This is a genomic window from Archangium sp. (assembly GCF_045802675.1).
Taxonomy (GTDB): Bacteria; Myxococcota; Myxococcia; order Myxococcales; family Myxococcaceae; genus Archangium.
This window is the reverse complement of record NZ_JBJMQO010000145.1, coordinates 55,352-96,275: the sequence shown is the minus strand read 5'-3', so window position 1 is coordinate 96,275 and position 40,924 is coordinate 55,352. Positions and strand designations below refer to the sequence as shown.

General features: G+C 70.1%; 30 protein-coding genes (1 of these 30 only partly in view). 18 read left to right on the top strand and 12 right to left on the bottom strand.

The features are described from left to right. Positions 1-155 precede the first annotated feature (155 nt). Together ACJ8AN_RS40005 and ACJ8AN_RS40000 are read left to right on the top strand one after the other, a co-directional pair. Entirely contained in the window at positions 156-1,082 is a 927-nt protein-coding gene (locus tag ACJ8AN_RS40005) for a DUF6310 domain-containing protein (RefSeq protein WP_407760898.1), read from the top strand. Further along, the gene (locus ACJ8AN_RS40000; RefSeq protein WP_407760897.1) at positions 1,079-1,834 is read left to right on the top strand and encodes a DUF5953 family protein; all 756 of its coding nucleotides are present in this window, start codon (positions 1,079-1,081) and stop codon (positions 1,832-1,834) included. Before ACJ8AN_RS40005 ends, ACJ8AN_RS40000 begins: the two co-directional genes overlap by 4 nt. 213 nt (positions 1,835-2,047) lie before the next feature. Here ACJ8AN_RS40000 and ACJ8AN_RS39995 read toward each other — a convergent pair whose 3' ends face one another. The 3 genes from ACJ8AN_RS39995 to ACJ8AN_RS39985 are packed head-to-tail and all read right to left on the bottom strand — an operon-like array spanning position 2,048 to position 5,177. Next, positions 2,048-3,274, bottom strand: coding sequence for a sugar ABC transporter permease (locus ACJ8AN_RS39995; RefSeq protein WP_407760896.1), 1,227 nt, complete (start codon positions 3,272-3,274; stop codon positions 2,048-2,050). Next, a complete protein-coding gene (locus ACJ8AN_RS39990; protein ID WP_407760895.1) occupies positions 3,271-4,059 on the bottom strand; it encodes an ATP-binding cassette domain-containing protein in 789 nt (262 codons plus the stop codon). Before ACJ8AN_RS39990 ends, ACJ8AN_RS39995 begins: the two co-directional genes overlap by 4 nt. 17 nt (positions 4,060-4,076) lie before the next feature. Beyond that, positions 4,077-5,177 (bottom strand): sugar ABC transporter substrate-binding protein, encoded by a 1,101-nt coding sequence (locus ACJ8AN_RS39985; protein WP_407760894.1) that lies wholly within the window; start codon positions 5,175-5,177, stop codon positions 4,077-4,079. Between the two features lie 289 nt (positions 5,178-5,466). Here ACJ8AN_RS39985 and ACJ8AN_RS39980 point away from each other — a divergent pair, with 289 nt between their 5' ends. From ACJ8AN_RS39980 to ACJ8AN_RS39960, 5 genes are all read left to right on the top strand, one after another. Then, on the top strand, positions 5,467-7,584 hold the full coding sequence (locus tag ACJ8AN_RS39980; RefSeq protein ID WP_407760893.1) for a two-component system sensor histidine kinase NtrB: 2,118 nt from the start codon (positions 5,467-5,469) through the stop codon (positions 7,582-7,584). Next, the gene (locus ACJ8AN_RS39975) at positions 7,574-8,953 is read left to right on the top strand and encodes a sigma-54-dependent transcriptional regulator (RefSeq protein ID WP_407760892.1); all 1,380 of its coding nucleotides are present in this window, start codon (positions 7,574-7,576) and stop codon (positions 8,951-8,953) included. The genes ACJ8AN_RS39980 and ACJ8AN_RS39975 overlap by 11 nt, the downstream gene beginning before the upstream one ends. Positions 8,954-9,042: 89 nt before the next feature. Then, the gene (locus tag ACJ8AN_RS39970) at positions 9,043-9,552 is read left to right on the top strand and encodes an OmpA family protein (protein ID WP_407760891.1); all 510 of its coding nucleotides are present in this window, start codon (positions 9,043-9,045) and stop codon (positions 9,550-9,552) included. Positions 9,553-9,591: 39 nt separating this feature from the next. After that, complete coding sequence (locus tag ACJ8AN_RS39965; RefSeq protein ID WP_407760890.1) at positions 9,592-10,098, top strand: MarR family winged helix-turn-helix transcriptional regulator; 507 nt, start codon at positions 9,592-9,594, stop codon at positions 10,096-10,098. Positions 10,099-10,166: 68 nt separating this feature from the next. Beyond that, a complete protein-coding gene (locus tag ACJ8AN_RS39960) occupies positions 10,167-11,507 on the top strand; it encodes a M24 family metallopeptidase (protein ID WP_407760889.1) in 1,341 nt (446 codons plus the stop codon). Between the two features lie 64 nt (positions 11,508-11,571). On the opposite strand, the gene ACJ8AN_RS39955 is transcribed toward ACJ8AN_RS39960, so the two are convergent. After that, complete coding sequence (locus ACJ8AN_RS39955) at positions 11,572-12,762, bottom strand: hydroxymethylglutaryl-CoA synthase (protein WP_407760888.1); 1,191 nt, start codon at positions 12,760-12,762, stop codon at positions 11,572-11,574. 201 nt (positions 12,763-12,963) lie between these two features. Here ACJ8AN_RS39955 and ACJ8AN_RS39950 point away from each other — a divergent pair, with 201 nt between their 5' ends. Then, positions 12,964-13,722, top strand: coding sequence for a YqjF family protein (locus ACJ8AN_RS39950; protein ID WP_407760887.1), 759 nt, complete (start codon positions 12,964-12,966; stop codon positions 13,720-13,722). A 4-nt stretch (positions 13,723-13,726) separates the two neighbouring features. On the opposite strand, the gene ACJ8AN_RS39945 is transcribed toward ACJ8AN_RS39950, so the two are convergent. Then, positions 13,727-14,614 (bottom strand): hypothetical protein, encoded by an 888-nt coding sequence (locus ACJ8AN_RS39945; protein WP_407760886.1) that lies wholly within the window; start codon positions 14,612-14,614, stop codon positions 13,727-13,729. 437 nt (positions 14,615-15,051) lie between these two features. Then, positions 15,052-16,443 carry a protein kinase domain-containing protein gene (locus tag ACJ8AN_RS39940; protein WP_407760885.1) on the bottom strand — a complete coding sequence of 464 codons (1,392 nt, stop codon included), beginning with the start codon at positions 16,441-16,443 and terminating at the stop codon, positions 15,052-15,054. 205 nt (positions 16,444-16,648) lie between these two features. Between ACJ8AN_RS39940 and ACJ8AN_RS39935 the strand changes: the two genes are divergently transcribed. Next, a complete protein-coding gene (locus tag ACJ8AN_RS39935) occupies positions 16,649-18,961 on the top strand; it encodes a PAS domain-containing protein (protein WP_407760884.1) in 2,313 nt (770 codons plus the stop codon). Then, positions 18,958-20,784: an OPT/YSL family transporter gene (locus tag ACJ8AN_RS39930; RefSeq protein WP_407760883.1), complete on the top strand. Its 1,827-nt coding sequence runs from the start codon at positions 18,958-18,960 to the stop codon at positions 20,782-20,784. The genes ACJ8AN_RS39935 and ACJ8AN_RS39930 overlap by 4 nt, the downstream gene beginning before the upstream one ends. 6 nt (positions 20,785-20,790) lie before the next feature. Here ACJ8AN_RS39930 and ACJ8AN_RS39925 read toward each other — a convergent pair whose 3' ends face one another. Both ACJ8AN_RS39925 and ACJ8AN_RS39920 read right to left on the bottom strand, forming a co-directional pair. After that, positions 20,791-22,419, bottom strand: coding sequence for a hypothetical protein (locus ACJ8AN_RS39925; protein WP_407760882.1), 1,629 nt, complete (start codon positions 22,417-22,419; stop codon positions 20,791-20,793). 114 nt (positions 22,420-22,533) lie between these two features. Continuing rightward, the gene (locus ACJ8AN_RS39920; RefSeq protein ID WP_407760881.1) at positions 22,534-26,454 is read right to left on the bottom strand and encodes a serine/threonine-protein kinase PknK; all 3,921 of its coding nucleotides are present in this window, start codon (positions 26,452-26,454) and stop codon (positions 22,534-22,536) included. Between the two features lie 560 nt (positions 26,455-27,014). On the opposite strand from ACJ8AN_RS39920, the gene ACJ8AN_RS39915 reads away from it, so the two are divergent. The 5 genes from ACJ8AN_RS39915 to ACJ8AN_RS39895 all read left to right on the top strand — a co-directional run bounded on the left by ACJ8AN_RS39915 (position 27,015) and on the right by ACJ8AN_RS39895 (position 32,367). Next, complete coding sequence (locus ACJ8AN_RS39915) at positions 27,015-28,976, top strand: serine/threonine protein kinase (protein ID WP_407760880.1); 1,962 nt, start codon at positions 27,015-27,017, stop codon at positions 28,974-28,976. Between the two features lie 118 nt (positions 28,977-29,094). Then, positions 29,095-30,018 (top strand): DUF2381 family protein, encoded by a 924-nt coding sequence (locus ACJ8AN_RS39910; protein ID WP_407760879.1) that lies wholly within the window; start codon positions 29,095-29,097, stop codon positions 30,016-30,018. Positions 30,019-30,140: 122 nt separating this feature from the next. Next, complete coding sequence (locus ACJ8AN_RS39905) at positions 30,141-30,602, top strand: hypothetical protein (protein WP_407760878.1); 462 nt, start codon at positions 30,141-30,143, stop codon at positions 30,600-30,602. A 185-nt stretch (positions 30,603-30,787) separates the two neighbouring features. Next, positions 30,788-31,969 carry a serine/threonine-protein kinase gene (locus ACJ8AN_RS39900; RefSeq protein ID WP_407760877.1) on the top strand — a complete coding sequence of 394 codons (1,182 nt, stop codon included), beginning with the start codon at positions 30,788-30,790 and terminating at the stop codon, positions 31,967-31,969. Positions 31,970-31,971: 2 nt separating this feature from the next. After that, entirely contained in the window at positions 31,972-32,367 is a 396-nt protein-coding gene (locus ACJ8AN_RS39895) for a helix-turn-helix transcriptional regulator (RefSeq protein WP_407760876.1), read from the top strand. Here the strand turns inward: ACJ8AN_RS39895 and ACJ8AN_RS39890 are convergent. The 3 genes from ACJ8AN_RS39890 to ACJ8AN_RS39880 form a co-directional block, all read right to left on the bottom strand. Next, positions 32,364-32,741, bottom strand: a complete 378-nt coding sequence (locus ACJ8AN_RS39890) for a multiprotein-bridging factor 1 family protein (RefSeq protein WP_407760875.1) — start codon at positions 32,739-32,741, stop codon at positions 32,364-32,366. The two genes, ACJ8AN_RS39895 and ACJ8AN_RS39890, sit on opposite strands and share 4 nt — an antisense overlap. 121 nt (positions 32,742-32,862) lie before the next feature. Next, entirely contained in the window at positions 32,863-33,537 is a 675-nt protein-coding gene (locus ACJ8AN_RS39885; RefSeq protein WP_407760874.1) for a hypothetical protein, read from the bottom strand. A gap of 335 nt (positions 33,538-33,872) precedes the next feature. Further along, positions 33,873-34,433: an NADPH-dependent FMN reductase gene (locus tag ACJ8AN_RS39880; protein WP_407760873.1), complete on the bottom strand. Its 561-nt coding sequence runs from the start codon at positions 34,431-34,433 to the stop codon at positions 33,873-33,875. Positions 34,434-34,682: 249 nt separating this feature from the next. Between ACJ8AN_RS39880 and ACJ8AN_RS39875 the strand changes: the two genes are divergently transcribed. Continuing rightward, complete coding sequence (locus tag ACJ8AN_RS39875) at positions 34,683-35,441, top strand: ZIP family metal transporter (protein ID WP_407760872.1); 759 nt, start codon at positions 34,683-34,685, stop codon at positions 35,439-35,441. Between the two features lie 23 nt (positions 35,442-35,464). Here ACJ8AN_RS39875 and ACJ8AN_RS39870 read toward each other — a convergent pair whose 3' ends face one another. After that, positions 35,465-38,668: an FAD-binding and (Fe-S)-binding domain-containing protein gene (locus ACJ8AN_RS39870; RefSeq protein WP_407760871.1), complete on the bottom strand. Its 3,204-nt coding sequence runs from the start codon at positions 38,666-38,668 to the stop codon at positions 35,465-35,467. 244 nt (positions 38,669-38,912) lie between these two features. On the opposite strand from ACJ8AN_RS39870, the gene ACJ8AN_RS39865 reads away from it, so the two are divergent. Together ACJ8AN_RS39865 and ACJ8AN_RS39860 are read left to right on the top strand one after the other, a co-directional pair. Continuing rightward, positions 38,913-40,700, top strand: coding sequence for a thiamine pyrophosphate-requiring protein (locus ACJ8AN_RS39865; protein WP_407760870.1), 1,788 nt, complete (start codon positions 38,913-38,915; stop codon positions 40,698-40,700). 23 nt (positions 40,701-40,723) lie between these two features. Further along, positions 40,724-40,924: the 5' portion of a hypothetical protein gene (locus ACJ8AN_RS39860; RefSeq protein WP_407760869.1), read on the top strand. It continues 48 nt past the right edge of the window; only the first 201 of its 249 coding nucleotides appear in the window; the start codon lies at positions 40,724-40,726; its stop codon lies off the right edge, out of view.

The following is a 40,924-nucleotide window of genomic DNA, read 5'->3' as shown; positions in this document are numbered from 1 at the left end:
TACCCGATCGCGCACCCACCAGCTCACTGTAGGTGCGCGGCCCAGTTCCCTCAGCCGCGCACGCTCCTCCTCATCTACCTCCAGCGGCTCCATACTGGAGGTGTACAACATCTATGTCCGGGCGCTTAGGTCCTAGCTCCAATGGAGGACCGGCCATGCGTTTCCGAGCGTGCATCGCACTTCTGCTCTTTCTCTCAGCCTGTACGACAACACCGCCCACCCCAAGAGAGCCAGCGGCCCGCGACCCGAGGCTCGCCAACCTCCAGCGTGCGGCGAAGCTGCCCTGGACGGATGGGGGGCGATGCGCCGTCCGCGAAGCTTCTGAGCCCTGGCCCGAGCTGGCGGAGCGGTGCTTTCATGCGCTGGACCATGACCGGATCGAGTTCCACGACACCACGGGGCGATGCGCGGTTGCCTCTGCCGGTGCTGCTGCCCTGGGGGTCGGGGTTTGCGTGCTGGCGGCACCGGAGATCGTCGTGGGAGCGGTGATCGTCGCGGGCGTGGTGGTGGTGGGCTTCGCCATCAAAGAGGCCATGGATGCGTATGCGCTGGATATGGGCCACCCCGAGGTAAGGCCCGTGCCAGAAACGCGACCCGTGCCTGAAACAGCGCCCGCCCCGCAGAAACCCTCGCCGGAAAAAAGGCCCAAGCCGGAGCCCAAAGGGCCGGACTTCCCTCCCGTGGGGCCCATCGAAACCTCGGAGCAGGAGCGCCGTCGCAGGTGCGAACCCATCCCGGAACCGCACGCGGGCGAGGATGACGCGCATAACAGGTGCGCCGATCAGTTTCCGCCCAACCGTTATCCCGGAATGGATGTGCTCGTGGGCGGCGTGAGCTTCGACGCGCTGCAAGTCGGCGTGCGTGTGCTGTGGGAGATCAAGACCCATCGATTTGACACGTACAACGCCTTTGTCCGGCGTCAGGAAATTGAGAAGGAATACACGCAAATCAAGAAGGAACGAGCTGCTGCGGTGACATGTGGGTATGGCTTCGTAATTGGCGTGAGCACCGACGCGCACAAGCTCGCGCTGCTGCAACGGGATCAGTCCCTCAATATCGTCGTCACGGGGTGCAAACGATGACTAAGCATAAAACCCTCATCGTCATTGTCTACGCGCCTGCGCTCGTGGGCAACGACCGCCGCGCGCTCGCTGTCGTCCATGGAATGGAAAAGGCGCTCCCCGGCCTTCGCCTGGAATGGCGGCTCTCCAAAGGCGGGCGCCCCATCGCCTTGCCGCAGCGGGATGCGTGGCTCGCAGAAAATACTGTAGACGGGGGCTTCCCAATCGTGTGCAACGGGGACGCGAGTTACCCCGTGACTGTTAACGGAGGGGAAAGACCTGGACTCCTCAGCCCAGGCGGTCAGGCCCAGTTTGAAGTGTATGCGGAACTGCCGCTGGATAAGCCTGTGATCGCGGCAGCGGCGGCTGTGCTTGAGGGCGTGGCGGAGGGGGCTCGTGCGTTGTGGGGGCGTGCGACGCCGGACGACGCTGCGGGGGACATCGCGTATCAGACGGCACCCACGCTGCAAGGGCCGCCGTCCCCACGCCGGGGGCTGCCCGCCCTCAAGCTCTTCGAGCACATCCGCTCGCCCGAGATTCCCTATTACCTCGGGTGGCTGAACTACTGGTCCGCCGCTGCCGCACGGGCCATCGGCTTTCCGGACCCCGCCCGCGATGCGGAGCTGCTGTCACGCTCACGGCGTACCGCGACGGGCGGTTGGGTTGTGCAGCTCACCGACGCGCCGCTCGACCTGGACAACCCGGCCCACCTGGACGCGCTTAAACGGGCCTACGAGCGCTTCCCCGAGATTGGCGGGCGCGCAGCCCCTTGAGGCTCGGCACGGCTCGCGCTGGCCGTGCTCAGGGCCCCTTCGCTTTGCCCTCGGGGAACGTGACGTTCCCAAGGGTGACGGTGCGCGGCCAGGTTGCCTCCCACAGCTTGAGGGTGCAGGGGCAGCCGAGCTGCGCGCGCTCCCCCTCGATGCCCACCACGACGGCACCGGCCCCAGCGGGAATCGAACCCGCTCCCTTTCTCCTGGAACGGCTCACGCCCGGCCGGAGGCCTGTCTGCCCTTGCGCGAGAGCGCGTCGATGGACGCGGCCACCAGCAGCACTCCGCCCGTCACCATGAACTTCACCGAGGACGAGAGCGCCAGCAGATCCATGCCGTTGGAGATGGAGCCGATGACGAGCGCGCCCAGCAGCGCCGACCAGGCCGAGCCCCGGCCACCGAAGAGACTCGTCCCTCCGATGACCGCCGCCGCGATGGCATTGAGCAGCACGTCACCGCTGCCCGAGGACTGGTTGACGGCCATCAGGCGCGAGGCCGCGAGAATCCCTCCGGCCGCGGCCAGCGTCGACGCCAGCGTGAAGATGACCACGCGCACTCCCGGCACCGAGATGCCCGCGCGCCGCGAGGCCTCCGCGTTGCCTCCCACCGAGAAGGTGTGACGTCCGAAGCGCGTCTGACTCAGGAGCAGAGCCACCAGCAGCGCCAGGCCCACGAAGAGGACCACCGCCAGCGGCAAGCCGCGGTCGAGCGTGAAGATGACCATGGTCGCCACCAGCACCGCGGCGGGCGCTCCCAGCGTCGTCAGCGTGCCGCGCCACGACGGCACGGGCAGTCCCTCCTTCGCCCGCCGCTTCCGTCCGAGCAGCTCCACCGCCACCATCACGGCGATGGCCACGGCCGTCAGCGCCCAGCCGATGGCCGGCTCGAAGAAGGTCCCCGCGAGGCCCACGAGCAGGTCATCGTTCAGGTTGACCGTGCCCGTGTCTCCCAGCACGTATAGCAGCGCGCCCTGCCACCCGAGCAGACCGGCCAGGGTGACCACGAAGGAGGGCACTCGCAACCGGGTGAGCCACAGGCCGTGGAACAGCCCCACCGCCGCGCCCGTGCCCAGTCCCGCCAGCAGCGAGGGCACCGCTCCCCACCCGTGCTTGACGCTCAGCACGGCCATCACCGCCGCCGCCAGGCCGCTCACGGCTCCGGCGGACAAATCAATCTCCCCGAGCAGCAGCACCAGCACCAGCCCCACCGAGATGGTGCCCATGGCGGAGATCTGCAGCATCAGGTTGGTGAGGTTGACGGGGGACAGGAAGCGGGCGTTGGTCGAGTAGAAGATGAGCCAGATGGCGGCCAGGCCCACGATGACGGGCAGGCTGCCCAGCTCGCCCTGCGCCAGCTTGCGGCGGTAACCCTCCCAGGCGCCCTTGAGACCGGGCGCATCGCTGACGAGCCGTGGGTCTCGGGCCATTTCCTTGGCGCTCATGTCGCACCTCCCTTCAAGGTCTGCTCCACCTCGGAGGTGTGCGCCCCGGTGATGGCCGCGACGATGTCCACCTCGGTCGTGTCCTTCACCGCGAACGAGCCCACCCGTTTGCCGAGCCGCATCACGATGATGCGATCGGCTACCGAGAACACGTCCACGAGGTTGTGGCTGATGATCACCACCCCGAGCCCCTGCTGGCGCAGCCGGCGGATGAGCTCGAGCACCTGCCGGGTCTGCGCCACACCCAGGGCGGCGGTGGGCTCGTCCAGCAGCACCACCTTGGGCGAGCCCATCATCGAGCGGGCCACCGCGATGGACTGCCGCTGTCCGCCGGAGAGCGACGCCACCTGCGTGCGCACGCTGGGGATGCTCACCGAGAGCTTCTCGAGCAGCTGCGTGGCCTGCAGCTCCATGGCCGTCTCATCCATCCACCCGAGCAGCCGCCCCAGCCCGCCGGCGCGCAGCTCGCGGCCGAGGAACAGGTTGCCCACCACGTCCAGGTTGTCGCAGAGCGCGAGGTCCTGGTACACGGTCGCGATTCCCAGCGCCGTGGCGCTCTGCGGCCCCGTGAGCTGCACCTGCTGGCCCTGGAAGAAAATCTGTCCCTCCTCCACCAGGTTGATGCCGGAGAGGGTCTTGACGAGGGTCGACTTCCCGGCCCCGTTGTCTCCCATCAAGGCCACGACCTCTCCGGGGTAGACCTCGAAGTCCACCTTGTGGAGGGCCTGTACGGCGCCGAAGCGCTTGGAAATCCCTCTCAATTCCAGCAGTGCGGTCGAAGGCATGTGTTCGTGCTCGTCTGTTATTGGAGCTGCGCGGCCTGACAGGCCTGCTGGTAGGCCCCCACGCAGATTTGCGCGGGCGTCCAGAACCCGTCCGCCACCACGGTGCTCTTCACGGTGTCCTTCGTCACCACCACCGGGGCGAGCAGGATGGAGGGCACGTCCTTCTTGCCGTTGGGAACCTTGGCGTTGAGCTTCCCGGCTTCCGGCTGCTGCCCGCGCAGCAGCGTGACGGCGAGCTCGGCGGCGGTCTCCGCCTCGGGCTTGATGGCCTTGTACACCGTCATGTACTGCTCTCCCGATACGACGCGCTGGATACCGGCGAGCTCGGCATCCTGGCCCGTCACGGGCGGCAGCGGCGTGACACCGGCCGCCTTCATCGCCGCGATGGCTCCGCCAGCGGTGCCGTCATTGGCCGCGTAGACGCCGATGATGTCCGCCTTGCCGAAGCGGGTGATGGACTGCTCCATCTGCTGCTGCGCCTTGTCCGGGCTCCAGTCGGGCGTGTCGTACTCGGCGCCCACCGTGAAGCCACTGCCGTCGATGACCGAGTGCGCTCCGGCCTTGAAGAGCTTCGCGTTGTTGTCGGTGGGAGAGCCGTTGATCATCACCAGCGTGCCGCTCGTCTTCCCGTCCTTACGCAGCTTGTCCACCAGCGCCTGGCCCTGCAGCTTGCCGACCTTCTCGTTGTCGAAGGAGATGTAGTAGTCCACGTCCGCGTTGACGATGAGCCGGTCATAGCTGATGACCGGAATCTTGGACTGCTTCGCGCGCGCCACGATGGCCGACGCCGAGGCCGAGTCGACCGGATCCAACACCAGCACGCGGGCGCCATTGGTGAGCGCGGCCTCGGCCTGGTCCTGCTGCTTGGCGGCGTTCTGGTCCGCGTTGCTGTAGATGACCTGGCACTCGGGACACAGCGCCTTGACCTTGCGCTCGAAGAGCGGGCGGTCATGGGACTCGTAACGGGCCGTCTTCGTCTCGGGCAGGAGCAGGGCGATCGTCTTGTCCCCCGCTCCACCTCCCGCGCCCGCACCCTCGGGCTTCTTGTCCCGGTTGCAGGCGGTGATCAGCAATACGCCCAGCGCGGCCATCGCCACGCGGCTGTTCGAGAAGCGCATCTCCACTCGGGCCTTCCTTTCGTCGAGGCTGCGACGGGTGCGCATTCCCGCACAACGCGTGCTCCTCACCTCATGCGGGACCTGAGGAGTGTCCTGGATTCAACCCGGGGTAGGCCCCCGCGCGGGCCCGCGTCCGCGTGTGCCTGCCGCGCCAGGGAGCGCCAGGGGCCCCCTGGCAAAGTGCCAGCCCCCCACGTGGCGCTTTGCGCGGGCGGCTCCGGTGTCCGGGAGACGCTCTCCTCGGGGAACGGCTGGCACTGGAATTGCGTTGTCTGTCAGCCCCTCTCCCATGCAGCGCTCACTCGTTCCCCTCCTGCTCCTGTTCCTGGCCCTGGCAAGCGTCGCCGGAGGGGCCGTGGCGGTCATCCAGCGCGACCGGCAGGCGCTGGTCGAACAGTTCGGACGCGAGCGCTCCGCCCAGCTCCAGGAGGCCACACGAGGCGTCGCCGAGGCGCTCGAGGACCTGGGAGACGACCTGACCTTCGCGGGTGAGCTGCTCGCCCAGCCCGGCTCCCCCGAGGACCACCGCCGTGAGCTGCGCGCCCTGCTGGAGGCGGTGGGCCAGTACCGCGCTGTCGCCGTCTACGGGCCCGACGGCCGCGAGCTGATGACCCAGGTGGACCGGCGGGCCCTGCTCCAACCGCTCCCGCCGGGCCATGCCACGGCCCTGGCGGACACCGCGCGCCTGGCGCTCGACGGTCCTCGGGAGCGCATCACGCCCTCGCCTCCGGTCGCGGATGCGTCCTCGGGGTGGATGCGTGTCTTCGCCACCCGGCTGCCCGCGGAGGCCCCGGGCGGTGGAGGCGCCATCGCCTTCCTGGTGGACACCGAGCCGTTCTTCGCCCCGCTGCGGCTGGTGACCTCGGACGAGAACACCCGGTTGCTGCTGCTCGGCTTCCATGGGCGCCCCTCGCTCCTGAGCGACCCGGAGGTGGCGGACTGGTACCTGCGCCTGGGGCAGGAGGGCGAGCGGGTGCCAGGACTGCGCGCGCTGACCACGCGCATGCGCGCGGGGGAGTCCGGGACGCTCCTGCTCCACGAGGGGGAGGCTACCCGGCTCGGGCTCGGGACGGCCGACGTGGTGGCCTCCTTCCTGCCCATCCGCATGCGCGGCGAGGCGTCCTGGTCCGTGGCGATGCTCTCGTCCACGCGGGCGCTGCGTTCCCACGAGCGCACCCTGGTGCTGCGCCTGTCCTTCGCCGCGTTCCTGGTGGCCGTCTTCCTCGTCACCTTCGGGGCGTACGTCGTGCTCGCCAACCGCCGCGCCGTGGCGCTGCGCGAGAGCCGCCGGCACGCCGACCGCCTGGCGCACCTCCACGAGAAGACGCAGAAGATTCTGGACCACATCCCCACGGGCGTCCTCGCGTTGAGCGACGGGGGCCGCATCAGCGCCGTGAATCAGGCCCTCCGCGCCCGGCTGCCGGCCAGCGCGCTGGGTGGCTCGCTCTCGGAGGCCTTCCCCGCCGCGCCCGCTCCCGTGGTGCGGCGGCTCACGGCGCTGGTGGAGGCCACGCGCGCGGACGGACGGGTGCGCAGCCTGCATGGCGAGACGCTCAGCCTCTTCGGTGAGAAGGGCCAGTACAACGTCCACGCCGTCCCGCTGGAGCACGGGGAGGAAGAGGTGCGCACCCTCGTGGTGCTCGAGGATTTGAGCAACGTGCGCATGCTCGAGGACCAGCTACTGCGGGCGGAGAAGCTCGCCACGGTGGGCGTGCTCGCCGCGGGCGTGGCCCATGAGATTGGCACTCCCCTGGGGGTCATCCGGGGCCGCGCCGAGTACATGTTGAGCAAGCTGGGCGGCGCCGAGCACCCGCAGGGCAGGGGGCTCAGCGCTATCATCAGCCAGATAGATCGGGTGAGCCGCACCATCCGGCAGCTGCTCGACTTCTCGCGCTTCCAGCCCGCCGAGGCCCGCGCGGTGCTGCTGGCTCCGCTGGTGCAGGGCCTCCAGGAGTTGATGCAGGTGGAGGCGGACCGCAGGCGGGTGCGGCTCCACGTCGACGTGTCCGAGGAGCTGCCCCCGCTCGCGGCCGATGCCGACCAGCTCCAGCAGGTGCTGCTCAACCTCGTGCTCAACGCCTGTGACGCCTGCGAGGCCGGAGGCCACGTGCGGCTGAGCGCCTCGCAGCTACCCGAGGACGCGGCCGGGGCGCGGGGCCTGCTCGAGCTGCGCATCGAGGACGACGGCTGTGGCATCGCCCCGGAGCACCTGCATCAGATTTTCGATCCCTTCTTCACCACCAAGAAGCGGGGCCAGGGCACGGGCCTGGGGCTGACCATGGTGGCGCAAATCGTCCGCAACCACGGGGGCCAGGTGGAGATCGACAGCGAGCCGGGCCGGGGCACCCGCGTCACGCTGCGGTGGCCGGTGGCCGCCCCCAGCTGGGAGGAACAACATGCCGTCTAGCGCTCGGGTGCTCGTGGTGGATGACCACGTGGAGATGGGGGAGATGCTCCATGAGCCCCTCACGGACGCCGGCTACCTCGTGGACGTGGCGAGCAGCGGCGCGGAGGCCATCTCCCTGCTGCGCTCCCGCCTCTACGACGTCGTGCTGTGCGACCTGCGCATGAAGGAGGTGGATGGGCTGGATGTGCTCGCGGCGGCGTTGAAGATAGACCCGGGGCTCCCGGTGCTGATGATGACCGCCTTTGGCGCGGTGGAGAGCGCGGTGGAGGCGATGAAGCGCGGCGCCTACCACTACCTCACCAAGCCCTTCCGCCTGGATGAGATCCTCCTCTATGTCGGGCGGGCGCTGGAGGAGCGGCGTCTGCGCGCCGAGCACCGCACGCTCAAGCGCCAGGCGGCGGACCGCGGGGGCCTGGGCGCGTTGCTGGGCCACAGCGCGCCCATGCGGGCCCTGTATGAGCTCATCGAGCGCGTGGCGCCTTCCGATGTGGCAGTGCTGGTGCGCGGCGAGAGTGGGAGCGGAAAGGAGCTGGTCGCCCGGGCGCTCCACGTGGAGGGCTCGCGGAAGGACGGGCCCTTCGTGGCGGTCAACTGCACCGCATTGCCCCATGCGCTGCTGGAGAGCGAGCTCTTCGGCCACGTGAAGGGCGCCTTCACGGGGGCGACCACGGCGCGCCGGGGCCTGTTCGTCGAGGCGGATGGAGGCACGCTGTTCCTCGACGAGATTGGCGACATGGCTCCCGAGCTCCAGGCGAAGCTGCTGCGGGTGCTGGAGGACGGCGAGGTGCGGGCCGTCGGAGCGGATGGTGCGCGCAGCGTCGAGGTGCGCGTCATCGCCGCGACCCACCAGGACCTGGAGGCGCGGGTGAAGGAGGGGCGCTTCCGGGCGGACCTCTTCTACCGGCTCAACGTCGTGTCGCTCCGGGTGCCTCCGTTGCGCGAGCGCGGAGAGGACCTTCCGATGCTGGTCGAGCACTTCATTGCCCAGGCGCGCGCGCGCAACCCGCGCTCCCCGGTGATGGGGCTGGCCCCGGAGGTGGTGGCGGAGCTGGCGCGCATGCCGTGGCCGGGCAACGTGCGCGAGCTGGAGAACCTCGTGCAGCGCCTGGTGCTGCTCGGCGCCCAGCCGCTCGTGGACCTGCCGCTGCTGCGCTTGCACGCGTCCGGGGCCGCGGCGGGCCTGCCCGCGCATCCGCTGGCGGCGGTGCAGGACCAGGTGGTGCCGCTGCGGCAGTTGGAGAGCGAGTACATCGCCTGGGTGCTCGCTCGGTGTGGGGGCAACAAGACGCGCGCGGCGGAGCTGCTGGGCATCGACGTCTCCACCATCCACCGGCGCGAGCGCGCCGACGGCGGCATTTCGCAACGGTAGGACCCGGGCGCTTTGCCAGACACGGAGGCCGCGGGCGCGGTGCTCCCCTCGGAGTGGAGGCGGCACGGGCCTTGCTCTCGTGTCTGGGCATGAATCCGCACCGCTTTCTTCCGTGTCTTCTCCTGGCGCTCGGCCTGTCGGGCTGCGCGGCCAACAACCGCAACAGCGTCACGACCACTGGCGTGGAGCGGCCCGCACCGACCGCACCGGCCGCCCAGGTAACGGTCCGCGACGAGGGCAAGCCGTCCACCTCGGATGAGGCGCTCGCGGCGCTCGCGGCCGGGCCCATCTACTTCACACTCGACTCCGCCAGCCTGACACCCGAGGCCCAGGACTCGCTGGAGCGCCTCGCGCTGGCGCTGCGCCAGCGTCCCCAGGCCCGGGTGACGGTGTCGGGGCACACCTGCGAGCTGGGCACCACCGAGTACAACCTGGCCCTGGGCCAGCGCCGCGCCGACATCGTTCGCACCCACCTCGGGCGCCTGGGCGTCGAGCCCCAGCGCATCCAGGTGCTGTCTTACGGCGAGGAGAAGCCGGCGGACGCGCGCGAGCTGGAGAAGAACCGCCGCGCCGAGTTCTCCTTCCGTCAGGCCCCGTAGTGCGGCCGTGGTCGAGGTACCCCCGGGGAGACCGTGGCCATGAAAGGAATTGACGAGGCCCAGGCGCTGGACCTGGGCGCGGAGTTGGAGCTCATGCGCCTGTTGTGGGCCGTGGAGAACCGGATGAACGCCACCTCCAAGCACATGCGGTCCAGGCTGGGGGTGACGGGCCCTCAGCGGCTCGTGGTGCGGATGGTGGGACGCTTCCCCCGCATCTCCGCGAGTCGGCTCTCGGACCTCCTGCTTCTCCACCCCAGTACGATCACCGGCATCCTGCAGCGCCTGGAAAAGTGTGGGCATGTCGAGCGCGAGCCGGACCCGGACGATGGGCGGAGCTCGCTCTTCTCGCTCACCGAGGCGGGCCGCGTGCTGGACGTGCCTTCCACTGGGCCGGTGGAGATGGCCGTACAGCGGGTGCTCTCCCGAATACCGGAGGAGCGGCTGGTGGATGCCCGCGAGCTGCTCACCGTGCTCACACAGGAGTTGTTCGCGGGGATCCAGCAGGAGTGCCCGCTCGGAGCGGCGCGGCCGCCAGGCGAGCGGTGACTCGCGAGGGAGCGGTGTGCGGCGCGGCTCGGATAGTCTGCGCGCACACCTTCGCTCGGAGTCCCGCGTTGACGCCAAACCGCCGTGCCGTTTCCTGCCTGCTGCTCGCGCTGAACGTGGCGTGTGCCACGGCCCGCCCCGCGTCCACGGAGGCGGAGAGGCCGGGGCTGCTGTCCTGGTCCGGGCAGCTCGCCGTGCGCGAGGCCTGGCTCGCGAAGCGCCATGAGCTGTTGCTGCCGATGATGCGCCACCACGGCGTGGGCATGTGGCTCGTGGTGAACGAGGAGTTCCACGATGATCCGCTCACCCCGCACGTGGCGCCGCCGCGTCCCTACGCGGGCAACCGGGACGTCTTCGTGTTCATCGACGCGGGCGAGCAGGGGCTGAAGAAGTACGCGCTGACGGCCTATGCCGAGGAGAGCCTCGCGCGCTTCTTCGAGCCGCCCGAGGAGCCGCGCAAGCAGAAGGAAGCGCTGGCGGCGCTCTACGCGCGCTACCAGCCGCGCACCATCGCGCTGGGCATCGGGGGCAAGCGTGGGGTGACGCGCAGCCTGACGCGGGACTCGTATGCGTTCCTCGTGGAGGCGCTGGGGGCCGAGGCGGAGGCGCGCTTCGTGAGCGCGGCGCCGCTCATCGAGGAGTACCTGGACACGCGCCTCCCCGAGGAGCTGGAGCACTACCGGGAGATGGTGGCGCTGACGGAGCGGGTGGTGAAGCGGGCGCTCTCGGCCGAGGTGGTGAAGCCGGGTGTCACGAAGGTGGGGGACGTGCGCCGCTGGCTGTACGACGAGCTGGGGCGGCTGGGCGTGGGCACGTGGTTCCAGCCGGACTTGCGCGTGCAGCGCAAGGCGCAGGGCAACGCCTCGTCGAGGGGCTTCCTCGCGGTGGCGAAGGAGGACCTGGTCATCGAGCGGGGGGACCTGCTGCACGTGGACTTCGGCATCAGCTACCTGGGGCTGAACACCGACTGGCAGAAGATGGCCTACGTGCTGCGCGAGGGAGAGAAGGACGTGCCCGAGGGGCTGAAGCGGGCGCTGGCGAACACGAACGCGCTTCAGGACGCGATGGTGAAGGAGTCGCATCCGGGGCGCTCGTCCGCCGACGTGTACGAGGCGGTGATGGCCGGAATGAAGGAGAGGGGAATCGAGGCCCAGGTGTACTCGCACCCGCTGGGCAACCAGGGACACGCGCTGGGGGCGGCCATCGACTTCCGCTCGGCGAGCCGTCAGGAGGAGCCGAGGAAGCTGCGCGAGGGCTCGTACATCGCCATCGAGCTCAACACGCGCACGCCGGTGCCCGAGTGGGAGGGCCAGGAGGTGTACGCGATGCAGGAGGATCCCGCGTACCTCACCGCCGGGGGCTGGCGCTTCTTCGTCCCCCGGCAGGAGGCGTACTACGTGATTCCCTGAGCGCGACGGCCCGCGAGCAGGTGGCTCGCGGGCCGTGCAATCCCCGCCCCCCGGCGGGGTGCGCTCAGCGCGCGTAGATGCGCTTGTGGTCGCGCGTGCCCTGGTAGCGGAAGCCCTCGCCGGCCGTCTCCTCGGCGGGCTTGTCATCGAGCTTCTCGCGCGCGGCCATGATGGCCTCGTACTCGGGGATGCTCAGCGCGCGCCGCCGCTCCAGCAGATTCTCCAGGCCCAGCGCCTTCACGCGCGCCTGCGCCTCGGGCGTCACCACCGCGCTGAAGAACTCCGCGCACGAGCCGCTGCCGTACGAGAACAGGCCAATCCGCTTGCCCGTGAGGTCCTCGCGCGAGGACGACAGGAGGCTCGCCAGCGCCAGGTACATGGAGCCCGTGTAGATGTTGCCCACCTGCGAGGGCAGCACGAGGCTGGGGCCCACCAGCCGATCGAAGCTCGCGTCCGGGTCCTTGTCCCCGTCCAGCGTGCGCAGGTGGCGGTGCGCCTTGCGCGACATCTTCCCGTACGGCACGTGGTACACGAGCGCGGCGAAGCGGTCGCTGTAGAAGCCCTCGCCGCCCGCGTCCTCCGCGGCCTCCTGGTAGGCCTTGTACGCGCCCTCGACCGCCTCCAGGTAGCACTGCACCGAGTAGTGCCCGTCCACCACCGCGTCCTTCGAGTAGAGCGGCCGCCAGAAGTCCATGACGTCCTTGGCGTACGCGCCCGTCTTGCCCGTCTCGAAGGCCAGCAGCTTGGGCTTGTCGGACACGAGCAGCGCCACCGCGCCCGCGCCCTGCGTGGGCTCACCCGGCGTGCCCACCCCGTAGCGGGCAATATCCGAGCAGATGATGAGCGCCTTCTTGCCCTTCGCGCTGCCCGAGCGCACCCAGTCCATGGCCAGCAGCAGCGCCGCGGTGCCGCCGTAGCACGCGTGCTTGGTCTCGAAGACGCGGCAGCGCGTGGACAGGCCCAGCAGGCCCTGCACGTACGAGGACACCGGCTTGGAGTGGTCCACCGCCGTCTCGGTGCCCACCACCAGCATGCCCACGTCCTCGGCCGAGCACCCGGCCGCGTCCATCGCCATGCGGGCCGCGCGCGCCGCCAGCGTCACCGTGTCCTCCTCCACCTGCGGCACGGCCATGCGCGTCACACCCAGTCCGTCCACGTACTTGCCGGGTGCCACGCCACGCGCCTTGGCGAGCTCCGCCAGCTCCACGTAGGTGGGGGGAACGGCGATCCCAAGGCTCTCCAGTCCTGCCTGCATCCAGCGCTCCTTCAATTCTTCAGTGGGGGTTCACTGATTTGTGGGGGGATGAACATACTGACCGATCGGTAGGGTGGGTTTCCACCCCCACATCCGCTTGTCCTGGCGACAAGGTGGGAAAAGGTGATGAAGACGATCCCAGACGCCCTACGGAGCCCCTTGCACGGTGGCGCGGGGGGCTCCGGGGTTATGAAGGCGCCCGTGCTCCATCCCGAATCCTCCATCGATCGCATCGGCCCCACGCGCCGTCCGGATGAGCGGCCGGTGATGTACCAGCGCTGGCGCCACCTCCTGTTCCTGCATTGGTCCTTTCCGCCGGAGGTGGTGGCGCCGCTGCTGCCGCCAGGGCTGACGCTCGACACGTTCGACGGCCGGGCGTGGGTGGGTCTGGTGCCCTTCACCATGCAGGGGGTGCGTCCGCGCGGCCTGCCCGCCGTGGGCTTCCTGTCGGACTTCCACGAGACCAACGTGCGCACGTACGTGCACTACAAGGGGAAGGACCCCGGCGTCTGGTTCTTCAGCCTGGAGGCGGCCAACGCCATCGCGGTGCGGCTCGCCCGGGCCTGGTTCAAGCTGCCGTACCACTACGCGGGCATGGAGCTCACCGTGGGCGCGCAGGGGGAGTCCTTCGCCTACCGCTCCGAGCGCCGCTGGCCCGGGCCCACGCCCGCCACCTGCGCCGTGCGCTGCTCGCCCAAGGGCCCCGCCTCCAGCTCCACGCCGGACACGCTCCAGCACTTCCTCGTCGAGCGCTACTTCCTCTACTCCACCGCGCGCGGGAAGCTCTTCCGCGGCCAGGTGCACCACTCGCCCTACCCGGTGCGGGGCGCCGACGTGGAGGGCCTGGACGAGTCGCTGCTGGCGGCCGCTGGCATCTCCCGTCCTCCCGAGCCCCCGCTGGCCCTCTTCTCGGAAGGCGTCGACGTCGACGTGTTCCGCCTCGAGCCCGTGGAGCCGTGACCCACTAGCAGGAGCCGCAGTCGGCGGCGCAGCTGCTGGGCGTGCTGCCCGAGCCGCAGTGCTCCGTCGCCTGGCACACCCCGTCACCGCAGCTGTAGATGTCCGCGGGCTTCATGCGCGTGGTGATGGGCCGGTAGGTGGTGCCGTTGTAGGTGCAGGACGTGTAGAAGGTGTTCGTCGAGTCCTTGGTGCAGTACGTGGAGCAGCTGCCCACGTAGCTGAGCGGCGGGCACTGCGAGGAGTTGATGGAGCCGGAGAGGCCGCACACGCGCGGGCTGCTCTGGGTGCTGCTCAGCGACAGGCCATCGTTGCCGCCGAAGATGCCCGTGCTCCCGTCGAAGAGGTTGCCGAAGAAGCACGCCTCCTGGACGCTGTAGTCCGTCAGCTCCTGGCTCGTGTAGGGGATGGAGTTGCCCGTGCCGTTGAGCCCCAGCAGCGAGATGTTGATGTGCAGGCCGAACTTGTTGGCGTGCGCCGCCATGCAGGCCGACACCACCTGCAGCTCCGTCGTGGTGGCCGTCGAGCCGCTCGCCCAGCTCGCCGCCAGGCCCAGCTGGCCGCTCCACGTATAGGTGACGTTGGTGCTCGGGTCCGTGTACGAGCGCGTCTGGCCCGAGGGCACCGCGCACGCCACCACGTACTGCATCACCTCGTCGCGCACCGAGGGGTCGCCCTGGAACCAGGAGCTGAAGGTGCTCGTCGACAGGCCGTTGAGGCTCAGGCCGTTGAGGCTCAGGCCGTTGAGGCTCAGGCCGTTGAGGCTCAGGCCGTTGAGGCTCAGGCCGTTGTAGAGGGTGACTTTCCGCGTCGTACTCCCCAGGGGCTCCAGCTCTTCCGGCAGTCCGCCCTCCGGTCCGCAGCCGATGGCGCCGCAGGCCAACACGAGAGTCACCAACCCCCCCCAACCCGCCGCCGGACGAAGCTCCCAACCACTGCGCCGAGACTCGAAGGTCTTCAACAGCATGGGCCACCCCCTGGGAACGGATGCGGAATTCTGTTCTGCCTGTAACTCCCCCGTGGAGACTCTCGGAAAAGGCCCGACAACCTGATCTCCACGCTTATTAGTGTGAGTACCGTGAGAGATGAAAAAAAGGACTGCCCCGTCAAACGGGTCTAATCGGTCAGGATTGAGACAGCTGATTCGTTGAGCGGGCGAATTCCACTTGCACGCAGTGTCGGGCAGTGGATGACCTGTTGCGTCACCTCGGACGACGTACGCGGTCCCCACGACGGCGTGAGGGGACGCCGCGCGGACGCGAGAGGGCGCCGGGAGGCCCGGAAGGCCTCACGCCCTGTTCAAGAGGAGGGGGCGGGGTGGGGTGGTGCCCGTCAGCCGGCGAGCGGCAGGGAGCAGGCGCGCGCGGCCGAGGGGGTGACGCCGAAACCGCTCGCGTCGCGCACCACCCAGCCGGCGATGTCCGCCAGGGGACCGCCGGTGATTTCGACGCCCTCGGGGCCGCGGCGCGCATCCACCTGACCCACGTGGGCGCAGGCGTGCACGCTCACGCGGGTACCGGCCGCACGGGCCTGGGCGCGTTGGTGCAGCTCGCGCGCCGTCTCCAGCAGCTCGTGGGCCTCCGCGCGCGGGGGCTCGTCGAGCGGACGCACGCCCAGCAGCGCCATGCCCGTCTGCACGGCGAGCACGAAGCCCGCGGCGCGCAAATCCTGCTCCAGGCCGTCGAGCACCTCGGAGACGGTGGCGTACGCGGCGTCGTCCTCGGCCCCGTCCTCGAGCACCACCTCGGCGTGCAGGGCGAAGGCGCGCACGCTGCGGCCGCTGGCCGTCACCCGCTCGGCCGACGTGGGAGTCACCGCCTCGCGCAGCGCGGCACGGAAGGAGGCCACGTCCGGGTAGCGCCGGTCCGCTTCCTTCTCCAGGCAGCGCAGCACCACCGCGTCCACCGCGGGCGGCACGGGCGCCTCGGTGCTCGGCCTGGGCGGCGGCGCCTCCAGGTGCATCCGCTCCACCTCCAGTCTGTCCTCGGACTGGAAGGGGTAGTGGCCCGTGAGCATCTGGTAGAGGAGCACGCCCAGCGCGTACACGTCCGTGGTGGGGCCGATGCTGCCGCCGCGGAACTGCTCGGGCGCCATGGCCTGCGAGGTGCCCAGCCGCTGGCCCGCCATCGTCAGCCCCTCCTGCCCCGGCTCGGGGTGGATGAACTTGGCGATGCCGAAGTCCAGCAGCTTCACCACCGGCGGCTCTCCCTCGGACACCACCGCCACGTTGCTCGCCTTGAGGTCTCGGTGCACCACGCCCGCGTGGTGCGCCGCATCCAGCGCCGCGCACACCGGCTCGAGGTACGCCAGCGCCCGCTCCGGCGACAGCCGCCCGCGCTCCTGCAGCAGCTGGCTGAGCGTGCGCCCCGGCAACAGCTCCATCACATAGTAGGGGCTGCCATCCGGCAGCATGCCGAAGTCGTAGACGTCGACGATGTGCGGGTGGCGTATCTGATTGACGACGCGGGCCTCGCGCACGAAGCGCTGCAGCATCTCGCCCTGATCCGTCAGGTGCGGATGCAGCACCTTGACCGCGGCGCGCCGGCCGAGAATCCGGTGTTCCGCTTCGTACACCGCGCCATGGCCGCCGGAGGCGAGCACCGCCTTGAGCATGTACTCGCCGGCCAGAGAGCCCGGTGCGGGCTGCGCGCGAGTGGGGATGTCACGGGGGGGTGTCCGCTCGTTGCGAGGGAGGATGTGGAAGGTGCTGTCCGTGTCCGCCATTGGTTCAACGGTAGCAGCGCCAGCGGAGCCGCTCCGGCGCGGGGGGGGGCCTCTGTCGAGCGGCGGGCACTTGGGTTACCCTTCTGGGCCAAGGTGTCCAGTGGTGGATGGATGCGCCCGGACTGCACCGTGGGGGACAGGTGCTCCGGGCCCCAACTCTGCTGGATACTTCTTCGGCTGACGAACTCCTGCCCCCGGGAAGAGCATGGCCATGAAGATGGTGGACGATCTCACGATGTGTGGAGGGCCCGCAAAGCCGCTCCCTTCCTCGGAGAGTGCGTGCCTCATCCTCACGAGCACGACGACGCCGGCGGCGATCGGCAAGGTGTTCCGCATCGAGTCGGCGGATCACGTGCTCGGACGGGGAGCGGACGCGGGCTTTCAAATCAATGACCACGGTGTGTCGCGGCGGCACGCGCGCATCTCGCGCACGGCCGAGGGCGGCTTCCACCTGGCGGACCTGGGCTCGACCAACGGCACCTACCTCAATGGCGTGCGCATCGCGTCCGCCGAGCTGCACGAGGGAGACCGGGTGCAGATTGGCACCGTCACGGTGCTGCGCTTCTCCATGCGCGAGCTGGTGGAGCAGGGCGAGGAGCAGCTGCGCCAGGCGCTGAGCGCGGCGCGCGTGGGCATCTGGGATTGGAACGCCGTCACCGGCGCGGTGACGTGGTCCGAGCAGGTGGACCGGTTGTTGAGCCTGCCGGTGGGCTCGCTGTCGGGGCGCCCCACGGATCTGTCCGAGGTGGTTCACCCGGGAGACCTGCCGCGCGTGCGCGAGGCGCTGGCCACGGCGCTCGCCCAGCGCGTGCACCTGGACGTGGAGTACCGCATCGAAGTGGCGGGGGCGCGCGGCCGCTGGCTGTCCTGCAAGGGCGACGTGCTGTGCGACGAGACCGGCACCCCGGTGCGGATTACCGGCACGGTGATGGACATCACCGAGCGCAAGGTGGCCGAGCAGGAGCTGCGCCGCCAGGCACTCATCTTCGAGAGCCTGTGCGAGGGCGTGGTCATCACCGACGGCGGCGGGCGCATCATCGACTGGAACGCGAGCGCGGAGAAGATGTTCGGCCGGGGCAAGGCCGAGGCGCTCGGGCAGACGCTCTTCACGCTCCTGCACCCGGGCCAGGAGGACAAGCGCACCCAGGAGGTGCTCGCGGCGCTGGAGAGCAAGGGCCGGTGGACGGGCGAGGTGGACTTCAAGCGGCCCGACGGCTCGCAGTGCTACTGCGAGTCGGTGGTGGCGCCCCTGCGCGACGCGGAGGGACGGACCATCGCCCACATCCTGGTGCACCGCGACACCACCGAGCGCCGCCTGCTCCAGACGCGGCTGCAGATGGCGGACCGGCTGGCCTCGGTGGGCACGCTGGGCGCGGGCGTGGCGCATGAAATCAACAATCCGCTCGCGTACATGCTCGTCAACCTGCACCTCGTCTCCGAGGGCCTGGAGAAGCTGCGCAAGTCGCCGGTGGCCGAGTCCGTGGAGCCGCTGCACCAGGTGGTGCGCGAGACGGTGGAGGGCGCCGAGCGCATCGCCTCCATCGTGAGGGACCTGAAGACGTTCGCCCGCGGCCAGCAGGAGGACAGGCTGGGCCCGGTGGAGGTGAGCAAGGCGGTGGAGCTGGCGTGCAAGATGGCGGACAACGTCATCAAGCACCGCGCCCGGCTGGTGACGCAGTTCGAGCCCGTGCCCTCGGTGCAGGGCAACGAGTCGCGCCTGTGCCAGGTGTTCCTCAACCTGATGCTCAACGCGGCGCATGCCATTCCCGAGGCCGACGCGAAGGATCATGAAATCCGCGTCGTCATCCGCGAGGGCGGCACGGGCGAGGTGGTGGTGGAGGTGCGCGACACGGGCGTGGGCATGTCGTCCGAGGTGCAGGCGCGCATCTTCGATCCGTTCTTCACCACCAAGCCGGTGGGCGAGGGCACGGGACTGGGACTGTCCATCTGCCACGGCATCATCGACTCGATGGGTGGGCGCATCGCCGTGGAGAGCACGCCGGGCAAGGGGAGCACCTTCCGCGTGCACCTGGGCGTGGCCGGGACTCCGGTGGAGGTGCGGCAGGAGCCCGCGCCCGTGCCCGCCGCGGGCCGTGCGCGCATCCTCGTGGTGGACGACGAGCCCTATGTGACGCGGGCGCTGCAGCGCTCGCTGTCGCCCGAGCACGAGGTGGCCACCGTCAACACGGCCCGCGCCGCGCTCAAGCTGCTGGAGCAGGGCCACCGCTACGATCTCATCCTCTGTGACGTGATGATGCCGGGGATGACGGGCATGGACCTGTACGCGGAGCTGAATCGCTCGACGCCGGATCAGGCCCAGCGCGTGGTGTTCATGACGGGTGGAGCCTTCACCCCGCGCGCGCTGAGCTTCCTGCAGGAGGTGTCCAACCCGAAGCTCAGCAAGCCGCTCGACTTGCGGCAGCTCCGGGCGCTGGTGGGCCGCTCCGCCCAGTCGCCCGCCACGCCGGCTCCGTCCGCCTCCTCGCCCGTCGCCGTCTTCCAAGGTGGCGCGAGATGAGCGAGCGACAGTCGGGACGTGCCGCGGCGGCCCCCGCGGCCCCGGTGCAGGCGCCGGATGCGTCCGCGCAGCGCTCGCTCCACCCCGTTCCAGAGATACCAGCAGCCCCCGCGCGGGCCGAGCTGACGGCGCGCGCCCTGGTGGCCGGCGGACTCATCGGCACGGTGCTGGCCGTCACCAATGTCTACACGGGACTGAAGACGGGCTTCTGGGAGTCCGGGTGCGTGCTGTCCTCGCTGCTGGCCTTCGGCGGCCTGTCGGCGTTCGCCCGGCGGGGGACGCCGCTGTCCCCGCTCGAGACCAATGTCTCCCAGACGGCCGCGGTGTCGGTGGGTGCGATGCCCGCCAGCGCCGGACTGCTGGGCGCCGTGCCCGCGCTCGCGCTCCTGGGGACGCAGCCGCCCGGTTGGGCCGTGGCGCTGTGGGGCGTGGGGCTGGGGACGCTCGGCGTGCTGTTCGCCTTCTCGCTGCGCCGGCGCCTGCTCGAGGACGAGGCCCTGCCGTTCCCCACCGGGGCCGCCACCGCGGAGCTCATCTCCACGCTGCACTCCACCGACTCGGCCTATGCCGCGCGCGCTCGGGGCCTGTGGGCCAGCGGCCTGTGCTCGGTGGTGCTCACCTGGCTGCGGGATGCGCGTGGGCTCGTGCCGGGGTTCTCGCTGCTGCCCGCCTCGGTGCGCGTGGGAGGGCTCGGGGCGGACACCCTGATGCTGGGCATCGGCTGGAATCCGATGATGCTGGGCATCGGCGTGCTGGTGGGCCCCCACGCGGGATTGAGCATCCTGCTGGGCACGCTGGTGGCGTGGGTGGGCCTGGCGCCGTGGCTGGTGCACTCGGGCATCGTCACGGAGGTGGATTTCCAGCACCTCTCCGCGTGGCTGCTCTGGCCCGGCGTGGGGCTGATGGTGGGGGCGGCGGCCACGTCGCTCGCGTCCCAGGTGCGCGCCCTGCCGGCGGCGATGAGGGACTTGCGGCAACTCGGCGTGCAGGGCGGGGGCTGGGAGTCCACGGCCGGCCGCTGGGTGGCGAGGGCGGTGCTCCCGGCCATCCTGCTCACGCTGGGCATGGCGTGGTTCGCCTTCCACATGGGTCCGCTCTACTTCCTGCTGGCGCTGCTGATGGCCTTCCCGCTGTGCGCGGTGTGCGCCCGCGTCACGGGCCAGACGGACATCGCGCCCATGAGCTCCGTGGGGCAGGTGGCCCAGGTGGGCTTCGGCATGGTGGCTCCGGACGTGCCCGGGCTCAACATCGGCGCGGGCGGCGTGGTGTCGGGCGCCGCGTCGCACACCAGCGCGAGCCTGTGGTCGCTCCAGGCCGGGCGCCTGCTCGGAGCGCGGGCCTCGCGCCAGCTCCTCATCCAGCTCTCGGGGCTGCTGCTGGGCGCCGCCGTGGCCGTGCCCACCTACTCCCTGCTGGTGTCCGTGCACGGGCTGGGCTCGCCCGAGCTGCCCGTGCCCACGGGGGTGCAATTCAAGGCCGTGGCGCAGGTCACCTCGCATGGGCTGGCGGGCCTGCCGCGCGCGTCCGCGCTGGCCATGGGCCTGGCCTTCGTCCTGGGCGTGCTGCTGTCGGTGGGCGCGCGCGGGCGGCTGGCGCGGCTGCTGCCCTCGGCGGCCGCCATGGGCATCGGCTTCGTCCTGCCCGCCTTCTACGGCGTCACGCTGTGCGCGGGGGCGATGATTCCCGTGCTCGCGGCCCGGCTGAGGCCCTCGTCCACGCAGACGGTCCAGTCCGCGGGCGCGGGGGCCATCGTCGGCGAGGCCCTCATCGGCGTGCTCATCTCGGCGTTGATCGCCTCCGGCCTCATCCTCCCGCCGGGCTGAGGTGGGTCACGGCTCCCCGGCGTCCTCCGCGACAGGCGGCGCGGGGGGCGTCCGCGGCGCCGCTCCCGGAAAGGCGTGGCCCGGCGAGCACTGGTAGCGCCACAGGTGCGACTTGCGCGCGTACGTGCCTCCGGCGCCCGGGGCGCACTCCAGCAGCACGCGCCTGGCCATCTCCTGGTCGTGGTTGACGGTGTACTCGGTGCTCGTCTGGAAGATGCCCGCCTCCCGTAGCCCGGTCCGCTCGTCGGGCTTGATGGCGGTCCAGCCCTTCGCCCACTCCAGGTAGCGGGGCGGGTGCGCGCCGAGCCAGGCCTGCGCTCCGCCCTCCAGCACCTGGGGCGTATTGAGCCCGATGATGTCCACCACGAAGGCCCTGCCGAAGAAGCGCGAGGCCCCCGCGTCGAGCACCCACGCCGCCTCATCCGGTGAGGCGTGCGAGAGGAAGAGGCCCTCCTGGACCTGCAGGTCGTCGACGTTGTGCGCGTCGCTCTCGAGCCGGCTCAGCCGCGGGGCCAGTCCCGTGGCCACCACCAGCGGCAGCATCGCCGCCACCAGCGTGGGAAGCCGGGGCCCGTGCCTCGCCAGCCGCGGCTCCAGCCACCCGCCCAGCAGCACCGGCAGCGACGCCAGGAGGAAGGGGAGGGCGGGCATCACGTAGCGCTGGGCGTAGAAGTTGTCGACCCGCCCCGGGCGCAGCAGCGCCATCGAGACGGAGCAGAACACCAGCCCCACGGCCACGAGCCCCGCCGCCAGGCGCTCCGAGCCGCTAGATGACGGGCGGCGCAGCACGGCGTGGAGCGCCAGCGCCACGAGCACGAGGAGCACGGGCCAGGGCCAGGAGACCTCCGGCACGAGCTCGCTGTAGGCGACCCATTGCGAGCGCAGCAGCGACAGCAATAGCGGGGCCCGGGAGGTGGTGACCTTGACGTAGAACGTCGCCGGCAGTGGCCGGCCGGACGCGTACAGGTTCCACGCGGCCCACGCGCCACCGCCGAGCACCAGTCCCACTCCCGCCTCGAGCCAGCGCCGCACCACGGGCTTCCACCCGGGCTGGGGCCGCACCACGAGCGGCAGGAGGAACACGAAGAGGCCCACCTCCGGGCGGGCCAGCGGCCCGAGCGCGCCGCACAGCACGTACAGGCCCGGGCGTTGGCTCTGGAGCGCGAGCACGAAGCCCACCGCCGCGAGCGTGGCGAGCGGCACCTCCATGCCGGAGATGCTGGCGGCCACCAGCTGGGGGCTGAGCAGCACGAGCAGTGCCGCGCTCAGGGCCCACCGGCGGCCCGCGCCCCGCAGCGCCACGTACAGGCCCGCCGCGGTGAGCGCGTGCAGCAGGAAGCCCAGTAGCTTGGAGACGAGCACCGCCCGCTCCACGCTCGCCCCGCCGAGGTGCGCCACCGACAGCACGACAGCCCACAGGGGAGAGGTCTCGCCGGTGGCCGGCATGCCGGGGTTGTAGCTGAGCCCCTGGCCCTGGGCGACGCTGCGCGCGTAGACGGCGTGAATCCAGGCGTCATCGAGCGGGAAGCCCCGCGTCCGCCAGTAGTCGGGCACCAGCGCGAAGGTGAGCGCCAGCACCGCGAGCCCGCAGCCCACGCCGAGGGCCCACCCACCCGCGCGTCCCGCGAGCTTCACAGAGGAGTGAGAAGGTTCGCTGCTCATACGAGGGTGGCGAGCCTATCCCACGCCGCGTGCGGGACACCGTGCTTCCACCGGGCAATCAGCCGAGCGCTTCCCGGGCGCCCGGCCTCACGCCGCGGGGCTGAGGCGCGCGAGCTCCAGGCTGCGCTGCAACCGGCTTCGCATCACGTTGGGGAGGGTGCCCGCCCGGCGCAGCGCCTCCTCCAGGATGCGCACGGCCTGCGCCCGCTCGCCTCGCCGCAGGAGGGCCAGCCCCCGCAGCTCCAGCACCTCCAGCGGCTCCTGCTCCACCGAGAGCTCGCTGGAGCGGGCCAGCAGCGCGTTCCACTCCTCGGGGCTCGCGTCGCGCGTGGCCAGCTCCACCGTGCAGAAGATGACCTCCTCCGAGGGGCTGAACTCCGCGCCGCTCTGCTTCAGCGTCCGGCGGATTTCGGTCAGCAGCTCGCGCGCCTTCTCGTTCTGCCCCGTGTAGGCCAGCGCTCGCGTCTGTAGCAGCAGCGCCCACGGCCTCGGCGCCATCTCCGGGTGGTGCTGCTCCAGCTCCATGGCCCGGGCGATGTGCGGGGCCGCCGCCTCCGCGTCCCCCGCCTGCAGGAGCAGCTCGCCCATGTTGTGCTCGGCGAAGTACTCCCAGCCCACCATGCCCAGCTCTCGCCCCAGGTGCATGAAGAGCACCTGGTCCTGCATCGCCCCCTGGAAGTCGTTGCGCGCCACCCACAGGTTGCGCCGGTTGTTGATGGCGCTGCCCAGGTGCAGCCGGTCTCCACGCTCGGTGCACCCGGCGATGACCTCCGTGAAGATGCGCTCCGCCTCGTCCATCCGGCCGATGTTGGGCAGGATGACCCCGAGCAGCAGCTGCGCCACCACCCGCGACTCGTAGCCCGCGTCCCCCAGCTTCCGGGCCCGTTCAATCGCTTCCTGCAACGGCTCGCAGCACTCCTCCCACTGGCCGTTGCGGAACTGCGCCCGCCCCAGGCCCAGCAGCAGCCGCACCTGCAACAGCGGCGATTGCAGCTTCCCCGCGAAGGCCATGTCCTGGGCCGCGTACACCCGCTCCTCCGAGCGCGCGTAGTCGTTGATCCAGTCGTACGCCATGGCCTCGTCCAGCAGCAGGTCCACCTCGTCGGAGATGGCCTCCAGCTGCTTCGCCAGCTCGCGCGCCGCGGCGAAGTCCGCCAGCGAGTCCTCGTAGCGCCCCACGCGGTAGCGCATGAGTCCCCGGCCCCGGAGCACGGTGAGCCGGCGCCGCCGGTCCTCCGCGTCCAGCAGCTCCAACGCGCGCGTATAGGTGGACTCGGCCTCGATATACGCGTGGCGGCCGCGGGCGGACTCGGCCAGGTCGATGTAGAGCGCGGCGGCCTCGTCGCGCAGGCCGGCGGCGGCGGCGTGCAGGGCCAGACGGGGCAGGCGCTGGCGCTCGGCGGCTCCCGCGTCGCTCAGGTAGAAGCGGAAGGCGGCGCGGTGGATGCGCACCCGGTCCGCCTCGGGCAGCGAGCGCTCCACCGTGGCGCGCAGCAGCTCGTTGCGGAAGCTGATTCCCTCCTGGCGATGGTTCACCAGCAGGCCCAGGTCCAACAGCCGGCGCGTGGCGTGGCGCGGATCCAACGGGAAGTCCGCCGCGCCCCCGTCCTCCTCCAGCGCGTGCACCACGCCCTCGGCCTCGGCGGCGGTGAAGTCCGGGCCGAGCAGCGCGCACAGCCGCGCGTGCGCCGCGAGCTCCACCGGCAGGGCGCCCAACTCGCGGTCCGCGAGCCAGTCCACCAGCCGCAGCTCCGGCATGCGCTCCAGCTCGTCGGTGGCCAGGTACCAGCTGCCGCCGCTGGCGCGCTGGCGCACCAGGCCCTGGCGCTTGAGGCCGCGCACCAATTCCACGAGGAAGAGGGGAATGCGCTGGGCGCGCTCGGCGAGCCGCTCGAGCGCGGCGGCGGGGATGTTCTCCGCGGGGCGCAGCAGGGTGCGGCACAGCTCCACCGCGCTGGGCGGCGACAGGGGCCCGAGCGACAGCACGTGGCGGCGGGCGGCGCGCGTGCCCCACGAGGGACGCAGGCGCTCGAAGCCCGGGCGCGTGAGCACGCACACCCAGAGGGGCAGGCGGGACTCGGCCAGCGCGGCGTACTCGAGCGCGTCCAGGGCCGTCTCCTCGGCGTAGTGCGCGTCGTCGAGGATGAGGCACAGGGGCCGGCGGCGCGCGCGGGCGGCGAGCAGCTCACCGGCGGCGCGCATGGCCAGCGAGCGCAACGCGCCGGGTGCCGCCGCCCAGTTCTGCAGCCCGGCGGCGCCCGGGGCGAGCCACCCCAGCGTGGAGGCCACGCCGGGCCACAGCTCGTGGGCCAGCTGCGGCCCCAGCAGCTCGAAGCAGGCGGCACGGCCCTCGTGGTCGGAGCCCGTCAGCTCGGCCTCGCCGCGGAAGTCGTACAGCGCGCCGCGCAGCAGCATGCGCAGGGTGCCTTCCGGGTCGCCCTGCACCGGCTCGCGGGCGCGCCACGTGGCCACCCGCGCGTGGGGCAGGGCCACCTGCAACTGCTGCGCAAGCGCGGCGCTCAGGTGCGTCTTGCCCTGGCCCCGGTCCCCCAGCACGGTGACGAGCGTGGGCGCGCCCTCCACCAGCGCCAGGCCCGCGCCCTCCATCAGCTCGGCCAGCTCGTTGCCGCGGCCCACCAGCACCCCGCTGCCGTGCTGGAGGATGGTGACGTCCTCGCGCCCCGGGGCCGTGGACACGCGCCGGAAGATGCCGTCGCGGTCCGGCAACGGCTCGCACAGCAGGTCCGGCAGGGCCTCGGCCGCCGCGGTGGTGAGCAGCAGCGTGGAGGGATCGTCGTCCGTGGGGTAGCGGTCCCGGCGCGAGAAGATGGGGCCCAGGTAGCGCGAGGGCCCTCCGGGGCGGCGCTGCACCGTCACCGTGGCCACGTCCACCAGCGCGGCGGGCGCCAGGTTCTGCGCGGCGAGGCCCTCGGCGGCCTGCCGGGCGCGCTGCACGGGGTTCTCCCCCGCGTCCGGATCGAAGGCGCTGGCGAAGCGCGTGCCCTCGTGGAAGGCCATCTGCCCGCCGAAGCTGGCGAGCGCCTTCTGCACGGTGACGGGGTTGGCGCCCGAGCGGAAGAAGAGCACCGCCACCGAGCGCCGCACGGGCGCGGGCGGCGTGGGCGCCACCTTCTCCTGGGCCCGGGCGGGAGTCAGCGCCGGGGCGAAAGTCTTGTCGGTGCTGGCCGTCAGCGCCTCGTGGAGCGCGAGCTTCAGCACGGCCACGGTGTCGTAGCGGCGCTCGCGCTCCTTGGCGAGGCAGCGCAGCACCACCTGCTCCAGCGGCGCCGGCACGGGGGTGAGCTCCGAGGGGCGCACGGGCCGGCGCGCCAGGTGCGCGTGGATGACGTCGGACGGGGTGCCGAAGAAGGGCGGCCGGCCGGTGAGCATCTCGTAGAAGAGGATGCCCAGGGAGTAGATGTCCGAGCGCACATCCAACCCCGGCTGGCCCGAGCACTGCTCGGGGGACATGTACTCGACGGTGCCCGCGAAGGAGTCGCCGACGGGAGGCGTGGGCTCGTCGGTGGTGGAGAGGGCCGGGTTGCTCACGGGCCGCGAGAGTCCGAAGTCGAAGAAGCCGGCCGAGTGCGTGCCGTCATCGAGGAAGACGTTCTCCGGCTTGAGGTCGCCGTGGAGGTAGCCGTGGCCGTGCACCGCCGCGAGCGCCTCCAGCAGGGCCCGCGAGCGCGAGGTGAGCTCGGGCAGCGGCATGGGGCCGGAGAGCTGCGCCAGCCGCCGGGCCAGGGTGGGCAGCGCGATGAACCGCATGACGAGGTACGGGGCGCCGCTGGCCAGCGTGCCCCCGTCGTACACGGCGGGCACGGTGGGCGGGCCGATGACGCGCAGCACCTCGGCCTCGCGGGCCAGCTGCATGCGCGCCAGGGGCACCTCGGCGTGGGCCACCTTGATGGCCACATGCTGGCCGTCCTGCTCGCGCCGCGCGGAGTAGAGCGTGCCGAAGCCGCCGCGGGCGATCTCCTCCTCCACGTGGTAGCCGTCGAGCGCCAATGCCGGAACCGGCCGGCCGCGCCCCGCGTTGGGGGCGTTGGTCGGGGTGGCTCCTCGGGGACAGTGCGCGTGGGTCCCCTCCCAACGCTGCCCGCATGTCACGCAACGCGGCACGAGGAAGATCCTACCACTCCAGCGGGGGCCCTCCCCTAATTGGCCCGGAGCCGGGAGCAGTGGGGGGGCCCGCAGCTCCCATGCGGCCAGCACTCGGAGTGACGGCGCGCATCGCATGCGGGAAGACGGGGCAGAGTGCCCCGCACTCGTTGACGTCAACGAGTGGTGTATGTAAATGTGCGATGCTCGTTGACGTCAACGAGTGAAGTGCGGGGCTGACGTCTTCCGGTGTAACGGATCGAGCGGCTCCTGCCTGCTCGCATCCAGTTTCATCGCGTCATGTGATGTTGCCCTGCTTTGGCGGGCACCACGCCGGGCATGTCGCGCTTCCACCGAGTCCATCCCCGAACATGGGCGCCCCCGGGTTCTGATAGCCTTCCCACTCCCGAGGTTGAGCGCATGACCGGACTTCCACCGTCACTAGCCGGTGCCGTCGGAGCGGCACCATGAAGCCCACGCTGGAGGACGTGGTGTGGCCGGGCATGGTGGTGAGCGGCTACCGCATCGAGAAGAAGCTGGGAGCTGGCGGCTTCGGCAAGGTGTTCCTCGCGTGGCGCGACGGTGGCCCGTGCGCCCTCAAGTTCATTCACCTGGAGAGCGTGGGGGAGTGGGGCTGGCGCGAGCTGTTCATCATGCTGCGCCACGAGTTCCCCAACGTGGTGAAGCTGCTGAGCCACTTCAAATGGCCGGACGAGAGGCCCGAGTACCTGGTGCTCGTCATGGAGTACGTGCCGGGAGTGACGCTCTACCAGTGGGCCCGGGACAACAATCCGTGCGCCCGTGAGCTGGTGGAGAAGTTGCTGCCGCTCGCCCGGGCGTTGAAGGAAGTCCACGCCAAGGACGTGAAACACCGGGACTTGAAGGGCGACAACGTGCTGGTGCACGAGGTGGACGGAGCACCGGTGCTGGTGGACTTCGGCGCCGGTGCCATGCCGGGCGCTCCTCCCGTCACGGGAGCCCTGGCCCCGGCCAACCTCCGCTATCGCAGCCCCGAGGCCGTGGCCTTCTTCCTGCGCGAGGACCGCAAGCGGGGAGAGAACTACGACTACTCGGTGGGGGACGAGCTGTACGCGCTGGGCGTCATCCTCTACGTGCTCGCCACCGACGTGTACCCCTTCAACGGCCCGGACGACGAGCTGCTGGGGGAGATTCTTGAGGGCAACCCCAAGCCCCCTCACGTGCGCAACTCCCGCGTGCCCCGGGCTCTGAGTGAGCTGTGCCTGCGCCTGCTGGCCAAGGCGAACGCCCGCGTGCCGGATGACGAGGCGTTGTGCGTGGCGCTGGAGAAGTTGCTGGAGAAGGCGAAGACGAACCCCCGGTGGGAGGTGCCCCTGTGCTACGGCTGGACGGTGGACGGGCGCACCACCGAGGACGCGCCGGAGCTGGTGGGCCACGACCCCGAGGCGTGGCTGCGCAAGTGGATCCGGCAGAAGCCCAAGCGGGGCAGGCCGCCTGCTCCTCCCGTCGTAGCTCCCGCCCCACCCGAGCCGCCTCTCACGTCAACGGTCCCCACGCTTCGCACCCGCGTGAGGCGGGTCGCTCCGTTCCTGATGGCGGTGGTGGGACTCGCGGTAGTAGGGGTGGGGCTGGGCCACGTCCTCGGCCAACGCCAGCCGCCGCCTTCCTCACCGACTCCAGGCCAGCCGGTGCTCACGGCTCCCCTACCTGAGGAATTCTCCCTCGATGACCCGGCGCCATGGGCCACGCACGTCCATGAAGTAGCGCCACCGTGGAAGCCGCCCGAAGCTGATACAGGCGCAACGCCCCCGAAGGCGGACACCCCTGCGCCCGTCACCACCATGACGCTCAGCTCGGTAACAACTCGCATGAAGAAGAAGGCCCCCGGCTCACAGGCGGAGAAGGAGAAGAAGGGCAACGGCTTCAACGGGGCCAACGTGCTGCTCGCGGTGGCCGCCGCTGCCAACATGGCGTGTCCCGGTGCGCAGGTTCGCAAGGAGCCCGCGCCCCAGGCGTGCCCGGCTGGTGCTGTCGAGACCATGACCCGCCAGCTCGGCATGGACCTGGGGGATAGGGATAGGGGAATCCTCGGGGATAGGGGAAGCGTCGACCTTCCCGGCAAGAAGAAGGGCAGTTGGGAGCCCGTGCCCGTGAAGGACGGCCCCATCTCCCTGGAGTTGAAGGGTGCCTTCGCGGTGGGGACCGACCCCATGGGCCGGGGTGGGCGCATTGCACTGCCGGACGGCACGCGGCTCTCCGGGCAGCTCTGCATCGGGGAGAAGCGCGTCTATGGACGCATCACCCAGGCCGTCACGCCCGCTGGAGACACGTTCACCGTCTGCATGGAGCTGTACGACCACAGCGACCGCGGTCTCGAGATCGAGCCTGACGGAGGAGCCGTCAAGGTGCACCCCATCGCGGATGTGAGGGCGGTGGACCGCTTCGAGTAGCGCCAGGCCGGGGCTTGGTGGGCTGGAAGCCCAGGTGGCTCGCGCATGACCGGGCAGGAGGTGTGTTAGAGGCCCACGTCTCCGGTCTCTTCCTCGCCTTCGTGGAGGTTCCCGCTCCGTGTTCGCCTTCTCCTCCACCGCCCTGCTCGGACTGGTCCTGCTCACTGCCCCGGCAGAGGCCGCCGAGCGAGTTCCACTCCCCACATGTGAGACGGGCACGCGCCACATTGAGCTGGACGCGAGTGCCCCCAGCAGGACGCCGGAGGTGTGCATCCGGCCGGAGCTGTCCATCACCCTGCTCTTCGACGCGAAGCTGGCACGCGTGGACGTGGAGGGGCGGGAGCGGTTCCGCCGGGTGGAGCTGGCAACGGCATCCCTGACGCTCGTGGCCTCGGACGCGCTGCACGACGGGGAGCGCGTGTCGGTGACGGTGTACTTCCAGGACGACGGGGCCCCGACAAGTGCCACCTTCATGCTGGTGGTCCACCCGTCCCAGGCGGAGCGGCAGGTGGAGATATCCCGCCACGAGCGCACATTGGCGTCCTACCGACAGGGAGAGCAGCAGGCGCGAGCCGAGGCCCAACAGTGCCGGGAGGAGAAAGCGCGTCTCCAGGCCGAGTGCAGCGGCCAGGGTGGGCTCACGGGCCTCATCGAGAACGGATGGCTCGGCAAAACGGGCGTTGTTGCCCGTGAGCTCAAGGGCGTCACCTCACGTTCGGCAGATCCCCTCGAAGTACGGGACGTCATCAGCTACCGGGCCGTTGGACCCAAACGGGGCCGGGTGGCCGTGGAGCTGGAGCTGCGCAACGGGGGTACGGTGACGTGGACGCCCATGGGTGCGGCCCTGGTGGGCTCCAAGCGCGAGGAGCTGACGGGGCTGACGGTGCGCTCCCTGGAGCCCATCCCGCCAGGGAGGTCGCAGCGCATCGTGGTGGAGCTGAATGCGGCGGAGAGCGAGGCCCGGGGAACCTACACGCTCAAGTTGTGGGCTGGAGAGGCTGGAGCCGGAGGTGTGAACGTCGATGGCGTGACGTTCCCCTAGGCCCCCCGGACACGAATGTTGTTCCCCCCTGCGGAGCGTTGCCTCACACCGCTGGGAGGCTCCCACGCCCTCCACATACAGTAGGTGAATAAGAGCAATGTCCGGGGGCGTAGAATCGCCTTATGGCTCGTCTTCTCGCCGTGATTGCCCTCTGCCTGCTCATCACCGGCTTCTTCCACCCGATGCCGCCGTTGCTCATCGCACTGCTGACGCTCTTCATGATTTTCGGCGGGCTCGGTTTGGTGCTCGAAGCTATCGGAGGAACTATCCGATGGGTGGGCCAGAAGTCGCTGGGGGAGGAACGCTGGTCTCTTGTTGAGCGCCGCCTCACCAAGGAGCTGCTGCTTTGCGTGCTCGGCTACGGGTTTGGGGCGTGGCTGGTCTGGGGGCTCGCCTTGAAGCTGCGGCGCGAGTTCTTCCCCGAGACCACCCTGTACGATGCGGTCACTTTCGTGATCGCCTGGGTTGCCGTGCTTGGCATCGTGGGTGCTCCCATCGCGCTCTTCATGAGCGGGTTCATGCGGGGGCTCAAGGGAGAGGAGCGACCGTCTGCGTCGAAGCAGAACCCGACGCAGGGGGTGTGAGAACCAGGGCGGCCAAGCCCCCGGGCATCGAGCCTGTCCACTATAGAAGCTCCCCCGCTCTGACAGGTTGAGTCTGGGCGCTGACCTGCTTGGTTGGCTGGTGCTTTCTTTCGACGGCATCCCATGTTACCTGAGAGATACTTAGTTTTAGTTAAGAGTACCTGAAAGGTTTAGGAGGTGCCCTCGTGAACGAGCCATCGAGCAACGACAGCTTCCCCATCCACCCCACGGGTCCTGACGGTCTTCTCTTCGAGGGACCCGCGTACCGCTACACCTTCATCTCCTCGCTGCTGGACGCGCCTGATCCCATGGCCATCGCCCGACGCACTCCCATGAAGGGGGAGGGCGCTGCGTGCCGCGTCATCATCAAGCGGGTGCAGATGCCCCCGGAGGACGAGCGCCGCCAGCGAGCGGTGGAGGAGGTGCGGCTCGCCGCCCGTCTGCGTCACCCCGGCATCGTCCAGGTGTACGGGCTGGAGGACTACCAGGGTGTGCCCTACGTGGTGATGGAGCACACCGAGGGAGTCTTCCTGGCGACGGCCATGGAGACGGCGTTGCTGCTGGGCAGGACGCTCGCACCCGCTCATGCCGTCTACATCGCCGCCGAGGTGGCCGACGCGCTCCACTACGCCTGGAACAGCCAGGGCGAGGACGCCCGACCGCTGCACCTCGTCCACCGGGCCGTGAGTCCCACGAGCATCCGGCTGGAGTTCAGCGGCCGGGTGACGCTCACCGACTTCGGCGTGGCCTACTCGCGGATGGTGGGCCGGTTGGACACGCCCTCCAAGGTGCTGCGTGCGGAGCTGGCCTATGCCGCCCCCGAGGTGATGCGCCGCCAGAAGCCGGATGGGCGAGCGGACCTCTACTCGCTGGGCATGGTGCTGCTGGAAATGCTGTCGGGGCAGTACCCGCTGGATCCGCCGGACGTGAACCTGCCTTTCGGCGGGTCCTCGGAGGTGAGCCGCTACAACGCCCGCGTCCGTCCCGAGCGGCCCTCCTGGACGAGCCCGGGGGAGCTGGCCAACCGCATCCTGAGCTTCGGCCCGGATGACGTGGAGCGGGTAGCCGCCCAGGTGCCCGAGCCGCTCAAGTGCATCCTCCACAAGGCCCTGCACGCCCACCCGGACGACCGCTACCAGACCGCCGGTGAGATGCGGGACGAGCTGCGCGCGTGGCTCAACGGCCAGGGCAGGCCGTTCGGGCTCTCCGAGGCGGAGGCGGAGCTGGACGCCCTCCTCCGCGAGAAGCCTCCTCCTCAGGAAACGCACGCATTCCCCATCGAGAAGGGCGTGCTGCCCACCCCCGAGGAGGAAGCCACAGCCGAGGAGGAAGCCACCGAGGAAGAGCCGAAAGACCGGAGTGAGTGACCATGAAGAAGAACACCCACCTGATGACGAAGAAGAAGATGACCGTCCACCTGGGAGATGTGCTGCGAGAGGCCCGGCTCAAGGCCGAACTCACCCAGGCGGACGTGGCCGAGCGCGTGGGAGTGGCCACCGAGGTGTACGGGCGGATAGAGCGGGGCAACCTGACGCCGAGCGTCCCCAGCCTGCGACGGCTGTGCGTGGCTCTCCGGGTAGACGCCAACGCCGTCCTGAACCTCACAGGCCACGAGGCGGCGACTTGGTTGCAGGAGTCCGAGCCTACCCCGGAGGAATCGCCACAACTGCGCCGCCTGCTACGCACCCTGCGCCAGTTGGATGACAAGCAGCTCTCCGCTGTCGGCTACATGGCGCGCAGCCTCGTGTCACCCGAGGCCCGTTAGCTCTCGTCCGAGAGGTGGGTGTCGGCCGTCTCCAGCAGCTTGCGCATGAGCGCCAACCTCTCCGGCGGCCACCCCTGCAAGATGTGGATGATGCGGCTGAGCTCCGGGTGCTCGCCGGCTCTAGGCGGAGGGGCTGGTGCCGTCTCCTCGCGGGCCTGGGCACCCAGGGACAGGAGCACGTCCGAGGAGATGCCCAGGGTCTCGCACATGCGGCGCAACGTGGGCACGCTGGGCGTCATCATCCCGCGCTCGACCCGGCCGTAGACGCCGGACTTCAAGCGCACCTTCTTGGCCACCTCCGCCTGAGTGAGGCCCAGCCGCAGGCGAGCAGCCCGGGCCGCGTCCCCCAGCAGGCGTTGCAGCTTTTCGTCCATGCGGTGCGTCTACTCCAAAGAATGGGAGGCTCGCTCGTAAAAGCAGGGAGGGAACGTCGGCCTTGTGCGCTCGGCGTCCCCCTCCCTGCCTGGGCGACTCACTGCACGCGGACGCCTGGTGCTACTTCGCCGCCAGGGTGGGCTCCGCGTTCATGCCCTCCTGGAGCGCCTTCAGGAGCCGCGCCACCTCCGACATCGGCACGTCCTGTACGCTGAGGAGCGTCTTGCCGTCCTCGCTGCGCGAGCTGAGGCGAACCGGGGCCACCCCGTCGAAGTTGCGGAGGAGGCTGTCCTCGAAGAACAACAGGCGTGCCTTGTCGGGCACCGGGACACGCACCGGGGGCGGGGTCTTCTTGAGCCTCGTGGCCCGCTCCAACTCATCCACACTGCACTCGGCGAAGGGCTTCGCCACCACCTTGCCATCGTCTTGCGGCACGTCGATGACCATGACGCCGGGGTTGCCCCTGTCCAGCACCATGCCGGTGGCCTCCACGTAGCGGAGCAGCGCCCGCAGGGTGTACACGCCGAAGTTGGTGCAGATCGCCTCCGGGAAGTTCCGGGCCACGGTGCCGTACACGGTCAGCGTGGACTGCGAGACCGCCTTCACCTTCCTGCTGAAGTAGACCTGGGCGTTCTTGTACCCGGCCACCTCCGCCAGCTTCCGGTCCACGACGTGGTTGTAGAGCGTGCCGATCTGGTGCTGGTTGGTGTTCCCCTGCTGGATGAGACTGTTGATGGTGTCGCCGATCTCCTCCAGCGTCATGTCCGTGCCGATTGCCTGTCCAATCACTGCCATGGTGTTTCCCCCTCTTTGGGTAGGTAGGGCCGCGGAGCGCGGCCTTGGGCACGGGCACAGCAGTTGGCGGGCCAACGCTCGAGTCGCCTCATTCCAGAGACTTACGGCTCGAGCAGGCTCCAGCGGAGTCCATGCCTCAAGCGCCTCGTCCGAAAGTCGGGACGGTCACTCGTTGACATCAATGAGTGGTGCAGGTGGGTGTGCGATGCTCGTTGACGTCAACGAGTGACGCGACCTGGCCCCGCGAACCAGCCCTTCCTCTCGTGGGGAGCGTCCGAGCGGAGTGCCAAGTCCATTGTCAGTTGAGGACACGCGTGGGTTGCCGCGAGGGCGGCTCATTTCTTCCGCAGCGTCTTCAGGGCACCGCCCCAGGCGATGACCTGGTCAAGCAAGGCGTGGACCGACTTCTCATGGTGGGGATCCGGCTTGAAGGCGGTGTAGTTCTCGAAGTCGGTCCGGAGCGAGAGCATCACCTGGGCGCGCACGTCGGCCACCTGCAACTCGCCCATCACCAGCCGCAGTTGCTCCACGGCGCGCGTTCCGCCGGCGCTGCCGTAGCCCACGAAGCCGGCCGCCTTGTTGTTCCACTCACGGTACAGATAGTCGATGGCGTTCTTGAGCGCACCGGACGTCCCGTGGTTGTACTCGGGTGTCACGAAGACGTAGGCGTCGAAGGTGGCGATCTTCGCGGACCAGACCTTGGTGTGCGGGTGCATGTACTGCCCCAGGGACGGCGGCACCGGCTCGTCGAGCAGCGGCAGGTTGTAGTCCTGGATGTCCACGAGCTCGAACTCAGCGTCGCCGCGCTTCTTCGCGAGCTCGTGGACCCAGCGAGCCACGGCCTCGGCCTTGCGGCCCGGACGCGTGCTTCCGATGATGATGGCCACCTTGAGCATGGTTCATTGCTCCCCTGCGCGGGTGGGCGTGAGGGGCTGTCTCCGTGTCAGCCGTCCGCCTCCCGGGAATCTGTTTCCCCTGGGGCGGGTATGCAGGCGCGGGCCCGTCGTGCGCGGCGCCCGCGAGCCCTACCGGGCAGCGGGCCAGCGGACAGGCCCTCGCCAGAAGTGGTCGGCTGCATTGAACGGGTTCCCCCACATGCCCAGCGTCCATGGGAGGGCCCATCACGGACGTCCAAGGACGCAACGATGCCGTCATGGCTTCAGGCGGGGCTGTGGGGAGGGCTCGCGGGTAGTGCCCTGCTGCTGGGCGCGCTCGTGGGGTACGCCACCTGTCTGCCGCAGCGGCTCCTCGCCGGCATCATGGCCTTCGGCGCCGGAGTGCTCATCTCCGCCCTCTCCTTCGAGCTGATGGAAGAGGCCGTGCGCCATGGGGACTTCCTGGCCGTGGCCATTGGCTTCGTGAGTGGGGCCGCCGTCTACAGCGCGGCCAACGTCGTCCTCGCGCGGCAGGGGGCGAAGCACCGCAAGCGCTCGGGCTCGCAGCAGCCCTCGCAGGAGCAGGACTCGAGCAGTGGCCTGGCCATCGCCGTGGGGGCGCTGCTCGACGGCATCCCCGAGTCCATCGTCATAGGCGTGAGCCTGCTTACGGGGAGTGGTTCCGTGCGCTTCGTGGCGGTGGCGGCCATCTTCCTCTCCAACGTGCCCGAGGGCCTCTCGTCTTCCTCGGGCATGAAGAAGGCGGGGCGCTCGAAGGCGTACGTCTTCGGGGTGTGGGGCGGCATCGCGCTCGTCTCCGCGCTGGCGTCCCTGCTGGGCTACGTCCTCTTCCGGGGCGTCTCCTCGGGGGTCATCGCGGGCACCATGGCCGTGGCGGCGGGGGCCATCCTCGCGATGATCGCCGACACGATGATTCCGGAGGCGGTCGAGGGCGCGCACGATCTCACCGGCCTCATCACCGTGCTCGGCTTCCTGGCCGCCTTCCTCCTCGGCCGGGTGGGGGGCTGAGGACGGATGGGGCGGGAGCTCCGCTACCGGCCGTGAGCCCAGGACAGCAGGCGCCGGGGCTCGGGACGTGAGCGCCCATGCCGCAGCAACCGTAGTCCGCCGAGCAGCAGGCCCACGCCCACCACCGCCGCACGCAGGCCCCAGCGGGGCGGTGGCTTGCCCAGCCCATTCGTCACCCAGCCGCGCTCGGGGTACTCGCCCGAGGGACCCGCGGCCCCATACGCCTTCGCCATCCGCACCACCTGCGCCACGTGCAGCGCCTGGCGGTCCGTGTTCTGCGCTATCTGCTCGCGGCAGCTGAAGCCATCGGCGATGAGGAGTGTGTCCCTGGGCGTCTCGCGCACCTTGGGCAGCAGCACGCGCTCGCCCACCTTCTGGGACACCTCGTACTTCTCTCCCGCCTCGAAGCCGAACGAGCCCGCCATGCCGCAGCAGCCCGTCTCCGGCACCTCGTAGTCCAGGCCCAGCCTGTCCAGCAGGGACTTCTCGTCGGTGAGCTGGAAGAGCGACTTGTGGTGGCAGTGCCCATGCACCACCGCCTTCTTTTCCAGGCGCGGCAGGTGCGCGTCCTTCGCGTACTTGTCGAGGAACTCGCTGAAGAGGAACGTCTGGCGCCGCAGCTGCTCGGCCAGCCCCGCGTCCGGAAAGAGGTTGCGCAATTCATCGCGGAACACGGACACGCAGCTCGGCTCCAGTCCCACCAGCGGCACGCCTTCCTCGATGTACGGCTGCAGCCGGTGGAGCGTGCGCCGCAGCAGCCACTTCGCCGTGGGCAGCATCCCGAAGTCGTAGAGCGGCCGGCCGCAGCACAGGAAGCCCTGGGGCACCACCACCTCGAAGCCCGCGTCCTCCAGCACCTCCAGCGCCGAAACGGCCGTCTCCGGGAAGAAGTGGTTGTTGAAGGTGTCCGGCCACAGCATCACCCGCTGCCGGCCTCTCCCAGGCGACACCGGCCGGCGCGCCGCCCAATGCTGGAAGGACTCGGGGGCGAAGCGGGGCATCTTCCGCTCCGTCGCCATGCCTCCCAACTCCTGCAGCCATTCCTTGCTCGGCGAGTGCTGGGTGAGGAAGTTCACCGCCCCCGGCGCGAAGCTCGCCGCGCGAGCCCAGAACATGATGAGGCCCATGGCGTACGCGGGCCGCGGCCGCAGGTGCCCCTGGTAATAGTGCGAGAGGAACTCCGCCTTGAGCGTGGCCAGGTCCACGTTCACCGGGCAGTCGCCCTTGCAGCCCTTGCACGCCAGGCACAGGTCCAGCGACTCCTTCACGTTCTCGTCGCGCCAGCCCTTTCGAATCACCTGGCCCTGCAACATCTCGAAGAGCAGGTGCGCCCGGCCGCGCGTGGTGTGCTTCTCCTCCTTCGTCACCATGTAGCTGGGGCACATGGTGCCGCCGCTCTCCCGCCGGCACTTGCCCACGCCCACGCAGCGCTCGGTGGCGCGGCGCATCAGGCCACTGTCGTCCGGGTACTTGAAGTGCGTGGCGGGCTTCCACGTCCGCTGCTCGTAGTCCCGGCCCATGCGCAACTGCTGGTCGATGGGGTTGGGGTCCACCACCTTGCCCGGGTTCATCTTCCATTGGGGATCCCAGATGCCCTTGAACTCGCGGAAGGCGCGCACCAGCGTGGGGCCGAACATGCGCGGGAGGAACTCGGCGAGCGCCTGGCCATCCCCGTGCTCGCCCGACAACGAGCCTCCCATGGACACGCACAGGTCCACCGCCTCGCGCGTGAAGGCGCGGAAGTCGCGCAGGCCCCTGGCCGAGGCCAGGTCGAAGGTGATGCGGGTGTGGAGGCAGCCCTGGCCGAAGTGGCCGTAGAGCGAGCCGTCATAGCCATACGTGTCGTACAGCTTGCGGATGCCTCGCAGGTAGTCCCCCAGCTTCTCCGGTGGCACCGCCGAGTCCTCCCAGCCCGGCTGGGTGTCCTTCTCGCCGGGCACGCGCGCGGTGGCACCCAGGCCCGCCTCCCGCACCTCCCACACGTGCTGTATCTGCCGCTGCTCGGTGTAGAGCTTCTGGCTGGCCAGGTGGCGGTCCCGCTCCAGCGCCGCCATCACCTCGCGTGCCCGCTCAACGGCCTCTTCCTTCGTGTCGCCGCCCAGCTCGAGCATCAGGTAGGCCTTCCCCTCGGGCAGCAGGCCGATGAACTCCGCCTGCGAGCTCTTGGGGTGGAGCGACTCCATGCGGTTGGCCCGGCCCTTCACCAGCACGTCGTGGATGAGCTTGTGGTCCATCCCCTCCAGCGCGAGTGGATGGAAGCGCTCGGCCAGCATGCCGGCATGGTCGCCCGCCACGAAGATGTCGGGGTAGCCGAGCACCAGCACCACCCGGCACGGCGGGCTGTGGATGAGCCGCAGCTTCGCCTCGAGCACGGTGACGCACGTGCCCTCGGTGCCCACCAGGGCGCGCGCGAGGTTGAAGCCGTTCTCGGGCAGCAGCGCGTCGAGGTTGTAGCCGGAGATGCGGCGGATGAGGCGCGGGAAGCCGCGGCGGATGTCGTCCGCGTAGCGGTCCCGGAGGCCGCGCAGCGCGCGGTAGATTTCTCCGCGCCGGCCACCTGCCCGGATGATGGCCTGGAGCTCCTCCTCCGAGGTGGGGCCCACCTTCAGGCGCAGGCCGTCGTAGGTGAGCACGTCCAGCTCCAGCACGTTGTGGGCGACGGGCCCGGACATCTGCGCGTGGGAGCCGCACGAGTTGTTGCCAATCATTCCGCCCAGCGTGCAGTGGGAGTGCGTGGCCGGATCCGGGCCGAAGGTGAGGTGGTAGCGCTCGGCCTGCTCGCGCAAGTCGTCGAGCACGGCGCCGGGCTGCACGCGGGCCGTCTTGGTGCCGGGGTCCACCTCCAGCACCCGGTGGAGGTACTTCATCCAGTCGATGACCACGGCCACGTTGCAGGTCTGGCCGCAGAGGCTGGTGCCCCCGCCGCGCGACAGCAGCGGAGCGCCGTACTCGCGGCAGACGCGCACCGTCTGGACGACGTCCTCGATGCTCCGGGGAATGACGACGCCAATGGGCACCTGGCGGTAGTTGGACGCGTCCATGGCGTAGAGCGCGCGGGTGCCGTCGTCGAAGCGGACCTCGCCCCGCACGGCGCGGCGCAGCTCGGCCTCCAGGCCCCGCACGTCCACGGAGACCTCACCGCCTTGCGGCCCGGGTAGCACGTGCGCGAGGGGCCGCTTGCGCGACACCGTCGAGAGCGCACGTTGGATGGCATCCATGGGCCGCATGTCGGGCTCCTCCCCGTCCCCTGCCTCGCGGTGCGCGTAGGCACGGGTGTCACGGATGTGAAGCTACGCACCGGGACGGACGGGACACGCGGGGAGGACCGGCTGCGCCCGCTCGCCCGGCAGCCCTCGGGCGGAGGGGAGGAGGGCTCCCCGGGAGGACACTCCCCGGATGGGTTCCGCTCGCCGCGGAGACAACCCCAACTTGCCTGGTGCGATTTCACCGCATGGAGGATGGGGAACCCAGATGAGCGCCACCGTCAGCGACTACCTGCTCTATCGCCTCACGCAGTGGGGAATCCGCCGCATCTACGGGTATCCGGGGGATGGCATCAACGGCATCCTCGGCGCGCTGGGCCGCAACTCCGAGCTCCAATTCATCCAGACGCGCCACGAGGAGATGGCGGCCTTCATGGCGTGCGCCCATGCCAAGTTCACCGGCGAGCCGGGCGTGTGCCTGGCCACCTCGGGCCCCGGCGCCATCCACCTGCTCAACGGCCTCTATGACGCGAAGCTGGACCACCAGCCCGTGGTGGCCATCGTGGGCCAGCAGAAGAGCATGGGGCTGGGCGGCCACTACCAGCAGGAGGTGGACCTGCCGGTGCTCTTCAAGGACGTGGCGTCCGAGTACATCACCATGGTGACGCACCCCTCGGCCGTGCGCCACGCGGTGGACCGGGCCCTGCGCATCGCCCGGGCCGAGCGCACCGTGACGTGCGTCATCATCCCCAACGACATCCAGGAGGAGCCCTACCAGCCGCCTCCGCGCGTGCACGGCTCCATCCACTCCAGCGTGGGCTACAGCGAGCCGCGCGTGATTCCCCAGGAGAAGGACCTCAAGCGCGCCGCCGAGGTGCTCAACGCCGGCAAGAAGGTGGCGATGCTGGTGGGCGCTGGCGCCCTGCGCGCGGCGGATGAGCTCATCGAGGTGGCGGACCTCCTGGGCGCGGGCGTGGCCAAGGCGCTGCTGGGCAAGGCGGTGCTGCCCGACGAGCTGCCCTTCGTCACCGGCGCCATCGGCCTGCTGGGCACCCGCCCCAGCTGGGACATGATGATGGAGTGCGACACCCTGCTCATGGTGGGCACGAGCTTCCCCTACTCGGAGTTCCTCCCGCCCGAGGGCCAGGCGCGCGGCGTGCAGATTGATCTGGACGGCCGCATGCTCGCCATCCGCTACCCCATGGAGGTGCCGCTCACGGGCGATTCCAAGGAGACGCTGCGCGCGCTCATCCCCCTGCTCAAGCGCAAGGAGGACCGGAGCTGGCGTGACGGCCTCGAGAAGAGCATCCGCCAGTGGTGGAAGGCGGCGGAGGGCCTGGCGATGAAGGACGCCAACCCCCTCAACCCGCAGCGCGTCTTCTGGGAGCTGTCGCCGAAGCTGCCGGACGGCGTCATCCTCTCGTCGGACTCGGGCTCGGCGGCCAACTGGTTCGCGAGAGACCTGAAGGTCCGCAAGGGGATGATGGCGTCGCTGTCGGGCAACCTGGCCACCATGGGCTGCGGGGTGCCGTATGCCATTGGCGCGAAGTTCGCCTACCCGGACCGGCCCGTCATCGCCCTGGTGGGGGATGGCGCCATGCAGATGAACGGCAACGCCGAGCTCGTCACCGTCGCCAAGTACTGGAAGGAGTGGAAGGACCCACGCTTCATCGTGCTGGTGCTCAACAACCGCGACCTCAACCAGGTGACGTGGGAGCAGCGCGTGCTGGCGGGGGACCCGAAGCTCCCGGCCACGCAGGATCTGCCCGACTTCCCCTATGCCCGGTACGCCGAGTCCATCGGCCTGCGCGGCCTCCGCGTGGACAAGCCGGAGCAGGTGGCCCGCGCGTGGGAGCAGGCGTTGAGCTCGGACCGGCCGGTGGTGCTCGAGGCGTACACCGACCCGGACGTGCCGCCGCTGCCGCCGCACATCACCCTCGAGCAGGCGAAACACTTCACCCAGTCCATGATGAAGGGGGACGTGAACACGGGCGGCATCCTCAAGCAGTCCATCAAGGGCATGGTGGAGCAGCTCAAGCCGCACAAGAAGGAGTAGGGCCCACCCCTGGAGGTGTCCTCGTGAAGTTGGATCTCCCCTCGTTCCTACTCGGCTGTGGCGCGGGCGCGAGCACGCTGCTCTTCGGCAAGCGGCTGCGCCCGATCCTGCTGGAGGTGGCCACGGTCCTCTATCGCTTCACCGAGTCGGTGGTCACGAGGGCGTCGATGCACCAGGAGGACCTGTCGCACCTGGTGGCCGAGGCCCGCGCCCGGGCCCAGACG

Coding starts and splice junctions, on each gene's coding strand:
- ACJ8AN_RS40005 (WP_407760898.1), top strand. CDS start 156: ATGCGTTTCCGAGCGTGCATCGCACTTCTGCTCTTTCTCTCAGCCTGT.
- ACJ8AN_RS40000 (WP_407760897.1), top strand. CDS start 1,079: ATGACTAAGCATAAAACCCTCATCGTCATTGTCTACGCGCCTGCGCTC.
- ACJ8AN_RS39995 (WP_407760896.1), bottom strand. CDS start 3,274: ATGAGCGCCAAGGAAATGGCCCGAGACCCACGGCTCGTCAGCGATGCG.
- ACJ8AN_RS39990 (WP_407760895.1), bottom strand. CDS start 4,059: ATGCCTTCGACCGCACTGCTGGAATTGAGAGGGATTTCCAAGCGCTTC.
- ACJ8AN_RS39985 (WP_407760894.1), bottom strand. CDS start 5,177: ATGCGCTTCTCGAACAGCCGCGTGGCGATGGCCGCGCTGGGCGTATTG.
- ACJ8AN_RS39980 (WP_407760893.1), top strand. CDS start 5,467: ATGCAGCGCTCACTCGTTCCCCTCCTGCTCCTGTTCCTGGCCCTGGCA.
- ACJ8AN_RS39975 (WP_407760892.1), top strand. CDS start 7,574: ATGCCGTCTAGCGCTCGGGTGCTCGTGGTGGATGACCACGTGGAGATG.
- ACJ8AN_RS39970 (WP_407760891.1), top strand. CDS start 9,043: ATGAATCCGCACCGCTTTCTTCCGTGTCTTCTCCTGGCGCTCGGCCTG.
- ACJ8AN_RS39965 (WP_407760890.1), top strand. CDS start 9,592: ATGAAAGGAATTGACGAGGCCCAGGCGCTGGACCTGGGCGCGGAGTTG.
- ACJ8AN_RS39955 (WP_407760888.1), bottom strand. CDS start 12,762: ATGCAGGCAGGACTGGAGAGCCTTGGGATCGCCGTTCCCCCCACCTAC.
- ACJ8AN_RS39940 (WP_407760885.1), bottom strand. CDS start 16,443: ATGGCGGACACGGACAGCACCTTCCACATCCTCCCTCGCAACGAGCGG.
- ACJ8AN_RS39935 (WP_407760884.1), top strand. CDS start 16,649: ATGGCCATGAAGATGGTGGACGATCTCACGATGTGTGGAGGGCCCGCA.
- ACJ8AN_RS39930 (WP_407760883.1), top strand. CDS start 18,958: ATGAGCGAGCGACAGTCGGGACGTGCCGCGGCGGCCCCCGCGGCCCCG.
- ACJ8AN_RS39915 (WP_407760880.1), top strand. CDS start 27,015: ATGAAGCCCACGCTGGAGGACGTGGTGTGGCCGGGCATGGTGGTGAGC.
- ACJ8AN_RS39905 (WP_407760878.1), top strand. CDS start 30,141: ATGGCTCGTCTTCTCGCCGTGATTGCCCTCTGCCTGCTCATCACCGGC.
- ACJ8AN_RS39895 (WP_407760876.1), top strand. CDS start 31,972: ATGAAGAAGAACACCCACCTGATGACGAAGAAGAAGATGACCGTCCAC.
- ACJ8AN_RS39890 (WP_407760875.1), bottom strand. CDS start 32,741: ATGGACGAAAAGCTGCAACGCCTGCTGGGGGACGCGGCCCGGGCTGCT.
- ACJ8AN_RS39885 (WP_407760874.1), bottom strand. CDS start 33,537: ATGGCAGTGATTGGACAGGCAATCGGCACGGACATGACGCTGGAGGAG.
- ACJ8AN_RS39880 (WP_407760873.1), bottom strand. CDS start 34,433: ATGCTCAAGGTGGCCATCATCATCGGAAGCACGCGTCCGGGCCGCAAG.
- ACJ8AN_RS39875 (WP_407760872.1), top strand. CDS start 34,683: ATGCCGTCATGGCTTCAGGCGGGGCTGTGGGGAGGGCTCGCGGGTAGT.
- ACJ8AN_RS39870 (WP_407760871.1), bottom strand. CDS start 38,668: ATGCGGCCCATGGATGCCATCCAACGTGCGCTCTCGACGGTGTCGCGC.
- ACJ8AN_RS39865 (WP_407760870.1), top strand. CDS start 38,913: ATGAGCGCCACCGTCAGCGACTACCTGCTCTATCGCCTCACGCAGTGG.